Annotated in this window: 47 protein-coding genes and 3 pseudogenes; 30 read left to right on the forward strand and 20 right to left on the reverse strand. The window is 68.9% G+C overall.

The genetic code is table 11. The features are described from left to right. Positions 1 to 127 precede the first annotated feature (127 nt). Genes ABT254_RS42045 through ABT254_RS42070 form a run of 6 tightly spaced genes read right to left on the reverse strand, consistent with a single transcriptional unit; the run spans position 128 to position 5,645 of the window. The gene (locus ABT254_RS42045; protein ID WP_351482811.1) at positions 128 to 973 is read right to left on the reverse strand and encodes a fumarylacetoacetate hydrolase family protein; all 846 of its coding nucleotides are present in this window, start codon (positions 971 to 973) and stop codon (positions 128 to 130) included. An 11-nt stretch (positions 974 to 984) separates the two neighbouring features. Next, a complete protein-coding gene (locus tag ABT254_RS42050) occupies positions 985 to 1,911 on the reverse strand; it encodes a 3,4-dihydroxyphenylacetate 2,3-dioxygenase (protein WP_351482812.1) in 927 nt (308 codons plus the stop codon). Next, a complete protein-coding gene (locus ABT254_RS42055; RefSeq protein ID WP_351482813.1) occupies positions 1,904 to 3,367 on the reverse strand; it encodes an aldehyde dehydrogenase in 1,464 nt (487 codons plus the stop codon). The genes ABT254_RS42050 and ABT254_RS42055 overlap by 8 nt, the downstream gene beginning before the upstream one ends. Positions 3,368 to 3,401: 34 nt before the next feature. Further along, positions 3,402 to 4,208 carry an acetoacetate decarboxylase family protein gene (locus ABT254_RS42060; protein ID WP_351482815.1) on the reverse strand — a complete coding sequence of 269 codons (807 nt, stop codon included), beginning with the start codon at positions 4,206 to 4,208 and terminating at the stop codon, positions 3,402 to 3,404. 22 nt (positions 4,209 to 4,230) lie between these two features. After that, complete coding sequence (locus tag ABT254_RS42065; RefSeq protein WP_502972144.1) at positions 4,231 to 5,451, reverse strand: NAD(P)/FAD-dependent oxidoreductase; 1,221 nt, start codon at positions 5,449 to 5,451, stop codon at positions 4,231 to 4,233. A gap of 5 nt (positions 5,452 to 5,456) precedes the next feature. Next, on the reverse strand, positions 5,457 to 5,645 hold the full coding sequence (locus tag ABT254_RS42070; protein ID WP_067252810.1) for a ferredoxin: 189 nt from the start codon (positions 5,643 to 5,645) through the stop codon (positions 5,457 to 5,459). Positions 5,646 to 5,997: 352 nt separating this feature from the next. Between ABT254_RS42070 and ABT254_RS42075 the strand changes: the two genes are divergently transcribed. The 3 genes from ABT254_RS42075 (at position 5,998) to ABT254_RS42085 (ending at position 9,723) form a co-directional block, all read left to right on the forward strand. Then, on the forward strand, positions 5,998 to 7,353 hold the full coding sequence (locus tag ABT254_RS42075) for a glutamine synthetase family protein (protein ID WP_351482819.1): 1,356 nt from the start codon (positions 5,998 to 6,000) through the stop codon (positions 7,351 to 7,353). Between the two features lie 36 nt (positions 7,354 to 7,389). Next, entirely contained in the window at positions 7,390 to 8,706 is a 1,317-nt protein-coding gene (locus tag ABT254_RS42080; RefSeq protein ID WP_351482821.1) for a cytochrome P450, read from the forward strand. 78 nt (positions 8,707 to 8,784) lie between these two features. Beyond that, entirely contained in the window at positions 8,785 to 9,723 is a 939-nt protein-coding gene (locus tag ABT254_RS42085) for a TIGR03619 family F420-dependent LLM class oxidoreductase (protein WP_351482823.1), read from the forward strand. A gap of 595 nt (positions 9,724 to 10,318) precedes the next feature. Here ABT254_RS42085 and ABT254_RS42090 read toward each other — a convergent pair. Both ABT254_RS42090 and ABT254_RS42095 read right to left on the reverse strand, forming a co-directional pair. Next, on the reverse strand, positions 10,319 to 10,459 hold the full coding sequence (locus ABT254_RS42090; RefSeq protein ID WP_351482825.1) for a hypothetical protein: 141 nt from the start codon (positions 10,457 to 10,459) through the stop codon (positions 10,319 to 10,321). A 152-nt stretch (positions 10,460 to 10,611) separates the two neighbouring features. Then, positions 10,612 to 10,794, reverse strand: a complete 183-nt coding sequence (locus ABT254_RS42095; RefSeq protein WP_351482827.1) for a hypothetical protein — start codon at positions 10,792 to 10,794, stop codon at positions 10,612 to 10,614. A gap of 298 nt (positions 10,795 to 11,092) precedes the next feature. Here ABT254_RS42095 and ABT254_RS42100 point away from each other — a divergent pair, with 298 nt between their 5' ends. The 3 genes from ABT254_RS42100 (at position 11,093) to ABT254_RS42110 (ending at position 13,614) form a co-directional block, all read left to right on the forward strand. After that, entirely contained in the window at positions 11,093 to 11,233 is a 141-nt protein-coding gene (locus tag ABT254_RS42100; RefSeq protein WP_351482829.1) for a hypothetical protein, read from the forward strand. Positions 11,234 to 11,416: 183 nt separating this feature from the next. Then, positions 11,417 to 11,809, forward strand: coding sequence for an effector-associated constant component EACC1 (locus ABT254_RS42105; protein ID WP_351482831.1), 393 nt, complete (start codon positions 11,417 to 11,419; stop codon positions 11,807 to 11,809). Continuing rightward, positions 11,806 to 13,614 carry a caspase family protein gene (locus ABT254_RS42110; protein ID WP_351482833.1) on the forward strand — a complete coding sequence of 603 codons (1,809 nt, stop codon included), beginning with the start codon at positions 11,806 to 11,808 and terminating at the stop codon, positions 13,612 to 13,614. The genes ABT254_RS42105 and ABT254_RS42110 overlap by 4 nt, the downstream gene beginning before the upstream one ends. 11 nt (positions 13,615 to 13,625) lie before the next feature. On the opposite strand, the pseudogene ABT254_RS42115 reads toward ABT254_RS42110, so the two are convergent. Beyond that, positions 13,626 to 13,949: pseudogene (locus ABT254_RS42115) on the reverse strand (zinc finger domain-containing protein); the annotation flags it as partial. A gap of 803 nt (positions 13,950 to 14,752) precedes the next feature. Beyond that, positions 14,753 to 15,964, reverse strand: coding sequence for an MFS transporter (locus ABT254_RS42120; RefSeq protein ID WP_351482835.1), 1,212 nt, complete (start codon positions 15,962 to 15,964; stop codon positions 14,753 to 14,755). Between the two features lie 462 nt (positions 15,965 to 16,426). On the opposite strand from ABT254_RS42120, the gene ABT254_RS42125 reads away from it, so the two are divergent. The 7 genes from ABT254_RS42125 (at position 16,427) to ABT254_RS42155 (ending at position 24,464) form a co-directional block, all read left to right on the forward strand. Further along, entirely contained in the window at positions 16,427 to 17,359 is a 933-nt protein-coding gene (locus ABT254_RS42125) for a UTP--glucose-1-phosphate uridylyltransferase (protein WP_351482837.1), read from the forward strand. A 33-nt stretch (positions 17,360 to 17,392) separates the two neighbouring features. Further along, a complete protein-coding gene (locus ABT254_RS42130; protein WP_351482839.1) occupies positions 17,393 to 18,178 on the forward strand; it encodes an SDR family NAD(P)-dependent oxidoreductase in 786 nt (261 codons plus the stop codon). Between the two features lie 58 nt (positions 18,179 to 18,236). Beyond that, positions 18,237 to 19,922, forward strand: coding sequence for an FAD-binding oxidoreductase (locus ABT254_RS42135; RefSeq protein ID WP_351482841.1), 1,686 nt, complete (start codon positions 18,237 to 18,239; stop codon positions 19,920 to 19,922). Between the two features lie 73 nt (positions 19,923 to 19,995). After that, entirely contained in the window at positions 19,996 to 21,192 is a 1,197-nt protein-coding gene (gene wecB, locus ABT254_RS42140) for a non-hydrolyzing UDP-N-acetylglucosamine 2-epimerase (RefSeq protein WP_351482843.1), read from the forward strand. Positions 21,193 to 21,206: 14 nt separating this feature from the next. Continuing rightward, complete coding sequence (locus ABT254_RS42145) at positions 21,207 to 21,962, forward strand: hypothetical protein (RefSeq protein ID WP_351482845.1); 756 nt, start codon at positions 21,207 to 21,209, stop codon at positions 21,960 to 21,962. 20 nt (positions 21,963 to 21,982) lie between these two features. Further along, positions 21,983 to 23,209 carry an FG-GAP repeat domain-containing protein gene (locus ABT254_RS42150; RefSeq protein WP_351482847.1) on the forward strand — a complete coding sequence of 409 codons (1,227 nt, stop codon included), beginning with the start codon at positions 21,983 to 21,985 and terminating at the stop codon, positions 23,207 to 23,209. A gap of 73 nt (positions 23,210 to 23,282) precedes the next feature. Next, positions 23,283 to 24,464: an acyltransferase family protein gene (locus tag ABT254_RS42155; RefSeq protein WP_351482849.1), complete on the forward strand. Its 1,182-nt coding sequence runs from the start codon at positions 23,283 to 23,285 to the stop codon at positions 24,462 to 24,464. 82 nt (positions 24,465 to 24,546) lie between these two features. Here ABT254_RS42155 and ABT254_RS42160 read toward each other — a convergent pair whose 3' ends face one another. The 4 genes from ABT254_RS42160 to ABT254_RS42175 are packed head-to-tail and all read right to left on the reverse strand — an operon-like array spanning position 24,547 to position 28,367. Next, entirely contained in the window at positions 24,547 to 25,530 is a 984-nt protein-coding gene (locus tag ABT254_RS42160; protein ID WP_351482851.1) for an MsnO8 family LLM class oxidoreductase, read from the reverse strand. After that, a complete protein-coding gene (locus ABT254_RS42165; protein ID WP_351482853.1) occupies positions 25,527 to 26,048 on the reverse strand; it encodes a hypothetical protein in 522 nt (173 codons plus the stop codon). Before ABT254_RS42165 ends, ABT254_RS42160 begins: the two co-directional genes overlap by 4 nt. After that, on the reverse strand, positions 26,045 to 26,941 hold the full coding sequence (locus ABT254_RS42170) for an alpha/beta hydrolase (protein ID WP_351482855.1): 897 nt from the start codon (positions 26,939 to 26,941) through the stop codon (positions 26,045 to 26,047). The genes ABT254_RS42165 and ABT254_RS42170 overlap by 4 nt, the downstream gene beginning before the upstream one ends. Continuing rightward, positions 26,931 to 28,367, reverse strand: coding sequence for an MFS transporter (locus ABT254_RS42175; RefSeq protein WP_351482921.1), 1,437 nt, complete (start codon positions 28,365 to 28,367; stop codon positions 26,931 to 26,933). The genes ABT254_RS42170 and ABT254_RS42175 overlap by 11 nt, the downstream gene beginning before the upstream one ends. Before the next feature lie 202 nt (positions 28,368 to 28,569). Here ABT254_RS42175 and ABT254_RS42180 point away from each other — a divergent pair, with 202 nt between their 5' ends. Further along, positions 28,570 to 29,451 carry a helix-turn-helix transcriptional regulator gene (locus ABT254_RS42180; RefSeq protein WP_351482857.1) on the forward strand — a complete coding sequence of 294 codons (882 nt, stop codon included), beginning with the start codon at positions 28,570 to 28,572 and terminating at the stop codon, positions 29,449 to 29,451. 53 nt (positions 29,452 to 29,504) lie between these two features. On the opposite strand, the gene ABT254_RS42185 is transcribed toward ABT254_RS42180, so the two are convergent. Then, positions 29,505 to 30,761 (reverse strand): IS701 family transposase, encoded by a 1,257-nt coding sequence (locus ABT254_RS42185; RefSeq protein WP_351482859.1) that lies wholly within the window; start codon positions 30,759 to 30,761, stop codon positions 29,505 to 29,507. 823 nt (positions 30,762 to 31,584) lie between these two features. Continuing rightward, complete coding sequence (locus tag ABT254_RS42190) at positions 31,585 to 34,389, reverse strand: DNRLRE domain-containing protein (protein ID WP_351482861.1); 2,805 nt, start codon at positions 34,387 to 34,389, stop codon at positions 31,585 to 31,587. Positions 34,390 to 34,737: 348 nt separating this feature from the next. On the opposite strand from ABT254_RS42190, the gene ABT254_RS42195 reads away from it, so the two are divergent. The 6 genes from ABT254_RS42195 to arfA all read left to right on the forward strand — a co-directional run bounded on the left by ABT254_RS42195 (position 34,738) and on the right by arfA (position 43,686). Then, positions 34,738 to 35,730 (forward strand): LacI family DNA-binding transcriptional regulator, encoded by a 993-nt coding sequence (locus tag ABT254_RS42195; RefSeq protein WP_351482923.1) that lies wholly within the window; start codon positions 34,738 to 34,740, stop codon positions 35,728 to 35,730. Positions 35,731 to 35,841: 111 nt separating this feature from the next. Continuing rightward, positions 35,842 to 38,808 carry a glycoside hydrolase family 2 TIM barrel-domain containing protein gene (locus ABT254_RS42200; RefSeq protein WP_351482863.1) on the forward strand — a complete coding sequence of 989 codons (2,967 nt, stop codon included), beginning with the start codon at positions 35,842 to 35,844 and terminating at the stop codon, positions 38,806 to 38,808. A gap of 67 nt (positions 38,809 to 38,875) precedes the next feature. Further along, positions 38,876 to 40,183 carry an ABC transporter substrate-binding protein gene (locus ABT254_RS42205; RefSeq protein WP_351482865.1) on the forward strand — a complete coding sequence of 436 codons (1,308 nt, stop codon included), beginning with the start codon at positions 38,876 to 38,878 and terminating at the stop codon, positions 40,181 to 40,183. A gap of 100 nt (positions 40,184 to 40,283) precedes the next feature. Further along, positions 40,284 to 41,264, forward strand: coding sequence for a carbohydrate ABC transporter permease (locus ABT254_RS42210; protein WP_351482867.1), 981 nt, complete (start codon positions 40,284 to 40,286; stop codon positions 41,262 to 41,264). Continuing rightward, positions 41,261 to 42,139 (forward strand): carbohydrate ABC transporter permease, encoded by an 879-nt coding sequence (locus tag ABT254_RS42215; RefSeq protein ID WP_351482869.1) that lies wholly within the window; start codon positions 41,261 to 41,263, stop codon positions 42,137 to 42,139. Before ABT254_RS42210 ends, ABT254_RS42215 begins: the two co-directional genes overlap by 4 nt. A 47-nt stretch (positions 42,140 to 42,186) precedes the next feature. Next, positions 42,187 to 43,686, forward strand: a complete 1,500-nt coding sequence (arfA, locus tag ABT254_RS42220; RefSeq protein WP_351482871.1) for an arabinosylfuranosidase ArfA — start codon at positions 42,187 to 42,189, stop codon at positions 43,684 to 43,686. A gap of 373 nt (positions 43,687 to 44,059) precedes the next feature. Here the strand turns inward: arfA and ABT254_RS42225 are convergent, their stop codons facing one another. Further along, entirely contained in the window at positions 44,060 to 45,076 is a 1,017-nt protein-coding gene (locus ABT254_RS42225) for a sigma-70 family RNA polymerase sigma factor (RefSeq protein ID WP_351482873.1), read from the reverse strand. Positions 45,077 to 45,241: 165 nt separating this feature from the next. Here ABT254_RS42225 and ABT254_RS42230 point away from each other — a divergent pair, with 165 nt between their 5' ends. The 4 genes from ABT254_RS42230 (at position 45,242) to ABT254_RS42245 (ending at position 48,319) form a co-directional block, all read left to right on the forward strand. Further along, positions 45,242 to 45,979, forward strand: coding sequence for an SDR family NAD(P)-dependent oxidoreductase (locus tag ABT254_RS42230; RefSeq protein ID WP_351482875.1), 738 nt, complete (start codon positions 45,242 to 45,244; stop codon positions 45,977 to 45,979). A gap of 79 nt (positions 45,980 to 46,058) precedes the next feature. Continuing rightward, entirely contained in the window at positions 46,059 to 46,679 is a 621-nt protein-coding gene (locus ABT254_RS42235) for a copper chaperone (protein ID WP_351482876.1), read from the forward strand. A gap of 77 nt (positions 46,680 to 46,756) precedes the next feature. Further along, a complete protein-coding gene (locus ABT254_RS42240) occupies positions 46,757 to 47,524 on the forward strand; it encodes a DUF899 domain-containing protein (protein WP_351482877.1) in 768 nt (255 codons plus the stop codon). Between the two features lie 108 nt (positions 47,525 to 47,632). Beyond that, positions 47,633 to 48,319: an NAD-dependent epimerase/dehydratase family protein gene (locus tag ABT254_RS42245; RefSeq protein ID WP_351482878.1), complete on the forward strand. Its 687-nt coding sequence runs from the start codon at positions 47,633 to 47,635 to the stop codon at positions 48,317 to 48,319. Between the two features lie 380 nt (positions 48,320 to 48,699). Here the strand turns inward: ABT254_RS42245 and ABT254_RS42250 are convergent, their stop codons facing one another. Beyond that, on the reverse strand, positions 48,700 to 49,083 hold the full coding sequence (locus ABT254_RS42250) for an antibiotic biosynthesis monooxygenase family protein (protein ID WP_351482879.1): 384 nt from the start codon (positions 49,081 to 49,083) through the stop codon (positions 48,700 to 48,702). 361 nt (positions 49,084 to 49,444) lie between these two features. Between ABT254_RS42250 and ABT254_RS42255 the strand changes: the two genes are divergently transcribed. Together ABT254_RS42255 and ABT254_RS42260 are read left to right on the forward strand one after the other, a co-directional pair. After that, positions 49,445 to 50,395, forward strand: a complete 951-nt coding sequence (locus ABT254_RS42255; protein WP_351482880.1) for an SDR family NAD(P)-dependent oxidoreductase — start codon at positions 49,445 to 49,447, stop codon at positions 50,393 to 50,395. A 341-nt stretch (positions 50,396 to 50,736) separates the two neighbouring features. Then, the gene (locus ABT254_RS42260) at positions 50,737 to 51,429 is read left to right on the forward strand and encodes an alpha/beta fold hydrolase (RefSeq protein ID WP_351482882.1); all 693 of its coding nucleotides are present in this window, start codon (positions 50,737 to 50,739) and stop codon (positions 51,427 to 51,429) included. A 27-nt stretch (positions 51,430 to 51,456) separates the two neighbouring features. On the opposite strand, the pseudogene ABT254_RS46615 reads toward ABT254_RS42260, so the two are convergent. Continuing rightward, positions 51,457 to 51,594 (reverse strand): annotated as a pseudogene (locus ABT254_RS46615) (IS630 family transposase); the annotation flags it as partial. Positions 51,595 to 52,115: 521 nt separating this feature from the next. On the opposite strand from ABT254_RS46615, the gene ABT254_RS42265 reads away from it, so the two are divergent. The 3 genes and pseudogenes from ABT254_RS42265 (at position 52,116) to ABT254_RS42275 (ending at position 54,028) form a co-directional block, all read left to right on the forward strand. After that, on the forward strand, positions 52,116 to 52,892 hold the full coding sequence (locus tag ABT254_RS42265; protein ID WP_351482884.1) for a hypothetical protein: 777 nt from the start codon (positions 52,116 to 52,118) through the stop codon (positions 52,890 to 52,892). A gap of 156 nt (positions 52,893 to 53,048) precedes the next feature. Then, positions 53,049 to 53,363, forward strand: a pseudogene (locus ABT254_RS42270) (HU family DNA-binding protein); the annotation flags it as partial. Positions 53,364 to 53,389: 26 nt separating this feature from the next. Then, positions 53,390 to 54,028 carry a hypothetical protein gene (locus ABT254_RS42275; protein WP_351482886.1) on the forward strand — a complete coding sequence of 213 codons (639 nt, stop codon included), beginning with the start codon at positions 53,390 to 53,392 and terminating at the stop codon, positions 54,026 to 54,028. Positions 54,029 to 54,243: 215 nt separating this feature from the next. On the opposite strand, the gene ABT254_RS42280 is transcribed toward ABT254_RS42275, so the two are convergent. Then, entirely contained in the window at positions 54,244 to 55,818 is a 1,575-nt protein-coding gene (locus ABT254_RS42280; protein WP_351482888.1) for an alpha/beta hydrolase family protein, read from the reverse strand. A gap of 633 nt (positions 55,819 to 56,451) precedes the next feature. Here ABT254_RS42280 and ABT254_RS42285 point away from each other — a divergent pair. Continuing rightward, entirely contained in the window at positions 56,452 to 57,573 is a 1,122-nt protein-coding gene (locus ABT254_RS42285; RefSeq protein WP_351482890.1) for a PP2C family protein-serine/threonine phosphatase, read from the forward strand. The last annotated feature ends 98 nt before the right edge of the window (positions 57,574 to 57,671 follow it).

Consider the following 57,671-nt stretch of genomic DNA (forward strand, 5'->3'; position numbering starts at 1 on the left):
CCTGTGGAGCTGGTGTAAGACCTCAACGGAGAACTCCGGGCGGGCAGTCGGCGACGAAGCAGGAAGTCTCACGGCGCGAGCCGTAAGAACCTCCCTCCTTCAGGAGGGAGAGCGTCAAGGGCGTTTGTCAGCGCCTGGGCGGGCGGATGCCGCGGAACTCCCAGTCGCCGCCGAGCGCCGTGGACAGGACCTCCTCGGACTCGGTGGGCTGGGCGCCGACATCGGTACGGATGGGGGTCGGGCCGGTGACGATGTGGTTCGTCAGCCGGCCGAGCCCCTCCACCTCCACCTCGACCACATCCCCCGGCTGGACGGGCCGGGAGTTGGCGGGGGTGCCGGAGAGCAGCACGTCACCGGGGTAGAGGGTGATGGTGCGGGCGATGTCGGCGACGAGGTAGTGCATGTCCCACTTCATCTCGTCGGTCGAACCGTCCTGCACCACCTCGCCGTTGACGTAGGTGCGCAGGCTCTTGCCGTGGAAGTCCCAGTCTGTGACCAGGCCGGGGCCGAGGGGGCAGAGCGTGTCGGAGCCCTTCACGCGGAGCATGGAACCGGCGTCGGTGTCGCGGAAGTCGTGCAGGCCGTAGTCGTTGGCGATCGTGTAGCCGGCGATGTACTCCCCCGCCTCGGCCGGGGAGATGTTCCGCGCGGTCTTCCCGATGACGATGGCGACCTCGCCCTCGTAGTTGAGCCACTTGCAGCCCTCGGGGCGGACGATGGCGCCCTTGTGGGAGTTGAGTGAGGAGGTCGGTTTGTGGAAGTACGTGGGGGTGTCGGGCAGGTCGATCTGGAACTCGTCGACGCGGCTGCGGTGGTTGAGGTGGACGGCGATCACTTTGGACGGCACGACCGGCGGCAGGTGCTGTGCGTCCTCGATCTTGACGCGGCGGCCGTCCCCGGCGACGAGTTCGTCGCCGTCGACGGTGACCTGGACGGTGGCGCCGTCGAGGAGGATGCGGCGGTATTCGGGCATGACGGGCCTTTCTAGATACGGCTGTGAGGGTTGCGCGGGGAGGGCAGGCCGGCGCCGGTCCAGCCGTCGGCCGGGCGGTCGAACCAGAGGTGGACCTGACCGGTGCCGATGGAGTTCTCGTACTCGCCGTACTGGCGGGCCTTGGCGACGCACGCCTGTTCGCCGAGGGCGCCGGCCATCATCAGGTAGTGGAAGAACTTCGCCTCGGGCTTGTACTTCGAGAACTCCGGCATGGTGTCGAGGACCTTGTCGTGTCGGCCCTCCTTGAACCAGGCGATGCGCTCGTGGTCGGCCTCGCGCGCTTCCGGTGTGAAGATGTGCACGGGGTCGCTCGACTCGTGGTCGCGCAGTTCGCGCAGGGGCCAGAAGGTGTGTGACAGCGCACCGGAGGCGATGAGCAGGACCCGGCGGCCGGGGGTGGCGGCGATGCCGTCGGCCAGCGCCCGGCCGAGGCGCAGGTGGTCCTCCATGTCGCCGGTCTGGCAGACCCCGATGGTCACCCAGCGCTTGTCGGGCAGCCCCTCTCCGAGGAACTTCCAGAGGTTGATGGTGGCGTAGTAGATCGGCAGGTAGTCGTCCTCGATCGCGGTGATCCAGGTGCCGTGCTTGTCGGCGAACTTCTCGATGTTGTGGGCGAGTTGAGGGTCGCCGGGGAAGTCGTACGGCATCCGGCACATGCCGCGCGGCAGCTCCTCGGACGTGAAGAGGCCGGCCCGGCGCGCTTGCGCGGTGACGACGAACTCGACCGTCGTGGCCCAGTGGGAGTCCAGGACGACGACGGTGTCGTAGTCGTCGCGCTCGAAGACGTCCTTGCGCAGCTGCTGCAGGCCGGTGACGAGGGTGATCTCCTTGCCCTCGTTGAGCTCCAGCCGGGTCTCCCGCGGAAGCACGATGGTGGGGACGTGGGCGAGCAGGCCCGCCCCGACGATCTCACCCATGGTTGCTCCAACCGTTCGGCGCGGTCACGGTGTTCTTCACGTCGCAGTAGAAGTCGAAGCTCCAGGTGCCGCCCTCGCGGCCGACGCCGGAGTGGCGGGAGCCGCCGAAGGGCGCCTGGAGGTCGCGGACGAAGAAGCAGTTGGTCCAGACCGTGCCCGCGACCAGCTGGGCGGTGACGCGTTCGGCGCGCTCCGGGTCACCGGTGGCGAGCGTGGCGGCCAGCCCGAAGCGGGTGTCGTTGGCGAGGCGGACGGCTTCGTCCTCGTCTGTGAAGGTCTGCAGGGTCAGGACGGGGCCGAAGACCTCCTCCTGCACGATCTCCGAGTCCTGGGCGACGTCGGTGAGGAGGGTCGGCGCGTAGTACTGGCCGTCCCCCCGGTGGCCGCCGATGACCGCGCGGGCCCCGGTCGCGATCGCCCGCTGCACGAATCCGTCGATCTTCTCCAGCTGGCGCGGGTGGATGTTGGGGCCGATGTCGGTGGCCTCGTCCCGCGGGTCGCCCTGGGTGAGCTGTCCGGCCTTCTCGACGAAGCGGCGGGTGAACTCCTCGGCGACCGATTCCTCGACCAGGAAGCGCGTTGCGGCCAGGCACACTTGCCCGGCGTTGTCGTACTGCTCCACCGCCAGGTCGACCGCGAGGTCCAGGTCGGCGTCGGCGAACACCAACAGGGGTGACTTGCCGCCGAGTTCTAGGCTGAGCGGGGTCAGGTTGGCGGCAGCCGAGGCCGCGATCCGCTTCGCCGTCGGCACCGAACCGGTGAAGCTGATCCGCCGCACGTCAGGGTGTGAGGTCAGGGCGTCGCCGATCTCCGAGCCGTACCCCTGCACGACGTTCAGCACTCCGGCCGGCAGCCCGGCCTCGGCGGCGATGTCGGCCAGCAAGGAGGCGGTCAGCGGGGTCCACTCGGCGGGCTTGAGGATGACCGTGTTGCCGGCCGCGAGAGCAGGGGCGACCTTCCACGTGGCCAGCATCAGGGGGGCGTTCCAAGGGGTGATCAATAGGGAGGGGCCCGCCGGGTCCCAGCTGACGTGGTTGGTGTGCCCGCGCGTTTCGAAGTCCTCGTGCTCCAGCTTCAGCAACCAGTCCGCGAAGAAGCGGAAGTTGTGGGCGACGCGGGGCATGACACCCCGGCGGTGGGAGCGGAGCAGGGCGCCGTTGTCGTGGGTCTCGACGATGGCGAGCTCTTCCAGCCGCTTTTCGACGCCGTCGGCGACGGCGTGCAGGATGCGGGCGCGGTCGGCGCGGGGGGTGGCGGCCCAGGCGGGGAAGGCGGCCTTCGCCGCCGCCACCGCGGCCGCGGCCTCCATGGCGGTGCCCCGGGAGATCTCCCCCAGAACGCTGCCGTCGATCGGCGAGACATCGGTGAACGTTTCGGTGGAGGCGACGCGCTCGCCGCCGATCCAGTGCCGGGTGTCGACGGCGACCCCGGCCACCGTGAGGGTGTGCTCGGTCATGTCCGGTCTCCAAGTCCTGTGGTCTGTACGGGGGTTACTCGGCGCCGGACGTGCCGGTCTCCAGCAGTCGGCCGCCGTCCCAGACGACACCGATCTGCCGGTAGTAGGCGGCGATCGGTTCGCGGATCTCCAGACGTGCCAGTTCCTCGGTGGGCGCCTCGAACAGCTCCAGCTCGGCGTCGCCGCGCCACGGCTGCCCGCCCTCGAAGGAGGCGGCGCCGGACTCGATCAGCTCGTCGAGTGCCAGGCCCTTGCCCTTCTCGATGGAGGGCAGCCAGCGGTGGTGGGCCATGGGGTGGGCGTTGACGAAGCCGTTGGTCTCGGACGGCTCGCGCAGGGTGACCACGGCCTGGGCCAGGCGCCGGTCGGCGGCGGCGAGGGTGGCGCCGAAGCGGGCGCCGGCCTCGATGCGCGGGGCGGGCCCGTAGGGGTGCGGGCGGGTCTGGTGGATCGAGCCGAGCTTCTTCGGGTATCCCTGGTGCAGTCCGCGCGCGATGGCGAAGTCCTTGTCGACCCAGATGTAGACGCAGCGGGTGTAGGTCTGTCCCCGGTACTTGCAGCGCACGACCGCGAACGCCTCCTTGTACTGGGCCAGTACCGGGTCCAGCAGCTCCTGGCCCGATTCCGAGCAGGACTGCCAGTCGGCCCAGATCAGCGCCACGGCACCCGGGTCCTCGTCCGCCAACTCCAGCGGCTCGGGCAGCAGTTCACGCACCCGCGCGGGATCCGTGCGGTACTCGACGGTCAGCAGGTCGCCGGAGTAGCGCCACGGCGGGGACGGGATCAGCGAGGAGGCACCGCTCGCCGTCTTGGGATGGAAGTAACCACGGACAGGGGACATGACAGGGGTTCCTAACGCTTCGTTACGCGGTGAGGGCGGGCTGCTTGAGCAACTGGGTGCGATAGCGGGCGGCGCCCATCGCGGCGGCCTGACCGCCGAGTGCGACGACGCCGACGAGCCGGCCACCGGTGTGGTATCCGACCAGGACGTCACCGTCGGGGTCGCCGTCCAGGATCCGTACGTCGTCCTTGCCCAGGACGGGTGCGCCGAAGGACTGCAGCCGGAAGTCGTGCTGGTCGCTCCAGAACGTCGGGAGTGGGGCGAAGGGCGCCAACTCCGCGCTTGTGCCGGTGAGATGGGTGACGAGGGCCTTCGCGGCGTGCTTGGCCGTGTCGGTGGGGATCGACCAGTGCTCGACACGCCGGGGTACGCCGTCGTAGCGGGCGTTGGGGAAGCGGGCGACGTCGCCGACCGCGACGACCTCCGGCCGTCCCCCGACCCGCAGCTGCTCGCAGGTGAGGACGCCGTCACTGAGGTCGAGGCCGTTGCCCTCCAGCCACTCGGTGTTGGCCACGGAGCCGACCGACTCCACGACCACATCGGCGGGCAGCACGCTGCCGTCGCTCAGCACGACGCCGGTGACCCGGTCCTCGCCCTCGAAGCCGGACACTCCGGTGCCAAGTGCGAAGCGCACCCCGCGTTCCTCGTGTCGCTTCAGCAGCGCACGGCCGAGCAGTTCGCCGAGCGGGCCGACCATGGGCAGGGGGAACGGATCGACGACGGTCACCTCGCGGACGCCGAGGCCCACGGCGGTGGCGGCGACCTCGCAGCCGATGAAGCCGGCGCCGACCACGACCACGCGGGCACCGGGGCGGGTCAGCTCGTCGCGCAGGCCCTGGGCGTCGGCGAGGGTGCGAACGGTGTGGCGGCCGGTGAGCGGGCCGGGGCAGCGCAGGCGCCGGGGCCGCATGCCGGTGGCGACGACCAGTCCGTCGTACGAGATCGCCGAGCCGTCGTCGAGTGCGACGATACGCCGGTCGAGGTCGGCCGCGACGACCTTCGTGCCCAGCCGCCACTCCACGTCGGCGGCGGCTGCCTTCGGCGTGAAGGCGAGCGACTCGAAGGGTGCCTTGCCGGCCAGCACCTCCTTGGACAGCGGGGGCCGGTTGTAGGGCATGTGGGGCTCGTCGCCGATGACGGTGATCGTCCCGGTCCAGCCCGCGGCGCGGAGTTGTTCGGCGGCGCGCAGGCCGCCCATGGAGCCGCCGGCGACGACGACCCGTCCGGTCGTGGGTGCGGTCATGGCGGTCATCCCTCGATCCGGATGGCCTGCAGCGGACACACGTCGGCGGCCTCTTCGACCTCGTCGCGCAGCGCGTCGTCGGGGTCGGACACGTACACCAGGTGTCCGTCGTCGTCCATCGAGAAGACGTCGGGGGCGGCGAAGACGCACTGGCCGTGGTCCTGGCACTTGTTCATGTCGACGACGACCTTCATGGCGGTCCTCCTGAGGGGTGAGGCGTCCGAGCAAGGAAGAGGGGGAAAAGACGGGCCCGGCCCGGGTTGAGCCGGGCCCGTCGGCCAAAGGGGGCGAAATCCAGCGGATGTCGCACCCCTTACTCGTTTGGCTTCAAACAAGATAGGAAGCCGCCCGACCCTGGTCAATACCTGTCCAGATGGATAACTTTTTTCTACCAGCCCCTTGCGGGGTGGCAACCCCCTCCATATCGTTCGGGATCAAATTATTAGTTCGGGGCTCACTTCTCCGCCGCCCCGGCTCCCCTCCTCCGCACCCCTCCCCCAGTGCCCCCGGCACCGGGAGTCCCTTCCTTCCGCCAAGGAGACACTGGTGAGCGCATCCGACACCTCAGACATCCGCGGGCACATGGAGCGGCTCGCCGCCGCGGGCGTCGACGTGGTCCGCGTGGTCTACCCCGACCTGATCGGCACCGACCGCGCCCGCGAGGTGCTGCTGGACCATCTGCCGTCGGCCTGCGAGCACGGCCTGGCCTTCTGCCGCGCCGTCTACCACACCACCCCGCAGGGCGACGTGGTCCCGGTCGCGGGCGGTCTGGACGCCGGCCTGCCGGACGTGACCGTACGCCCCGACCTGTCCACCCTGGCCGTCCTGCCCTGGGAGCCGGGCGTCGCCGCCTGTCTCGGCGAGGTCACCGACCCGGCGACCGGCGCCCCGGCGCCCGAGTCCCCCCGCGACCTGCTGCGCACCGTCCTGGCTCGCTGCGCCGAGCAGGGACTGCGCCCCGTGGTCGGCCCCGAGCTGGAGTACTTCCTGCTGGAGGCCGCCCCCGGCTCGCCCACCGGCTGGCGCCGCTCACCGGAGACCACCGGCGCCGTCTACACCGCGGGCCTGCGCGCCGATCCCGACAACCACCTGCTGCGCACTCTGCGCGCGCTGCGCGACCTGGGGCTCGGTGTCGTCACCGGCAATCACGAGTTCGACGGCGGCCAGTACGAGATCAACCTGACCCATTCCGCCGCCCTCGACGCCGCCGACCGCGCCTTCCGCTTCAAGGCGGCCGTCAAAGAACTGGCCCGCAAGGAGGGCAACCTCGCCACCTTCATGGCCAAGCCCTTCGGCGACGCGGGCGGCTCCGGCTTCCACCTCCACCTGTCCTGCAACGACGCCGATGGCCAGAACGCCTTTGACGACCCAGCGGGCTCGTACGGCCTGTCCGCCACGGCCCGGCACGCCATCGCGGGCATTCTCGGCCACGCGCCGGCGCTCGCGGCCCTGGCCAACCCGACCGTGAACTCCTACAAGCGCTTCGGCCCGGACACCCTCGCCCCCTGGCTGATCGACTGGGGCCTCGACAACCGCAGCGCCATGGTCCGCATCCCGCCGGAGCGCGGCTCTGGGGCCCGGTTGGAGCTGCGCCTCGGCGACGCAAGCGCCAACCCGTACCTGCTGATCGCCGGCACGATCGCCGCCGCTTCGCTCGGCGTCCAGGCCGGCGAGGAACCGCCCGCCCCGCTGGAGGGCTACGGCTACGACACCTCCCGTGCCGCCCTGCTGCCCCAGAGCCTGTCGGCCGCGCTCGACGCGCTGGAGGCGGACACCGCCCTGACCGACCTGCTCGGCAAGGACTTCACCACGTCCTTCCTGACCTACAAGCGGGACGAGCTCGAACGCTTCGGGCGGCACATCACCGACTGGGAGTTCACCGAGTACGCCTACCACCTGTAAGCCCGCCCCGAAGTCCTCACGCGAAGGAACCGCCCCATGACCAGCCCCACCGTTCCCGCCGTCCCCACCACCCGGGCCGAGCTGCGCGCAGCCCTCGACGAGCCCCTGCCGCTCGACCGGGTGGACCTCGCCGACCTCGACAACTTCGCCGACGGCATCACCCCGTGGCGCATGTTCCACACCCTGCGCCACCAGGAGCCGGTCCACTGGCAGCCGGAAGAGGCCCCCAACTCCGGCTTCTGGTCGGTGACCCGCCACGCCGACATCGCCACCGTCGACCGCGACCCGGAGACCTTCACCTCCACGAGGTTCGTCAACCTCGAAGAACTCGACGACGACCAGATCAAGAAGCGCGCCTCCATCCTGGAGATGGACGGCGTCCGCCACCGCGCCCTGCGCAGCGTGATCCAGCGGCAGTTCGGCGCGAGCGTCATCAACAGCTACAGCGACTTCCTGCGCGGCCTCACCGCCAAGACGCTGGATGCGGCCCTCGCCAAGGGCACCTTCGACTTCGTCGCCGACGTCTCCGCCGACTTCCCCATCAACGTCCTGGCCCGGCTCCTCGACGTCCCGCCGGAGGACAACCAGCAGCTCATCGACTGGGGCAACCGCATCATCGGCAACACCGACCCCGACTACGCGGACGTCCTGCTGCACAGCGCGGAGAGCGAGAAGTACCGCGACCTGCCGTTCCGTTCCCCCGCGTCGATCGAAGTCTTCGAGTACGGCAGGGAGCTGGCGCGGCAGCGGCGCGGCGGCGACGGTACGGACCTGGTCTCGAAGCTGGTCAACACCACACCGCGCGACGGCATCCCGCTCTCGGCCCAGGACTTCGACAACTACTTCCTGCTCCTGGTGGTGGCCGGCAACGAGACGACCCGCCACACGATCTCCCACTCCATGCTGGCCCTGCTCCAGCACCCCGAGCAGCTGGCGAAGCTGAAGGACGACCCGTCGCTGATCCCCACGGCGGTCGAGGAGTTCCTGCGCTGGGCCTCCCCCGTCTACCACTTCCGCCGCACCGCCACCCGCGACGTCGAACTCGGCGGCAAGAAGGTCAAGGAAGGCGACAAGGTCGTCATGTGGTACGCCTCCGGCAACCGCGACGAAGATGTCTTCGGCAACCCCTACGACTTCGACGTCACCCGGCAGAACAACGACCACGTCACCTTCGGCAAGGGCAGCCCCCACCTGTGCCTGGGCAACCTCCTCGCCCGCACCGAGATCCGCATCATGTTCGAGGAGCTCATCCCCCGCATCGCCGACATCCGGCTCGCCGGGGACGTCCCGCGGGTCCGCTCCAACTTCGTCAACGGCATCAAGAAACTGCCGGTCGAGGTCACCCTCGCCTGACCGCCGGCCGCAGTCGTCCAGACGACTGCGGCCGCCGCACGTCTGCCCTCAGACCCGCCCGCATTGAGGATCGCCACGATGACCACTCCCCGCATGCAGCTCGTCCTGAGCGAGAACTGGACCATGACCGCAGGCCGCGCGGACCTGCCGACCGTGATCCGCTGGGCCCGCGAGGCCGAGGACGCCGGATTCGACTCCGTCATGATCAGCGAACACATCGTGCTCGGCCCCGACGCCGGAGCAGGCGGGGTGATGGGCAACCCCCGCGACTACGCCCTGCCGGGCAACCAGGACCCCCACACCCCCTGGCCCAACTCCCTCATGCTGCTCAGCGCGATCGCCGCCGTCACCGAGCGCCTGCGCCTCGCCGCGTCGGCGGTCATCGCTCCCCTGCGGCACCCCCTGCTCCTGGCCCGCGAGCTCGGCACCCTCGACCTTCTCTCCGAGGGCCGTCTGATGGTGCTGCCCAACGTCAGCTGGAGCCGGGACGAGTACGCGGCACTCGATGTCCCGTTCTCCCGACGCGGCAAGCTCCTTGACGAACACCTGGAGATCTGGGCGAAGTTGTGGGGCCCCTCTCCCGTGTCCCACGACAGCGAGTACTACACCTTCCAGGACGTCTACTTCGAGCCCAAGGCCTACCGCCCGGACGGCCCCCGACTGTGCTTCGGCGGCGCGGGCATGCACGCCGCGATGGTCCGCCGGATCGTCCGGTACGGCCATGCCTTCAACCCGCTGGGCAAGGTGACGCCCGAGCAGATGCAGACGCTGAAGGCCGCGATGGCCGCCGCGGGCCGCGACATCGCCGACCTGGAGATGATCGGCGGCACCCGCGCCGTGTTCCCCGACGACACCTCCTGCGCCGACCTCGCCCAGGCCCTCGAGCCCATCCCCGAGCAGATGACCCAGGGATTCACCACCTTCTGCATCAAGCCCTCGCAGTTCACCGACGACCCGAACGCAGTGGGCGCCTTCTGCCGCGAGGTGATGCGCCGCGTGGCGTCGCTGACCGCCTGACGGCGTCGGCCGATGCTCCGCATCGCGGCCCGAGCAGCCCGCTGACGACGAACGGCACGGGCCGCGGAAGAACCAAGACGGCGCCCGCTAGGCGGGCCTGCTCGAACGCTTCGCGGGCGGCTTCCAGCTCGGCGGGCAGGAAGATCAGCGACACGGTGGCGAAGTCCAGGTTCGCCTCCGGGAGGCCCTCGGGGTTCGTCGCTGGAGTGGTCGGCATGGTGTTCCCGGTCTGCGCGGGCGAGGACCGTGTTGGCGTCGATGATGACCGCCGAGCGTCGCCCCCAGCCTGTGTAGACGACGCAGCCGTTCGCGTTGATGATCACCAGGGCATGGTGTGGAACCAGAAGAGTGGGAACCACGCCATGGTGCGCTGATGGAATTCAATGCGGTATTTCATGGCATCAGCCCTTGATCCTTCGCTGGTGACCCCATGTTGCGCCCCATGGCTCCGATCGGCGAATTGGTTCAGGCGAGTGAGGCCAACGTTCGACTGATGCGTCCCGTTGCCCCCCGGCCGGACGGACACCGAGCTGGGGATCCTGGACTGCCCCGGACACAACGAACCCCCGCACGAGCGTGTGCGGGGGTTCGTCGTTCATGCGGACGCCGACTGCTCCGAGATGGCGTCCTCTGGCGGAGGCGGGCTCGGCGGCGGAAACACGAGGTCCTCGAACGCTTCCATCGCGAGGAGGAGCAGTAGCAACAGGGCCGGGAGAAACAGCGCGATCAAGGCCACGGCACCTCCCAGGGGGAGAGTGGGCGGGCTTTCTCAGATCGGTTCGTCTGACTCTGTGGGGTGGCTACGTCGCACTCAGTGTGCGTCCGATTGGAGTAGCCCGCATGTCGATCACAGAACCTAGCGCGGGCTATGGGGGGCGTGTTCCTGGTTCAGTCGATGCCGGTCGGGTCGTCGTCCGACCGTGTCTCGCGCTCGATGATTGCGAACGCTTCCGCGATGGCGGCGCCGAGGAGGTGTCGGGGCACAGTGGCCCGGTATTCGATGCGTACGCCCTTGCGGGGCGGGCCATCGTCGACTTCAGGGCGGGCGGGCAGGTTGGGGCTGTCGCTCACGCTGCCGCTCCCTTCCCTGTGTGGGCTGTGCCGCACCACAGGCACCGGCCGGTCGCTTCGGTCATGGGTTCCGGAGGCGTGTCGGGGTCGTCGAGGGTGCTCGTCGTGACGCGCTGGACGAGACGGAACTCGCTATTGGGGTACTCCCTGCGGCCCGACGGAGGGAGCCGACGGCGCGGTCCTTCTCGGCGACGCCCCACTGGAGTGTGCCCCCGTAGCCGTTCACCTGGCCTTCGACCTGCCACCGTCGTACGGGTGGTGCGGCCTCTGGTCCGCTGATGCAAGGCGTTCGACGAGTATGACCACCTGGGACCTGGAGCGGCATGACGCGCGCGAGAACACCATGATGGGCCCCTCCTCCATGCACCCGGACGAGATCGGCCGCTACCTGGTGCGCACCATGGAAGGGGAGCACCTGGTGCCTCTCCCGGTGCGGTAGCCAATACCCGGCGCGAGCACGGCGGTTGAACGATGAACGTTGCGGTTGAACCGTGAAATGCATTGCGTCATCGGCGATTTGCCGCCGTGCCATCAGCGGTAGAGACTATAAACGATGACGTAGAGCCCACCGATGGTCCGACTCTGCGCCGCCCCGAGCAGCACGAACAAAGGGGCTGACCCGGTGGAGAAGCAATTGCTGATCCTCCTCTCCGAGGAGGAAGCGGAACCTGAACGCGTGGCAGAGCTGACCAGTTACCTGCGCGAGGAACTACTCGATCTCGACGTGGACGACGTCACGGCGCTCCCCGGTGCGGAGGCCCCGCCTGGAACGCGGGCCGTGGACGTCACTCAGATCGGCTCCCTGCTGGTGGCTCTGGGCAGCTCGGCGGCCGCACTGAGCCAGGTGGTGAACGCGGTTCGGTCGTGGCTGGACCGATTTCATGACTCACGTCCGTCGTTGCGTCTGGAGATGGACGGCGACGCCATCGAGGTGTCCAAGGCGACCGACGAACAGATCGCGGAGGCGCTCAGAGTCTTTGTGCAGCAGCATGCGACAGCGGGGGCCCGGTCATGACGGAGTCCCGGCACGCACTGATCATCGCAAACGACCGTTATGCCGACCAAGGGCTGAAGAAGCTCAGGGCACCCGCGCAGGACGCCGCGGCCCTTGCCGGGGTGCTGGAGGATCCACAGATCGGCGAATTCAAGGTCCAGGTCGTTCACAACGCGCGGGCCGACGAGATGCGCAGGAGCATCCAGCGCTTCTTCAAGGACCGCCGCCGCGACGACACCCTCCTGCTGCACTTCTCCTGCCACGGCCTCAAGAGCGAGTGCGGCGAGTTCTACTTCGCCGCCGGCGACACCGAGCCGCAGCTGCTGGACGCCACGGCGATCTCGTCCCAGTTCGTCCGCGGGTGCATGTCCCGGACGAAGGCCGGCCGGACCGTCCTGTTCCTTGACTGCTGCTACGGCGGCGCATTCTCCCGAGGCGCGTCTGTGCGGGCCGGCGGAGACGTGAACGTCCTCGAGTCGTTCCAGACGGAGAAGGAGCCCGGCGGGCAGGGCTGGGCCGTCATCACGGCATCCGACTCCATGGAATACGCCTTCGAGGGCCCGGAACTCGCCGAGAACTCCGCTCCGCGGCCGTCGGTCTTCACGCACGCGGTGGTGGAGGGCCTCAAGAGCGGCGAGGCCGATCTCGACGAGGACGGCGAGGTCCGCTTCAACGAGCTGTACGACTACGTGTACGAGCGCGTGCGGGAGGAGAATCCGAACCAGACACCGAAACGCACGGTGGAGATGCGGGGGGATCCGTGGCTGGCGCACAGTCGGCGTGGCCGACTCAAGATCGTTGCCGCTCCCTCGCCGCCCGCCCTGCGGGAGGCCATGAACAGCAGCGAGGTCATCAAACGACAGAACACCGTGTTGCTGTGGCTGAACAAGCGACTGCAGAGCCCGGAGCTGCCCATTGCGGAAGGGGCACGTCAGCACCTGGAAGAAGTCGCGCACAACGACATCCCGGAGGTTGCCGATCTGGCGTCGGACGCTTTGAGCGAGATCCACCTGGCACCGTCACCGGACCACCTGGACTTCGGCCTGGTGCCGAAGGGAGCGCCCCCTCGGAAAAAGTCCGTGACCATGCAGGGCCCACCGCTGGCCCGTCACTGCGTGGCCCAGCCCACACAGTCATGGCTGCAGGTCGATCCGACGCAGAGCGGTCTCGAGGTCCGCGTCGACACGGCCGCTGAAGGGCACCTGTCCGGCGACATCGTGCTCAAGGGTGTGGCCGACGAAGCGTTGATCCACGTCGAGGCGGTGGTGGGCCCGCGGATCGAGCCCGCGCCCTCAGCCGGACCCACGGATCAGGAGCCCGGGCCCCGGCCGTCCGGTCCCGGGACGGACACGACGATCATCCAGCCCCCGACTCCGCCGCCGTCCATCCCCAAGCCGCCATCGACACCGCCCCCAGGACCCGTAACCGGACGGAAGGAACCGCGCATATCCCGCCGCGCCCTCGCCCTCGCCGGCACCGCCCTCGTCCTCGCCGGCACCGCGGCCATCACGGCCATCGTGGCCATCGTGGCGGCGGTGTCAGCCGTGATCGAGCGAAGCGAAGGGGTGTACGGAAGCATCGAGGACAGCATCCACGACCACGGAGCGCTCGCGCCGCTCACCGTGTGTCTGATCACCGGTGCGCTGGCCCTGATCGTCGGCGCATTCGCCCGGCACGACCTGAGGAGGCGGCAGGAGCGCTACACGACGCAGGCGGCGGGTGCCACGCACACACTGACCTCGATCGCGAAAGGTCTGGCGATCCCGGCGCTGGTCCTGGCCGTCCTCGCGGACATCGCCTACCTGGTGGGCAGCCAGTACTGGTGACGCTTCGGCGACTACTTCAGCAACCTGGACATCCTCCGGTCCGCCAGCGGCTTCCCGCCTGTCTGGCACGTCGTGCAGTACTGCAGCGAAGAGTCGCTGAAGGACACCTCGCGGATGGAGTCGCCGCAGACCGGGCAGTGCTCGCCGGTGAGGTCATGGACGCGCAGACCCGTCTTCTTCTCGGACTTCAGGCCGGCGGCGGCCAGACCGTGGGAGCGGGCGACCGCGTCGGTGAGGGTGGTGCGCAGGGCGTCGTAGAGGCCTGCCGTGTCCTCCGGAGTGAGGGAGGAGGCCAGTTTGAAGGGGGACATCTTCGCGGCGTGGAGGATTCCACTTGCGGACGCGGCACCACGGACGGGGACACGGTTGAAGGCGAACGCTTCGATGCGTCGCCATGTGCGGGCGTGCCGCCACCGCTTCCAGCGGTGGCGGACGCTCATCGGGATCAGGCGCACGTCAGGCCCTCGCCGCGTGCTCGACGGCCTTGTCCGGATCACCGAACGCGCGGGCCAGGGCCTCCGGGTCGGCTCCCTGGGTGAGGGCCCGCTCGATGGGCCAGCCAAGCCGGGCTCTCTGACGCTTCGGGCGAGCAAGCGGCCTCCCAGAACGCAGAAGAGCCCCTGGTGAACCGGGGGCTTTGGCGTTGGCCTGTTCAGATCGTTTCTGCTCGCGTAGCGAGTGGTGGGGCGGGTGGGACTCGAACCCACGGCCGACGGATTATGAGTCCTTTGAGGATCTTGGCGACCCTTGTCGATCAATGCCAATGCTGGCCGTTTTACCAGGTCAGACGAGGTGTGGCGGCTCGGTCCTGCTCGGCCCTTGTCGGTCTTTGCCGATCCTTGTGTCCAACCTGCGTCCAGAACGCGTCCTGGAAGGACATACATGGCCGTCGCGGCGGCCGTCCTGCCGGCTCGGCGACGGACTCCGAACCTGCGGGCAACGGATTCCCTTTCCGGTTTTGCTGGACACCGGACGCGTTTTGGTTTTTCTGGTCCGAGCGAATCCAAGGAACCTCGCAATCGGGGTTGGCCGTCGGCGACAGGAAGCATCGCGCCGAGGCCCACGAATTGGATGGCCGCCTCCTCCGAACCGAACAGTGTCGACGAGGTCGGCAGCGGCCGTTCGGCATCCTGGATGCTCAGCGACGGCCGGCGGCCTGCTGCTCGGTCCGAGTGAAGCCGCTCGCGACGACGGCGCCGGAGGCGCTCTCGTGGCGTTCGAGGATTGCCGAGACGAGGGCGAGAAGCAGGGCGGCCAGGGCCATGAGGGCGCCGACCCAGTTGGGGGCGGTGTAACCGAGGCCAGCCGCGATGACGAGGCCGCCGAGCCAGGCGGAGAGGGCGTTGCCGAGGTTGAATGCGCCGATGTTCACGGCCGAGGCCAGCGTCGGGGCGCCGCTCGCGTGATCGAGGACGCGTTTCTGGAGTGGCGGCACGGTGGCGAAGCCCAGGGCTCCGATCAGGGCGATCGAGACGGCGGCAAGAACCTTGTGTTGTGCGGTGATCGTGAAGAGCGCGAGCACGGTGGCCAGGCCGCCGAGGGAGACGTACAGCATGGGCATCAGGGCGCGGTCGGCGAAGCGGCCGCCAACGAGGTTGCCGCCGACCATGCCGAGCCCGAAGAGGACCAGCAGCCAAGTCACCGAGCCGTCAGTGAAACCCGCAACGTGGGTCATCATCGGCGCGATGTAGGTGATGGCCGCGAAGACGCCGCCGAAGCCAAGGACGGTCATCGCCATGGCGAGCAGAACCTGGGCGTTCTTGAACGCGGCCAACTCATGGCGCAGGTACACGCCTTCCGGCCTGGGCATCTCGGGCACCAGCACGGCCACACCGAGGAGCCCAATCACTCCGAGCCCGGCGACGACGGCGAAGGTGGCCCGCCAGCCGGCATGCTGCCCGACGAAGGTTCCCAGAGGCACGCCGACGACGTTCGCGACCGTGAGGCCGCTGAACATCATCGCTATGGCACCCGCCTTCCTGTCCGAGGCGACCAGGTCGGCGGCGACGACCGAGCCGATACCGAAGAAGGCGCCATGGGTGAGCGAGGCGACCACCCGGCCGATCAGCATCACGGCAAAAGTGGGCGCAACGGCGGAGAGCAGGTTTCCGGCGATGAACAGGCCCATGAGCAGCATCAGCATGCGCTTGCGGGAGACCTTGGTGCCGAGCACTGCCATCAGGGGAGCACCGAACATGACGCCGAGCGCGTAACCGGTCACCAGAAGGCCCGCAGTGGGGATGGAGACCCCGAAGCTGCCGGCGACCTCGGGCAGCAGGCCCGTGATCACGAACTCGGTGGTTCCGATACCGAAGGCCCCGATTGCGAGTGCCAGGAGCGCCAGAGGCATGAGGGCTACACCTTCCCAGTTGATTGCGGATGCACATAAACATCGCCCGCCGACGCGGTCCTCCTGAGCCGGAGCGCCACCACGCGGCTCGTGACCCGCCGCTGGTCCGGGTCGTAGCCCCGCTTAGCATTCCCGCGGCGCCCCAACCCCAGCCAGGCAGGCGCCGACTGGAGCGGCCGGTCATGCGTCGCGTCCTTCGACGCCCGCCGGTGCAGTCCGTTCCTTCCGGTCCCGCCGCACGGCGCCCGCATCACCCTCCCCGCCGTCCACGGGTCGGGGCAACCCCGTTTCCGCATCTTCAGTAAGTCCGCGGCGCAACACCCTGTTCATAATTCGAACTCACCTGCTCAGGACGGCAGCGTACGACCTGTCGGACCGGGAAAAAGATGCGAACCGCTGAAATAGCCCCACGGTTGTCGAACAGCTACCGGAAGGAATCGAATTGGAGTTAGGTTCTCCACCATGACCAGTAACCACCGCATTATCAAAGCGGTCATACCGGCCGCCGGGCTGGGCACGCGGTTCCTTCCGGCAACCAAGGCCGTACCCAAGGAAATGTTACCGGTGGTGGACAGGCCCGCCATTCAATACGTGGTCGAAGAAGCCGTGTCGGCCGGCCTCTCTGAAATACTGATGGTGACCGGGCGAAACAAACGTCCGCTGGAGGACCACTTCGACCGCAGCTTCGAGATTGAGAACGCATTGCAGGAAAAGGGAGATGCCGCGAAGCTCTCTCGGCTGGAATCCCCCTCCTCGGTCGCGAACATCCACTATCTGCGTCAGGGCGATCCCCGCGGGCTGGGCCACGCTGTGCTGCGCGCCGCGTCGTACGTGGGTGACGATCCGTTCGCCGTGCTGCTCGGCGACGATCTGATCGACGCCAGGGACGACCTGCTGACGCGCATGACCGATGTGCACGAGCGCCATGGCGGGAGCGTCCTGGCTCTCATGGAGGTGGGCCCGGACCAGATCTCCAGGTACGGGTGCGCGGCCGTGACCGCGACCGAAGAGGACGATGTGCTCCGCGTGACCGGCCTGGTCGAGAAGCCCTCGCCGGCCCGGGCACCGAGCAACTACGCGGTGCTGGGGCGGTATGTGCTGACTCCGGACGTCTTCGCCGTACTGCGCCGCACCGGGCCGGGGCGTGGCGGGGAGATCCAACTCACCGACGCCCTGGGCGAGATGTGCGAGAGCGGGACGGCGGGACCGGTGCACGGCGTGGTGTTCTCCGGTCGCCGTTACGACACCGGGGACCCCGGTGACTACCTGCGCGCCGTGGTCCGGCTGGCCTGGGAGCGCGAGGACCTGGGGCCGGGATTCCGGGCGTGGCTCGGCGAGTTCGTCGGATCCCACGCCGGCCTCGCCCCCGTGCCGGAGGAGCTGGGTGCCGCGTAGCCGCCCGTTGCCCGAACCAGAGAGGAAATTCCGTTGGACCTCCAGCTGTCCGGCACTGTTCACGTCGTCACCGGGGCATCGGCCGGGATCGGCGCGGCCACCGCGCAACTTCTCGCCGCGGAAGGCGCCTTGGTCGTCGGTGTCGCGCGCCATACGAAAGCCATCGACGCAATCGCCGAGAATGTTTCGTCGGTTTCCGCCGATGTCACCGATCCGGACGCCGCCCGGCGCACAGTGGACACCGTTCTCGAACGTCATGGACGCATCGACGGACTGGTGAACAATGTCGGCGGGCTCACCTCCCGCCAAGGTTTTCTCGACACGACCGACGCGGACTGGAAAGCCGCTTTCGAGCTCAATTTCCATTCGGCGGTCCGGTTCACGAGGGCGGTTCTGCCCACGCTCGTCGAGCAGGGTTCGGGAAGCCTGGTGCACATCGCCAGCGAAGCCGCCCGATTCCCGGACGCGCCGCTGCTGGACTACGCGGCGGCCAAGACCGCGCTGCTGTCCGTCTCCAAGTCCCTGTCGGCGGAGTTCGCGCCCCAGGGGGTGCGCTCCAACGTCGTCTCCCCCGGCCCCACCAGGACGGCACTGTTCGACGCACCGGGCGGCTTCGCCGAGCAACTGGCCGAACGGTACGGGATGTCCTCCGACAACGCTGTCGACCACTTCATCCGCGAGGAGCGCAGGCTGCCCAGCGGGCGCATCGGCCGACCCGAGGACGTGGCCCGGATCATCACCTATCTCCTCTCCCCCCTGGCCGGCCAGGTGACCGGCGCCGAGTGGGCGGTCGACGGCGGCGCGCTGCGCCAGATCTGACCCCTGCCACCCCCGATCCGCTGAATCCGTCCCACCCCGAGTTTCTATTGAGGTGTTCATGACCAGCACGCCGCCCCCACGTCTGAACCGACGCTCGGTCCTCACCCGCGGCGCCGTCCTCGCTGGCACCGCCACTGCGGCCGCCACCGGACTCACTGCCGTCACCACCACCCCCGCTCAGGCCGCGGAGCCAACCGACGTCGGCGCGCTCATCCGCCCCGACGACCCCCGCTACCCCCTGCTGACCACCGGGAACAACCAGCGGTACGTCGCCGCGCCCGAGTACGTGAAGATGATCCGCTCGACCGCCGACGCCGAGCGCGCACTGCACGCCGCCCACCGGGCTGGCAAGCGGGTCTCCGTACGCAGCGGCGGCCACTGCTTCGCCGCCCTGGTCTGCAACCCCGAGGTCGAGGTCATCCTGGACTTCTCCGAGATGACCGACGTCGGCTACGACCCGGCCAGACGCGCCTTCTACGTCGAGCCCGGCGCCCGCCTGCTCAACGTGTACGAGGCTCTCTACAAAGGCTGGGGTGTGACCGTTCCCGGCGGCATCTGTTACAGCGTCGGCGCGGGCGGCCACATATCCGGCGGCGGCTACGGCCTGCTCTCCCGAGCCCACGGCCTGGTCGTCGACCATCTGTACGCCGTGGAGGTCGTCACCGTCGATGCGCAGGGCAAGGTGCGCACCACTGTCGCCACCCGCGAGGAGGACGACCCGAACCGCGACCTGTGGTGGGCGCACACCGGAGGCGGCGGCGGCAACTTCGGCCTGATCACCCGCTACTGGTTCCGCTCACCCGACGCCCACGGCAGCGAACCCGGGGACCAGCTGATCTCGCCGCCGTCCAGGGTGCTGGTGCATGCCGTGGACCTGCCCTGGGCCGATCTGGACGAGGCCAAGTTCACCCGGCTGCTGAAGAACTGGGGCTCCTGGCACGAGGCCAACAGCGCGCCCGACTCGCCGTACCGGCACCTGTCGAGCCTGTTCAACGTGAGCTCGAAGTCGCACGGCAGTCTCGGCATGTTCACCCAGGTCGACGCCACCGTGCCGGGCGCCCGGAAGCTGCTGGACGACTTCTTCGCCGCCATCACTGCCGGCACCGGCCTCACGGCCAGGCCCATGGCGAAGGCGAACGGCGAGATCCCGCACCTCGCGGGTCTGGCCGAACCACGCGAGATGCCGTGGCTGAACGCCACCCGGCTGGTCGGCACCAACAACCCGACCATCACCAACCCGACGTCCCGGGCCGTGCACAAGTCCGGGTACATGCGGAAGAACTTCACCGACCAGCAGATCGCGGCGTTGTACAAGTACATGACCCGCCCGGACTTCGAGAACCCCGACACCATGCTGGTGCTGTTCTCCTTCGGCTGCCAGGTCAACGCGGTCGGACAGAACGACACGGCCAACGCCCAGCGCGACTGCGTCTTCAAGATGACCTTCCAGACGTTCTGGCCCGACGCGTCGGACGACGACTTCTACCTGCAGTGGATCCGCGGCCTGTACGCCGAGTTCTTCGCCGAGACCAAGGGCGTTCCCCTGATCGGCGACCGAACGGACGGCTGCTACATCAACTACTGCGACACGGACATGGCGGACCCCCGCCACAACACCTCGGGCGTCCCCTGGCACACCCTCTACTACAAGGACAACTACCCGCGCCTGCAGCAGGTCAAGAGGCGCTGGGATCCCACCAACTTCTTCCACCACGCCCTCTCCGTCGAGCCCGCCAAGGGCTGAGGTCTGGCACCCCGAGGACCTTTTTCAGGGCGTACACCGCCGTCGACGCGACACCTCAATCGGGAGACACCTGATGCGATCTGTTGCCGTGGTCCTGGGCACCCGCCCCGAGGCCATCAAGTTCGCCCCGGTCATACACGCGCTGCGGGACGATCCCCGCTTCGACCCGATCGTCATCTCCACCGGCCAGCACCGCGAGATGCTGGACGAGACCATGCGGGCATTCGATCTGAGCCCCGACATCGACCTCGGTGTCATGGTCCCGCAGCAGACGCTTTCGCAGACCACTTACCGTGCGCTGCGCGAGCTGGAGGCCCGGCTCAGCACCCTGGAGGCGGAGGCCGTGCTGGTGCACGGCGACACCGCCACCACCATGGCCGGCGCCCTGGCCGGCTTCCATCTCCAGATCCCCGTCGTCCATGTGGAGGCGGGTCTGCGCAGCGGTTTCCTCGGGTCGCCCTTCCCGGAGGAGGGCAACCGCCGCATGGTCGCCCAGATCGCCGCCCTGCATCTGGCCCCCACCCCGGGCAACAAGGCGAACCTGCTCGGCGAGGGCATCGCCGAGGACACCATCGCCGTCACCGGGAACACCGTCATCGACGCACTGCAGTGGGCGAGCCACCGCGCGGAGAGCTTCGGTCACCCCGCGCTGGCGGACCTGGACACCGACCCCCGGCGCGTGGTGCTCGCCTCCGCCCACCGCCGGGACGCCTGGCCCCATCTCCCGGAGATCGCCCGCGCGTTCGCCGACATCGCCGACGAGCCCGGGACCCGGGTCGTCGTGCCACTGCACCGCAACCCGGCCGTACGGCAGGCGATGCTGCCGCGTATCGGCGACCACCCGAACATCACGATCGTCGACCCGCTGCCGTACCTGAACTTCTGCCGGCTCATGAGGCGCGCAGACCTCATCCTCTCGGACAGCAGCGGCGCCCAGGAGGAAGGCCCCGCTCTGGGCAAGCCGACCCTCGTGATCAGCAATGTCACCGAGCGGTCGGAGGCGGTGGCCGCGGGCACGGCCCGGCTGGTCGGCACCGCGTACGACGGCGTGTACGAGCACACCGTTCGGCTGCTGCGCGACCAGCGGGAGTACGCCCGGATGGCGTCCGCCGCAAACCCGTACGGCGACGGACGGGCGACGCAGCGCACGGTCGACGCGATCGCGCACTTCTTCGGCGACGGACCGGCACCGAAGCCGTTCGTACCGGAAACCCAAGTCGACGGTCTCGCCGTCGAGTTGGCCAGGTCCGCGGAGTACGCGCAGACATGACGAACGGAGCAGACATGACAGACACCACGGAACGCGTGCTGGACCTGGGCGGTCCCTTCGTCACCACGACGGTCGTCGCCGGCGCGGCGGAACACCACGTCGGCGGTCGCGCGATCGTCGTGAACTGCGCACCGAGCGACGCCTGGGTCGCGGAGTCCCCCAGGCGCCCGATCTCGCCGCTGACCTCGACCATCGTGACGGACACGACGATCGAGGGCGCCGAACTCCTGGTCGTCCTGCGCACGGACGACGAGAAGGGGGAGCGGATCGCCGGCATCACGGACGAGCGGGGCTGGGCGCTGCTCGGCGAGTTGCTGGGCGACCGGATCGGCGACGGTCCCGGCACCACCGGCGGCCTGCCGTTCGACAAGGGCATCCCGCTGTCGCGGGGCCCGCAGGACACCATCGGCCGGGTCGAGTTCGACCCCGCCCTGGTGCTGCGGGAGCCCCCCACGGCCGGTGCGCCGGACACCTTCGACGTGCGGGTCAACCTGTGGTTCGCCCCGGCGGGCACCGACTGCTTCATCCACAACCGGCACGACTTCATCGAGGTCCACACGCAGGTGGCCGGCCTCGGCCGCATGCAGAAGTTCAGGGAGCAGGACCACACCACGCTCTACCAGGACCTCCCGATGAGCCCCGGCTACACCACCCCGGACCCGTTCTGCTCCCTCGGGCCCGACGACACCTTCGTCTACCCCTGGCACCAGTACCGCGCCGACACCGACTGCGTCTGGCTGGCCATCGAGTACCACCGCGTCCCGCGGTGACCGTCGAGCGGAGACACGACATGAACGAGATACGGATCCCGAGGTTCACCCCGGAACTCGTGGCGGACCAACTACGCGACGGCTACTGGCTGGAAGCCCCCGACATCGACGGCGACGGCCGCCCGGACCTGTTCGGCTACGGGTTGCGGCTGGGTGAGATCTATTGGTACCAGAACGACGGCCGTTGGACCCGGCGCCTGGCGGCGGACGGCTTCCGGATGCCCGTCGGTGCCGACTTCGCCGACGTCAGCGGCAACGGCTCCCCCGACATCATCGTCTGCTACGAGCTGTACGGCCCGATCGGCACCATCGTCGACCCCGACCCCGAGGGTGGCAAGATCGCCTGGCTGGAGAATCCCGGCTCGCCCGACAAGGACCCCTCCCGCTGGAAGAAGCACTACGTCGGCCGGGCCACCGGTATGCACCGGCTGCGGGCCGGCTACTTCACCCAGTCCGAACGCCTGGAGATCATCGGACTGCCGATCGTGGCCGAGGCGGATGTGCACGCGGTGCTGCCCGTGGTGCTGTTCACCCAGCCCGACGACGTGCTCGGCGCCGAGGAGTGGCCGATGACGGTCATCGACGACAGCAACTTCCGGATGATCCACGGCGCGGAGAAGAAGCGGGGCCTGATCCCCGGCTCCGACCGGGACTCGCTGCTGCTCGCCTCCGACGAAGGCGTCACCTGGCTGTACTTCGACGCCGAACGCGGCGAATGGGTGCCCGAACTCATCGGCAGCGGCGAGCTGAGCCAGTTCGAGAAGACCGGCTTCCGCGGCAGCGGCGACCTCAACGCCGGACGGCTGGGCGACGACCCGATGGCGTACGTCGCAGCGATCGAACCGTTCCACGGCAACACGGTCGCCGTCTACACCAAGGGCGACGGCGACGGCTGGCAGCGAACGTTGCTGGACGTGTACGGCGACCCGAACGAGAACGGGGAAGGCCCCGGCCACCAGATCGTCTGTGCCGACTTCGACGGGGACGGCGACGACGAGTTCCTGGTGGCGCTGCGCGGGCCGTGGCCCTGGCAGGGAGTCATGTACTACAAGGCGGTCGACGCGGCCCGGGGCGTCTGGGCGAAGTGGCGGGTGTCCGACGAGTCCGTCGCGCGGATCGCCACGGCCGACTTCAACGGTGACGGCCGACTCGACTTCGCCACCATCGCGTACTCGGTGCAGAACTACTACGTGGCCAAGGACGCCAAGATCGTGATCCACCGCAACGGGACCGACCTCGCCGAGTAGACCCCCTCCCCCCTGGTTCCGGGGCGGCCGTGTTCGGCCGTCCCGGGACCTTTCCCCAAGAGGAGCATCCGTCATGGCTCGCGCCCGCGTCGCCACCCTCCCCTCCCTCACCGGCCTGCGCTTCTTCGCGGCCCTGCTGGTCTTCTTCTTCCATTCCTCCCTCACCAACTCGCCCATCCCGCCCAACGATCCGATCAACCCGTTCGCCGACTCCGGTATTGCGCACGCCTACACCAAGGCGTTCCTGCACACCGGCTACATCGGGGTGTCGTTCTTCTTCGTGCTCTCCGGCTTCGTCTTGACCTGGTCGGCGCGACCGGGGCAGTCGACGGTGGCCTTCTGGCGCCGCCGTATGACCAAGATCTTCCCGAACCACCTGGTGGTGTTCCTCGCCTCGCTGATCCTCTTCGCGGGCGCCACCATCACGTCGGTGAGCCAGTGGCTGCCCAACCTGCTGCTGGTGCACACCTTCTTCCCGCAGGCGGACATCAACCTCAGCATGAACCCGCCGAGTTGGTCCCTGGGCAGCGAGCTGCTGTTCTACGTCCTCTTCCCCCTCCTCATCGTGCCGATCCGCAGGATCCGCGAGGGGGCGCTGTGGGGCTGGGCCGCGGTGATGGTCGCCGGCACTGTGGTCGTCCAGCTGATCTCGACCTACCTGGTACCCGACACCCCGAAGTCGGCGATCACCCCGATCTCCGACAAGCAGTTCTGGTTCGGCTACCTGTTCCCGCCCGGCCGCCTCTTCGAGTTCGTGCTGGGTGTCCTGCTGGCCCGCCTCGTCCTGGCCGGCCGCTGGCCTCGCTGGATGGGCACGGGCAAGTCGCTGGTGCTGTGCGCGCTGGGGTACGCGGCCGGTTTCATGGTGCCCTTCCAGTACACGTTCGTCACCGTGACGATCGTCCCCATCGGCGCGCTGATCGCCTCGGTGGCGGCATCCGACGTCGCCGGCCACCACACCTGGCTGCGCAGCCGCCCGATGGTCTGGCTGGGCGAGGTCTCCTTCGGCTTCTACCTCGTCCAGGGCGTGGCGATCTTCTATCTTCGCTCCCTCCTGAACGGCGCCACCTACTCGGTACCCGCGTCGATCCTGCTCATCATCGGCTTTTTCACCGCATCGCTTCTGGGCGGCTGGTTCTTGTACCGCTTCGTGGAAATGCCCGCGATGCGCCGCTTCAGCCGAAGCCGCCGCACGACGGAGCCGACGACGGCGACCGCGGCCGAACCCCAGCCGACTTCGCTACGAGCACTCTGAGCCCCTACGAGAGGGTTGGGGGCCGGGGCTCCAGACCCCGGCCCCCATGAGCGCCCGTTCAGGGGCGCGGACGACGGCCTGCCTACACCCGCACCGCCCGCGCATCCCCCGCGAACGCCTCAGCAAGCAGCTCATGCGACCGCAACCGGTCCTCCGGCGCACATGTCAGCGTGTTCACCATGATCTCGTCGACACCGTGCTCGGCCGCCAACTCGGTCAACCGCTCCCGTACCTGCTCCGGCGTCCCCCACACCAGGGAACGCCGTCGGACAGCGGCCCGCTCGGCCTCCAGCGAATCCCACCGGTGCTTGCGCGCGTCCTCGGCGCTGGGCAGCGGCAGGTCCTCGCCCAGGTCCTTGCGGGCCCGCCACAGCAGCACGCTCTGGGCCAGCGCCTCGGCCCGTTCCTCACTCTCGGCCGTGACCACGCGTACGGCCAGCACACCCGCGCGGCCCGCCCGGCCGTGCTCGGCGAGCGTCGCCCGGTAGGAGGCGAGGGCCTCACGGGCCGGTCCGGGCACGAGGAAATGCGCGAAGGCGTACCCCGTCCCCAACTCGCCCGCCAGAAGCGCCGAACTCGCCCCGGCACCGAGCAGCCACATCTGCGGCCGTACGGGTGGGACCAGCCCCGTCTCGCCCCCCGCGAGCGGGTCGGCGCCGTCCAGACCCAGCAGCACCCGCACTGCGCGCACCCGCTGCGGATAGTCGTGGGCGGGACCGCCGCTGCGGCCCAGGCCCAGGTCCACCCGGCCGGGGAACACCGACGCCAGCACCGAGAAGACCTCGGCCACCTTCGCCGGCGAGTACCGCGGCAGCAGCACCCCGCCGGTGCCGACCCGCATCCGCCGGGTATGGCCCAGCAGGACGGCGGCGAGGATCTCCGGGGCGCAGCCCGCGAACCCCGGGGAGCCGTGGTGTTCGGCGGTCCAGTAGCGGACGTGTCCCAACTCCTCGGCAGCCTGGGCCAGTTCGACCGATGCTTGCAGCGAGTCGGCCGGTGAGAAGCCCGCGCCGACGGGCGACTGGTCCAGCACAGACAGACGCGGGGCCGGCGCCGCCCCGCTCATCGCGCGCCTCGCGTGATCGCCGGCACGATCCGATAGTCCCGCTGGAAGACCAGGTTGTGCAGGTCACCGGTGGCGATCGCGCGCAGCGTGGGCACTTCGGCCGCCGCCTGCTCGGGCGTGAACACGTTCAGCGGCCAGTCGTGCACGGTCGCGCCCCGCAGATGCGGGTGGTGGAAGCCGCCGCCGTAGTAGGCGAGAAGGGTGATCGGCGCGATCCCGGTCTCCCGCTGCTCGGGCCATGACAGCGTCCAGCTCGCCCCGAGCCCCCGGTCGTGAGTGCGCCGGGTCCCGCTGGCCGTCACCTCGCCGGTACCCAGGAGCAGGGCGGTGTCGAACTCCTCCAGCACCTGGAGGGCGTACGGGTGGAGCAGTTCGACGGCCTGCTCGAAGTGCTGTTCCTTGCCCCGGCGCGACACGGTGTCGCCGCCCTCGCCATGGGTGCCGTCGCGCAGGTCCCCGAAGTGGCGCAGCATGGCCGCGATGTGCGGCAGCCCCGTCTCGGGCCGTGTGGTGGTCATGGTGTCTCCTTCCGTCGTTGCAGTTGCTCGCGCAGCGCCGTGCCGAGCCAGCGCCGCAGCCCCGGGTTCCCCGCACCGGGACCGCCGGCGGCGAGGAAGGCCGCGTGCGGGGTGCCGGGGAAGGTCTTCAGCCGTACGGCGTTGCCCGCCTCACGCAGCCGCCGGGCGTACGCTTTGACGTCATCGCGGACGGGATCGAGCTCGCCGACCGCGATGACGGCCGGGGCCAGCCCGCCCAGCCGCTGTGCCGCCAGGGGGGTGCTGTACAGCGGGATTCCGCCGCGTACGGCGGTTTCCACCCCGCCGCGGTACGTCTCCCAGGCCAGCCGGAGATCCTCCGCCGCGGGGAAGGCGCCCCGCTCGCTGGTGTACGAGGCGGCGGCACAGTCGGGGTCCAGTGGCGGGTAGGCCAGCACCTGGGCGGCGAGCGGCTGGTCGCGGTCGCGGCGGGCGAGGGCCGCGCAGGCGGCGATCGTGCCACCCGCGCTGTCGCCCCCGACCGCCAGCGGCTCGCCGTCCGCAGCCTGTTCCCCGGCCCAGAACAGCGTGGTCAGCACGTCCTCCAGCTGGGCGGGGTGCCGGTAGCCGGGGGCCAGCCGGTAGCCGGTGCTGACCACCGTGCACCCCGAGGTCCTCGCGAGGTCCATGACGGACCCGTGCCAGTGCTCGACCGACCCTGCCCGCCAGCTGCCGCCGTGCGCCCAGACCAGCCAGCCGTACGACCGCGGTCCGGGCCGGTAGATCCGTACCGGTATGCGATGGGTCCCCGCGTCCAGCAGGGCGGGCCGCCACTGCACCTCACCGGACCGCCGACCGTCCGGACGTACTGCCCTGTCCTCGTCCGGAGCGGCCAGGCCGGCGCGGGGTTCGTACCGTCGCGAGTTACTGCGCACTCGACCGCGCACCACGCAGGAACGCGACGCTGGTGAGGGCGCCGAGGACAACGAGGGCGGCGTTGACCGCGATGGCCGTCTTCAGTCCGCCGAGCACGGCCGAGGCTCCCGTGCCGGTCATCGCGGCGGTGGCGATGGCGCTCATGATCGGCGTGCCCATGGTGATGCCGATCTGCTGTGTCATGGTCGCGAGCCCGGTGGCCAGGCCCTGCTCGTGGTCGGCGAGACCGGAAGTAGCGGTGACCATGAAGCCGACGATGACGAGCATGTTGCCCACCCCGCCGGCGAAGGTGGCGACGAGCAGCAGCCACAGCGAGGAGTGAGTGGCGCCCAGGCCGAGCAGGGCGGCCGTGAACACGGTCTGCAGGATGCCGCCGGTGATCAGCGTCTGCTTGCTGCCGATCTTCCCGATGACCTTCGGGGCCACCGAGCCGCCGACGACCGTTCCGATGCCCAGCACACCGAAGGACAGCCCGGCGGCCAGCGGGGAGAAGCCGAGCACCTCCTGGAGGTAGAGGGTCAGCAGGAAGACCAGGGAGGTCTCGGTGAGGAAGGCGATCAGACCGGCGACGTTGCCCCAGGCCACCGAACGCTTGCCGAGCACGCCCAGCGGCACCAGCGGGGCGCTCACCTTGCGCTCGACGGCCCAGAACACGATCAGCAACAGCACGCCGGCCGCCAGCGACAGCAGGGCGCTCGCGGAGCCCCAGCCGTGCTCACCGGCCTGGGTGAGGCCGAAGACGATGGCCAGCAGACCGAGGGTGACGCTGATGGCGCCGGGCACGTCCAGCTTGGGGCGCTCGTCGGGCCGGGACTCCTTGATGACCGTCGGGGCGACGATCAGGACCGCGAGGGCAACGGGCACGTTGATGAAGAACGCCCAGCGCCAGGACAGCAGGTCGGTCAGCAGACCGCCGAGGATCGCGCCAGTGGTGAACCCGGCGGACATCAGAGCCCCGTTGAGACCGAGCGCCTTCTCCCGCAGCGGGCCCTCCGGGAACGAGGTCGTCATGAGCGAGAGGCCGGCCGGGGTCACCGCAGCGGTCGCGAGCCCCTGGAACACACGGGCCGCGATCAGCACCTCCGGGTTCTGCGCCAGACCGCCCACCAGCGAGGCCGCACCCAGCACCACCAGACCGCCGAGGAAGAGCCTGCGGCGGCCGAACAGGTCCGCGACCCGGCCGAACAGCAGGGTGAAGCCCGCCGCGCACAGGGCGAACGCGGTACCGATCCACTGCAGATGCGCCAGCGAGAAGCCCAGGCCCTCACCGATCACCGGCAGAGCCACGTTCAGGATGGAGAAGTCCACGGCCAGCATGAACTGGGCCGCAAGCAGCAGCACCAGCACCAGCCGCAGGCGAGGGGTGAGGACGGCCGGGGCCGTTCCTACGGCCGTACCGGCCGTGTCCGAATCAGTGACGGACATGACGTCGAGTCCCTTTCGTTCGAGCTTCACCGGTGCTTCTGTCGTGCACACCGTCGGGAACGAGACTCGTCTCGGCCCGGGGACCCAGCCAGCACCCTGTCTCGCACAGTCAGCGCAAGGGTGGTCATCACATGACCACCCTTATGGCTCATGGCTGGCCCGGCGGGCGGGCATCATGAAGGGGAGCGAACGGGAGGCATCGATGGACGCTCCGTCCGAACTGGGAGACTTCCTCAGGTCCCGCCGAGCCGCACTGCGCCCGGAGGACGTCGGCATCACACCGCATCCGACCCGCCGCCGGGTCAGCGGGCTGCGCCGCGAGGAGCTGGCCATGCTCGCCGGGGTCAGCATCACCCACTACACCCGTCTCGAGCAGGGCCGTGCCCTCGGCGCCTCGGACTCCGTGCTGGACGCGATCGCGCGCACCCTGCGGCTGACCGCGGACGAGACCGCGCATCTGAAGGACCTGGCCCGCCCCGCCGCCACCGCTGCCCGCCCCACCACACCCCGCGCGGAGCAGGCCAGCCCCTCGGCACGGCAGCTGCTGGCGGCCATGTCGGAGGTGCCGGCGCTGGTCCTGGACCGCCGCAACGATGTGCTGGCCTGGAACCGCCTGGGGCACGCGCTGCTCGCCGCGCATCTCCCCGCGGACAGCCCCGAGACGCCGGGCACCCGGCCCAATGTCACGCGGATGCTGTTCCTGGACGACCGCTACCGCGCCCTGTACACGGACTGGCACGACGAGGCACAGCTCGCGGTCGCCTCGCTGCGGCTGATCGCCGGTCGGCACCCCGACGACCGCCGGCTGACCGAACTGGTCGGCCAACTCACTGTGCAGTGCGACGAGTTCGCCTCCCGTTGGGCCCGTCATCCGGTGCGCACCTGCACCTCGGGGGTGAAGCAGCTGCGTCACCCGGTGGTCGGCACGATGGACCTGAGCTTCGAGAACCTCGTCATCCCCGGCTCGTCCGGCCAGCGCCTGATCGCCTACACGGCCGAACCGGGCTCGCCTTCTGAGGCGGCTCTGCGCCTGCTGGGCAGCGTGGCCGCACCGGAGACCGAGAGCACATCCGCGGCGGTGTGAGGCCAGATCTTGCTGACCGGCCGGGAGGGCATCGCCTCCCGGCCGGTGCCCTTTCAGGCGCCGCGCTGCCCGGCCAGATACGGCAGGGACGGATACCCGGAGTCCGCCAGGCGCAGATAAGCGTACGCCGCCGACGCCATGGTCATGTGATGGTGCCAGGCGGGAAAGGAACGCCCGGCGAAGTCCAGCAGCTCGTAGCGACCGTCCATGCAGTCCGCCGTGACCGTGGAACTGACATACAGGCGGGTCAGCTCGAGAAGCTCATCCAAGCGGTGGTTGGTGAGGTTGGTGAACCAGATCCGAGAGCCCGGCCGTCCGTCCGCGGCGAGCTCGGTGAACAGCCTGTACGGCCGCTGATCACCCCCACCCTGCTGCGGCCTTCGAACAGGCTGCCGCATCAGGGTGGACAGGATCTGGGCCTGCCGGAACCTCCCGTCGGAACCCGTGACGGCTGCGGTGTGCCGGCTCCAGGTACGCCGCACGTCCGGACCGATGCGACGGTCGCCGGCCACGAGCCTGGTCCCTGGGCGGGGGCCATGGTGTGGAGTGCTCTGCAAACGGTGGTGCAGGCGTTGATCCGTCGCCTTGCCCTCGCGAGCGGACACCAGCCGGGGATTGACAGCAACGATGAAGTCGCGCCCCGTGCCGCCCAGAAGGGCCGTCAGCTCCACTAGGTCGGTTGCGTCGCTCATGTCGGCCACCACCGGCACGTCCGGTGAACAGGTGCTGCCGACATGGTCGGCCAGCAGGTCCACCATGTGCCTCCACTGCGGACGGAAACTCTCCGTCTCGGGTATGCGGGCACGCCGGCGCAGTCCGGGGTCGTCAGTCCATTGCCGTGGAAGCACGAGTCGCCAGTCGACAGGAAAATTGGCCCCCGGGCAGGACAGGAAGAGGCCAACTGCAAGCTGGCAATTGACGGTTCGCCCGCAAGAGACGTCGAATCGCTGGGCCACACCCACGGACTGATCGCCGCGCTTGGGCAGGATGACGGGCGTGAGGGTCAAGGCCCGCACTGATGACCGCTCCTCTATCCACCGTGTCAGAGCGTCACGAGCCTGCCCCCACTCCCAGGGACTGCTGTTGATGAACTGCTGCAGCGAGTACCAGACTGTGGGCGAGCCGGACACGGACTCCGCCACCCGCCGCATCGACTTCCTGCCGTCGGTGAGCAGCAGCCCTTTGAGGTAAGTCTGGGCCCATCGGCGCTGCTCGGCTCGTGGCAGGTACCCGAAGACCCGCTTCGCGAAGGTGTCAACGGACTGAGCACCCGGTCCTGCCAGGCCCTGCTGTGCGGGCGATAAATGCATGGCCGGCGTTCCCCCTTCACGCTTCCAGTCAGATTCAGTTGATCAGCGAACCACCTTCCTGCACGCCATCGCTGTGATGTGCGCCTCAGAGAGAGATAATTGTAGGTTAAAGGTTCATGACGCTCCGTGACACCCTTGGCGTCCAGTCATGGGGACGAGCCTGCGCCGCCCCAGAGGCGCAACCACCACGATCATCCGCCCAACGCCCTGCGCGGCTACCCCCTCGGATGGCCCCGGGCCGCCACCTCACCGACTCCGCTCCGCGCTTCCGGGCTGCCCCGAAGATCACTCATGGAGCAACCCGCGTCCAACCAGCGTCCAGAATTCAGCGCCAACCTCTCGAACACACCACCCGCGGGGCCTTGCCGCGGCGCCAGACGAACACATCAGCACAGGTCAGAGCCATTCGAACAAACGCCACCAGCCACAGAGTTGAACTCACGAGCAGCGGATTCAGCCCCCACAGCTCAAAGTCCTGAATCCGCACCCCTGATGAGACGTTTCCGCAGGTCACAGGGGTGCATGGTGGGGCGGGTGGGACTCGAACCCACGGCCGACGGATTATGAGTCCGTCGGGGCAGCATGGCTATCAAGCGGGTCCGGGGCGCGGAGGACGTGCACCGGGTGCGGTCCGGGCAGGATCGCCAGTCCGCCTCGGCGAACGCGGCCTGTGAGTACCACTGGACCCAGGCGTGCCACCGGCGCGGGTGCGGTGGTGGACAACAGCGCTTTGTCAGACATGCGGTGGCTGCATCAGCCGTCGACGGCCGAACTGGACGGCTGAGGCCGGTCCGTCCCCGTGGAACGGACCGGGCTCAACTGGCTACGGGGTCACGGTCACCCCTGGCGCCATCTCGGCGGTCCCGTTGGTGAGCTTTCCGGAGCCGGTGGCGCCTTCGGAGCTGACGAAGCGCAGTTCGTGGTTGGTGCCTCCCGCGTTGCAGACGGCGAGCAGGAGCGTGGACTGGTTGGCCGCGTAGGCGTTCTGGACGAAGGAGGTGATGTCGACGGTGATGTCGCGGCCGTCGATGGCGTTGCCCTGGTGGGTCCCGCCGCCCTCGGGGACGATGGTCGAACCGAGGGTGAAGGTGGCCGACTTCGCGACGGAGGAGCTCGTGGCGGTGAAGCTCGGCCGGTTCTGCCAGGTCATGGTGTTGATGGGGCAGGACGTGCCGCCGCCGGTGCAGGTGGTGTCGCTGACGGGCTGTACGAGGAGCTGGTCGGTGTCGGTCGACGGAACCGTCGAATAGCGGTGGCCGACGTAGGTGAGATGGAGTGTCGCCTGGGTCGGTGCCTTGGTGAGGCTGCTGATGGGGAACTGGATGTAGGAGAGCTTTCCGTCCCCGGATCCTGTGGTGTACTGCTCGCCCATCAGTCCGGTCCCGGTGTTGCGGGTGATGAGGGTCAGGTCCGAGGAGTTGTTCTTGGTCTGGTCGCCTGTCCACGCGCCCACCCAGGTGTCACCGTTGGTGAGGGCGCCGGCCTTGACGTTCTGGGTCTGGCCGTTGGCGTCGGTGTAGGTGGTGGTCAGCGTGCCGATACCGCTCGTCGTCAGCGGGAGCTGGCTGCTGTATTCGACGAGCTGGCCGGCGACGCGGATGTTGTTCAGCGTCACGTTCGTGGCGCCGTTCAGCGAGCTGCTCGTGTTCTGCTGAGAGAACCACACGTTGTCGAGTTTGAAGGTGCCGATCGGCGCCCTGGTGTACGTGTACGCGGCGCCCGAGCCGTCGGGGTTGGGGGCGTACCCGTAGGTCGCCTGCTGGTCGGCGGTGATGGTCTGGGTGGATCCGTTGCCGCCGTTGAGCCCGATCGGTCCCTTGGTGAACCGGGAGGTGTCGATCGAGCTGTTCTTCACCACGATGCTCTGGATGCGCGGGTACGGGTTGGGGCTGTTGTGCGTGAAGATGCCGCCGGCCGCCGGCGACACGGAGTTGAAGTTGTCGAACGTGTAGTTGGTGAGCCGGTATCCGTACGAACTCCATCCGAGCCGGATCGCGTTGCCGGCAGCGACGGACCAGTTCAGCGTGTTGCTGACCGAGATGTTCTTCGAGTCCTCGTTGTCCCAGTGGTAGTTGTTGAACCCGAGATCGTCGGCGACGGTGTCGTGGGCGGCAACCGCGTTGACGTAGCCCTGGACGTCGGCGCTGGAGGTGCCGAGCTGGAAGTTGTTCCACACGCCGGAGGCCAGCGGGGTGAATCCGTCGCTGGGGTTGTAGTGGCCGGAGGCGAACGCGTCGTCGTTGCCGAGGGTGAAGACGCCGTTGGCGGTGATGTCCTGGCCGCTCGCGAAGTCCGTCCCGTCGATCCATGGCTGGCGGTACGGGGTGAGGGCCTTGATGTTGTTGAACGTCACGCGGTTGGCGCTGTGGGTCTCGTAGTTCCACTGCTTCGCGTTGCGCTCGTAGGTGTCGTTGAACGTGATGTCCGAGGAGTGCATGACCATGACGCCGCCCTGGTGCTGGCTGCGGTAGGCGTCGTGCAGATCACCGCTGCTGGAGGCGTTGTAGTTCGCCACGCCGTTGCCGTCGAAGACACCGCGGCCGTCGATTTCGATGTCGTTCGAGTTGATGATCCCGATCGCCGGCTCGAACGCCTCCATGTACGCCTGGACGCGGTTCTTCAGCAGGGCCCCTTCGTCGGTGTAGATCTTCAGCTTGCCGCCCTTGAGCTTGCTGCCGTCCAGACCGTTGACCAGGAGACCGGACCACACGTACGTGCCGTTCGGGAAGTAGAGCGTGTTGAGCGCCGTGGGGTTGGCCTTGATGGTGTTGAGGGCGGCCTGCAGGGCGTACGTGACGTCGCCCGCGGCCATCGCCCGCACCTTCGGGTAGCGCACATTGACGCTGCTCGCGCTCACCAGGCTCCCGGCCGAGCTCTGCTGACCGGCGGGTATGGCGGTGCCGTCGACGGTCTTGCCGGCCATGGAGCTCGTCGCCGCGGCGGGCGCCTTCTGGGCCGCGCTGTTGGGGTGCGCTGCGAGGTACTTCGCGGCGAACTCCTGGAAGTTGAGGACACCGGTCTGCAGGTTGACGCCGGAACCGTCCGCGGCGCTCGTGGTGTTCGGACGCTGGGCCGGGTCCTCCAGAGGGTCGTTGACGACCGCCAGGTAGGGCTGTCCCGTGGCGTTGGTCGAGTCGCCGTTGACCATCACGATCGCCTGGTTCAACCCGGCGGCGGCTGACATCTGGAACGTCAGGGTGTGCTTGTCCGCGCTCACCGAGACGCTGCTGGAGGGGTAGTAGCGCGCCGGGTAGATGTTCACCGTGTCGATCGTGGTGCTGGGCAGCGTGACCGTGATGGTCGGTGTCCGGGAGTCCGACGCGAAGCGCGCGATGTCGAAGTTGTGGCCGTTCTCGGTGTACTGGACAGCCTGGACGGGCGTGCCGGCGACCTGCACCTGGTACTTGGTGGACGCCACGTCCGGGGAGGTCGTCGTACCGCCTCCCACTCCCGTCGGTGCGTACGTGTGCACGGTGGTGGCGGCGTGTGCGGGGACGACGGCGGTGAGCATGAGGCTCGCCGCCGTGATGGTGGCGCCGGCAGCGGCCGCGATGAAGCGCTTCACGCGCGAACTGCGTCGCGCCGGGACGGGGTTCGGGTCGGCGTCGCCGCCGGCCGGTCTGATCATGCCTGTCTCTCCTCCGGACGAGACCTTTCCAGGTCTGTTGAGGCGCTCACCGCCTGCTGGAGACGGGGGCGGAGCATTCGCGAGGGGTCAGGGTGACAACAGCACCACGTTGACCGATCCATGGGATCCAGCGTGGCGGGGACGTTACTGCCGCATTTCCGGAACCGTCAATGCTCCGCGCACGTCGAGTAGCGAAAAGAATCATGACCTGCGCCTGGCGCCCTCGCCCTGCTCCGTAACGGCTGGATCACTGCCATGACGCAAAGTCTTGCCCTGCCGCGACAGCCGTCCTACAGTGACGCCACTTTCGTGGATCGATAAATGTTTCGGGGAGACTACGTGGTGACAATGGCGGACGTGGCCGCGAGGGCGGGCGTCACCAAACAGACCGTCTCCAACGTGGTCTCGGGCAAGAAGGTGCGGCCGGAGACCCTGGCGAAGGTGAACAAGGCGATCGCCGAACTCGGCTACAAGCCGAACCTGGTGGCGCGCTCACTGCGCACCGGCAGCACGTCGACAGTGGGGCTGTTCGTGCCGTCGGTGGCCAACGCGTTCTATTCGGAGGTGGTCGAGGAGGTGGAGAACCTCCTGGTCGGCCACGGATACAACCTGCTGCTCGCCACGACGCGCGACGATCCCGACTACACCCGGGCCCACCTGGAGAACCTCACCGCGCGCTCGGTGGACGCACTGCTGGTCGCCGGCGACAACGGCGTCGAACAGCAGCTGCCGATGCTCGCCGCGGCCAACTTCCCGGTCGCGCTGTTCGCCTGGGAGGGCGACCCGCCGACCACACTCCCGGTGGTGTCCATCGACTACCAGCACGCCGGGTTCCTGGCCGGGTCCCACCTGCATGATCTCGGCCACCGGAACGTCGCTGTGGTCGCCGACCTCCCCGCGCACACACCGCGCGTCGAGGGGTTGCGCCGGGCGTTCGGCGCCGACGGGCTGGACGACCACAAGGTGTTCGCCTGCACCAGCGACGACGCCGCCGGCGGTTTCGCCGCGGCCTGCGCGGCGCTGGAGGCGGATCCGGAGCTGACGGCGATCTTCGCCACCCACGACATCCTGGCCGTCGGTGCCATAGAAGCGGTGGTCCGGTCGGGGCGGCGTATCCCCGACGACGTCAGCGTCGTGGGCTTCGACGACATCGCCCAAGTCGGGCGGATCCGACCGGCACTGACCACGGTCACCTTTCCCAAACGCGAGATGGCCCAGCAGGCCGTCGAACTGCTGCTGCGAGCCGTCGACTCGGGCCGGCCGCCGACCAATGTCGTATCGCTGCTGCGCCCGACCCTGACCGTCCGGGACAGCAGTGGCCCCGCCCGGCGCGACCGCTGAGCGCCTGGCGCCGCCTGACCTGCCACGGCACACCCCCATGAGCCGCCGGCGCAGTCCTTCCATGCCGTTTCCCGCCATGACGGGGCATTTTGAGAGGAAACACCTTTACTGATGAACGCCCTCGACCCCAATGCCTACGTCGAAGACCGGTCGCCGGGCACCGGACGGCTGCGGCCACGCGCCGCGTTCTCCTCCGACCTGCCCACGATCGCGCTCGACGGCGACTGGAGATTCCGGCTGGCGTCGGGGCTGGACGACCTCACCGGGGACTTCGCCGCGCCGGACTTCGACGACACCGCCTGGGACCTACTCGCCGTGCCGTCCTGCTGGCAGATGACCGGCCTACCCGGCGAGCCGCGCTACGGTGCCCCGGCCTACACCAACATCCTGTACCCGTTCCCGGTCGACCCGCCGCGGGTGCCCCGGGAGAACCCGACCGGTGAATACCGCCACGAGTTCGACGTCCCGGACGGGTTCCCGGCATCGGCCGCGGTGCTCCGGTTCGAGGGCGTCGACTCCGCGTTCGCGGTGTGGCTCAACGGAATCCGGCTCGGCGACGGCAAGGGCAGCCGCCTGACCACCGAGTTCGACGTCTCCGCCGCGCTGCGGCCCGGTCGTAACGTACTCGCCGTCCGCGTGCACCAGTGGTCGTCCGGCAGCTACCTGGAAGACCAGGACATGTGGTGGCTGTCCGGGATCTTCCGGTCGGTGACCGTGGCCGCCCGCGGTGTCGAGGACTTCTTCGTCCACACCGCCTACGACCACACCACCGGGCAGGGCACCCTGGCCGTCGACGTAACTGCCCCCACCCGGGTGTCCCTGTCGGTGCCCGAACTCGGCATCTCCGCCGCCGATCCGGCCGGCCCGCACGTGATCGACGGCATCGAGCCCTGGTCGGACGAGCAGCCGCGCCTGTACACGGGCGAACTGGTCTCCGAAGCCGGGGAGCGGATACCACTGCGCATCGGCTTCCGCACCGTGGCCGTCGTGGACGGCGTCCTGACCGTCAACGGCAGGCCGATCTCGCTGCGGGGCGTCAACCGCCACGAATGGCATCCGCTCACGGGGCGGACTCTGACCAAGGACACCATGGTGACCGACGTGCTGCTCATGAAGCAGCACAACATCAACGCGGTGCGCACCAGCCACTACCCGCCCGACCACCGTTTCCTGGATCTGTGCGACGAGCACGGTCTGTGGGTGTTCTGCGAGGGCGACCTCGAGACGCACGGCTTCGAACCCGGCGGCTGGCGGCGCAACCCCAGCGACGACCCCGCGTGGCGCGAGGCCTACCTGGACCGGGCCGAGCGACTGGTGGAGCGCGACAAGAACCACCCCTCGGTCATCGTCTGGTCGCTGGGCAACGAGTCCGGCACCGGAGCCAACCTGGCCGCCACTGCCAAGTGGATCCGGCAGCGCGACGACAGCCGCCTGATCCATTACGAGGGCGACTTCGCGAGCTGCGCGTACGTCGACCTGTACTCCCGCATGTACATCGGCGTGGACGAACTGGCCGCCGTGGGACGCGGCCAGGAGGCACCGACGGCCGATCCGGCCGACGACGCACACCGCCGCGCCCTGCCGGCCGTGCTGTGCGAGTACGGACACGCCATGGGCACCGGACCCGGCGGGCTGTCCGAGTACCAGCAGGTCATCGAGGCCCATCCGCGCCTTGCCGGTGGATTCATCTGGGAGTGGATCGACCACGGGATCACCCGGCTCACCGGCCAGGAGGACCCCCACACGTTCTACGCTTACGGCGGCGACTTCGGCGAGGAGGTCCACGACGGCAATTTCGTCGCCGACGGACTGCTCTTCCCCGACCGCACGCCGTCACCGGGCCTGGTCGAGTACAAGAAGGTCATCGAACCGGTCCGGATCCACATCGACCCGGCCACTGGGCAGATCAGCGTGCACAACCTGCACCAAGTGCGCGACAGCGGCTACCTGGACTTCCGGTGGACCGTCGAGGACGGCGGCGAGCCGGTGGGCTTTGGCGGCCTGACCGTGCCCGCGACCGCTGCGGGCGCGACGACGACCGTCGACTGGCCCGCCGACGTCACCGCCGCGCTCGATGCGGCGCGCAAGAACGACTCCGGCCACGAGGTGTGGCTGACCGTGACCGCGGTGCTCGCCGCCGACGAGACCTGGGCCGCGGCCGGTCACGAGATCGCCTGGGCCCAGGGGCTGGTCATGGCTCCGGCCGCCTCGCCCGTCCCCTTCACGCCGGCGCCGGCGATCGCCCATGACGGGTACATCGCACTGGGCCCCGCGCGGTTCGACGCCCGCACGGGGGTGCTGACACAGCTCGGCGACCTGGAGCTCGACGGTCCGAGGCTGGACATCTGGCGGGCCCCGATCGACAACGACCTGCTCAGCGCCTTCGGCGAGGCGCAGATCGGCGCTTGGCTCGCCGCCGGACTGCACCGGATGCGCCACGACGTCCTGGGCGTCGAGCCCGACGCACAAGGGCTCACGGTCACCGCCCGGCTCGCCGCCGCCGGATCCTCCTCCGCGCTCGGCGTCGTCTACCGCTGGACTGCCTGCGACGGACCGGACGCGGGCCAGGCCCGGCTCCGGCTGGAATGCGCCGTCACCCCTGACGGCGCGTGGTCGGTGCCGCTGCCCCGGCTGGGGATCGCGATGTCGCTGCCCGGCACCGACGCCGAGGTCGAGTGGTTCGGCCTCGGTCCCGGTGAGGCGTACCGCGACTCCCGTACCGCCGCTCGCACCGGCCGCCACCGGTCGACTGTCTCGGCGATGCAGACCCCCTATGTCCGCCCGCAGGAGAACGGCAACCGCCACCAAGTCCGCCGCACCCGGCTCACCACCGCGGACGGCACCCTGCTCATCACGGGCGACCCGGTCATCGACCTGACCGTACGTCCTTGGAGCACCGCGGCCCTGGCCGCCGCGGCCCACCAGCACGACCTGGCCGGCGACGGCCGACTCCATCTCCACCTCGACCACGCGCACCACGGCCTCGGCAGCGCGGCCTGCGGCCCGGGCCCGTCGGCAGCGGACGTCCTGGCCGCGGTCCCGACGGTGTTCAGCGTGGAGTTCAGCACCGGTCGGTAGGCGGGCCTGGCCGCCCGCCCACCGACAGTCCAGCAAGTCAGTCCCCATCACGAAGGGTTTCTCTCACATGGACAGCACCACCATACGCAGCCGCAGACTCCTGGCGCTCGCCACCGCGACCGCCATCACGTTCGGCGTCGGCGCATGCAGCAGCGACAAGAAGGACTCCGCCGGGGAATCGGGCCACAGCAGACCGGTGAACATGGAGTTCTGGGGCTGGGCCGGCTACGAGAAGATCGTCGACCAGTGGAACGCCTCCCACCCGAACACCAAGATCACCTTCAAGAAGATCCCGTCGGGCCCCAAGGGCGGCTACACCCAGATCAGCAACGCGCTCACCGCCGGCAAGGGCCCGTGTCTGGCCCAGATCGAGTACCAGAACATCCCGTCGATGCTCGTGAAGAACTCCGTCATGGACATCACGCAGTACGCGAGCGACGGCATGGACAAGTACATCCCGTCGGCCGTCTCAGCCTCCAGCGTCGGCGGCAAGATCTACGGGGTTCCGGTGGACGTCGGCCCGATGGTCCTCTTCTACCGCAAAGACCTGTTCGCCAAGTACGGCATCAGCAAGCCGCCGGCCACCTGGGCCGAGTACAAGGCCGACGCCGAGAAGGTCACCGCCGCCGACCCCGGCGTGAAGTTCGGCACCATGCTCGGCGACGCCGGCAGTTTGGCGTCCTTCACCTTGCAGACCGGTCAGTCCTGGTACTCGACCAAGGGGGACAGCTGGACCGTCAGCATCGACAACCCCGGCACCCGCAAGGTCGCCTCCTACTGGCAGGACCTCAAGGACAAGGGCCTGGTGGCGAAGACCGGCAGCGCCTGGGACCCGCAGTTCAACAAGGCCTCCGAAGCCGGCAAGGTGCTGACGTTCGTCGGCGCGGCCTGGGCCGCCGGCGGTCTGAAGTCGGACCTGCAGAACCTGTCCGGCAAGTGGAGGGTCGCCCCGATGCCGACCTGGGGGGCCGGGGACGGCAAGAGCGCCAGCAGCGGCGGCTCGGCCACCTCGGTGATGACCGGGTGCAAGACGCCCAAGGAAGCAGTGCAGTTCGCCGATTTCCTGTCCAGTGACCCGCAGGCCGTGAAGTCGGGCATCGAAGGCGGGCTGTACCCGGCGTCGAAGGCCGGACAGGAAGACCCGTCGCTCACGGGGGGTGACCCGTACTTCGGCGGCCAGAAGGTCGGTGACGTGTACAAGGCCTCCGCCGCGCAGGTGCCCAGCACCTGGACCAACGGCCCGACCTTCCAGCAGGTCGAGACGGACTTCACCGGTGCCATCGGTAAGGGCACCCTGCCGGACGCGGTCACCACGGTCCAGGCCTCGACGGTCGCAGCGATCAAGAAGCTCGGACTGTCGGTGACCAACGGCTGAGGCAGCGGAACTCCGTCCGCCCCGAAGGATTCCCGCGGCCGTCCGTGTCCGGCGCCGCGGGAACCCGCTCTCTGACGACGAACCGCCCAGCGAGGTTTCCATGAGCAGTCCCAGCAGCACCCGGACCGCGTCACCGCCGCGACCGGCGCCCGCGGCCACTCGCCGCGTCTCCCCCGCCGGTCGGCCGCGGCGCACCGGCCGCCGCAGCGCGCTCACCGCGTCGGGTTTCCTGGCGCCGTTCGCGGTGCTCTTCCTTTCCATGATGGTCGCGCCGATCTGTTACGCGATCTACCAGAGCTTCTTCACCGTCCATCGCGCGGGGCTGTTCGGCGGTGCGCAGTCCACGGAGTTCGCGGGACTGTCCAACTACGCCGACGCCTTCAAAGACCATGACTTCATCGCGTCGATCGTCCGGGTCGTGCTGCTGGGCTGCGTCCAGGTCCCGGTCATGCTCAGCCTGGCCCTCCTGCTCGCGCTCCTGCTGGACTCCCGCTCGGCCCGGCTGCGGAAGACCTACCGGCTCACCTTCTTCCTGCCCTACGCATTGCCGGGTGCGATCGCCGCGGTGATGTGGTCCTTCCTGCTGGTGAAAGACCTCTCGCCGTTCACCGGACCGCTGTCCCACCTCGGGATCCACACCGACTTCCTGTCGCCGTCGTGGGTTCCGGTCTCGATCGGGAACATGATCACGTGGGGCTGGACCGGCTACAACATGCTGATCATCTACTCCGCGCTGCAGACGATCCCGGCCGAGGTGATGGAGGCCGCCGCGCTCGACGGCTGCACTGGTTGGCGCCTGGCGTGGGCGGTGAAGATCCCGCTGGTGCGTCCCGCGCTGGTGCTGACCACGGTCTTCTCCATCATCGGAACAGCGCAGATGTACACCGAGCCGGCGGTGCTGGTCGGCGCGCGCATCCCGGGCGTCGACCCGAAGTTCACCCCGATCATGAACACGACCCTGGGCATGGACGTGGGCGGCCAGAACCTGGCCGCCGCCGAGTCCGTCGTGCTCGCGCTGATCACCCTCGTGCTCTCGTTCGGATTCCTCAAGTACAACCAGCGCAAGGGAGCGATGGCATGAGCGTGCTCCGGGCCGACCGACCGACCCGACCGCCCCGCCGCGGCACCGACGTCGCGAGCAAGGCCGTCGTCAACGGCGTGCTGGGCCTGATGGCCCTGTACACGCTGATCCCGCTGTGGTGGCTGTTCGTCTCTTCGACCAAGGCCTCGGGCTACCTCTACACCGGTACGCCGCTGTGGTTCTCCCACTTCGGCCTGGTCACCAACATCAAGAACGTGTTCAGCTTCCAGAACGGCATCTTCTCCACCTGGCTCGCCAACAGCGCGCTGTACAGCCTCGTCGGCGCCGCCGTCGGCACCCTGCTGTCCGCGATGGCCGGCTACGCGCTGTCCAAGTTCACCTTCCGCGGCCGCGAGAGTGTGTTCAACGTCATCCTCGCCTCGGTACTCATCCCGGCGCCGATGTTCGCCCTGCCGTTGTTCCTGCTCATGGCGAAGCTGGACATCACCGACTCCTATTGGTCGGTGCTGCTGCCCAGCTGTGTCAGCCCGTTCGGCGTCTACCTGTGCCGGATCTTCGCCGGGTCGTCCGTCCCGGACGAACTCCTCGAGGCCGCACGGATCGACGGAGCAGGCGAACAGCGCACCTTCTTCCGGATCGCCCTGCCGCTGATGTCCCCGGCGCTGGTGACCGTCTTCCTGTTCCAGTTCGTCGCCATCTGGAACAACTACCTGCTGCCCTCGCTCATGCTCAACACCCCCTCACTGCAACCCGTCACGGTGGGCCTGGTGCAGTGGCGCTCGGAGTTCGCCAACGGAGTGCCGCCACTGCTGCCGATCACCGGTGCGTTCCTGTCGCTGATCCCGCTGCTCGTCGCCTTCGTCAGCCTCCAGCGGTTCTGGCGCAGGGGCCTGACCGCAGGTGCCGTCAAGTAGCGCGTTCGCCGCCCCACGCTCACCCTGACCCGCAAAGGACCACCGCATTGCCCCGCGCACACGTCATTCTCGACAAGCTGGCCGTCATCGCTCCTGTCCGGCGCCGCACCTTCGGCTCGTTCGTCGAACACCTCGGCCGCTGCGTATACACCGGGCTCTACGAGCCGGAACACCCGACCGCGAACGACGACGGGTTCCGTATGGACGTCGTCGAACTGGTCAGGGAGCTGGGCACCAGGACCGTCCGCTACCCGGGCGGCAACTTCGTGTCCGGCTTCCGCTGGGAGGACTCGGTCGGCCCGCGCGAGAAGCGCCCGGTCCGCCGCGACCTCGCCTGGCACTCGCTGGAGTCGAACCAGGTCGGCCTGGACGAGTTCGCCCGCTGGCTCAAGCTCACCGACTCCGAGATGATGCTCGCGGTGAACCTCGGCACGCGGGGCATCCTGCCCGCCCTGGACCTGCTCGAGTACGCCAACCACCCCTCCGGTACGGCGCTGTCGGACCTGCGGGTCGCCAACGGCACACCGGAGCCGCACAACGTGCGCATGTGGTGCCTCGGCAACGAGATGGACGGGCCCTGGCAGACCGGCTTCATGACGGCCGACGACTACGGCAAGCTCGCCGCCCGTACCGCCGGCGCGATGAAGATGGCCGACAAGGACCTCGAACTGGTGGTCTGCGGCTCCTCCAACTCCGGGATGCCGACCTTCGGCGACTGGGAGCGCACGGTGCTCGAACACGCCTACGACCACGTCGACTACGTCTCCTGCCACGCCTACTACCAGGAGCACGACGGCGACCTCGGCTCCTTCCTCGCCTCGGCGACCGACATGGACTACTTCATCGACACCGTCGTCGCGACCGCCGACCATGTGGGCTACAAGAGACGCTCCAACAAGAAGATCAACATCTCGTTCGACGAGTGGAACGTCTGGTACCAGAAGGAGCACGAGGAGTCCGACGAGGTCAACGACGAGTGGCGGCACGCCCCCCGGCAGCTGGAGGACGTCTACTCGGTGGCGGACGCCGTCATCGTCGGCAATCTGCTGATGACGCTGCTCAAGCACAGCGACCGCGTCGCCTCGGCGTCGCTCGCGCAACTGGTCAACGTGATCGCGCCGATCATGACCGAGCCCGGCGGCCCGGCCTGGCGGCAGACGACCTTCTACCCGTTCTCGATCACCAGCCGGCTCGCCGCCGGTGAGGTGATCCGGCCCGTTGTCGAGGCGCCGACCTACACGACCGCACGCCATGGCGAGGCGTCTGTAGTCGACGCCATCGCGACCGTCGACGAGGACCGGGCCGCACTCTTCCTCGTCAACCGCGAGCTCACGCAAGCCACTCAGGTCACCGTCGATGTGCGCGGCCTCGGCTCCTCGCGGATTCTGGAGGCGGTCACACTCGCCGACAAGGATGCGTACGCGAAGAACACACTCACGGAGCAGAACCGCGTGACCCCGCACGCGAACCCGAGCGCGATCCTGTCCGACGGCCTGCTCAGCATCGAGCTGCCGCCGGTGTCGTGGACCGCGATCGCGCTGGGCTGAGTACCGCGACGCCATGACGGCGGTTGGGCGTGGAAGATGACTGCTCGCCGTCCGTGTCCGGACTGAGCTTCCAACCGCCGTAATCCCAGCCATTGAAGATCTCCAGCCGCCCGGCGGGCGCGCCCGCGGCCACGGGCTGCCCGCCGGATCCGAGGTCTACGCCGAGATGCTGGAGTACCTCGCCGACGGGCAACGACGGCTCGGCGACGAGGGCGAGGCGTACAAGAAGGCGATCACCGAACGCTACCGTCCCACAGCGGTCCGTTCCTGATCGACAGAAAGCACCGCGGGCGATCGATGCCGTGCGGGCCGAAGCAGGCGAGCCGGCAACGGTCCACCGACTCCGTCGGCGGACCGTCACGAAACTTCGAGGCTAGTCGCGGAGCGTTCGGGGCAGTCCGAACATGGGGAAGAGGCCGTTGTCACCGAAGCGGGTGATGGCGGAGATCCGGTCGCCCTCCAGCGAGAGCACCACCAGCCCGTAGGCACGCGCGATCGGGCTGGTGGGATCGCGCAGGTAGGAGCCGAACGCCGGCTGGCCGTTCGCCCGCGCGGGCACCAGCCGGAGCGCTTTGCCGCCCCACCAGGGCAGGGTCTCGTAGAACCGGGCGATGGCCACGCGTCCCTGGTACTCGAGGGGCTCGGGCGGCATCGTCAGCCAGGCGTCATCGGTCAGCAGGGCGACCAGCCCGTCGACGTCGGAGCTCTCCATCGCGTCCACGAACCGGCCGACGAGCTCGCGTTCACGCGGTGAGCGCGGCAGGGGCGCCCGGTCGCGGTCGCGCGCGGGCAACTGGCTGTCCAGGGCCGTGCGCGCCCGCTGCAGGGCGCTGTTCACCGAGACGCCGCTGCTGTCGAGCAGGTCGGCCACCTCCGCCGTGCGGAAACCGAGCACGTCGCGCAGCACCAGCACCGCGCGCTGCCGCGGCGGCAGACGCTGGAGTCCTGCCACGAAGGCCAGGGCCAGCGACTCCCTGGACTCGTAGCGGGCGTCCGGTCCCGGTGCCGTGTCCGGCAGGTCCTCCAGCAGGGTGTCCGGGTAGGGCTCGAACCAGAGCGGTTCGGAGCGGCGCGTCGGCTCGGGTACGTCGACCGGGGGGCCGGCCGGCGGCTGCTGGGGGCGGGGGCGGCGGGCCGTGTCGCGCAGCGCGTTCAGACAGCGGTTGGTCGCGATGCGGTACAGCCAGGCGCGCACCGAGGCCCGCGCCTGGAATCCCCCGAGCCCGCGCCAGGCGGCAAGCAGGGTCTCCTGGACCATGTCCTCCGCGTCCTGCACGGAGCCGAGCATCCGGTAGCAGTGCACCTGGAGCTCCCGCCGGTAGGGCTCGGTGAGCTCTCGGAACGCCTCCCCGTCACCCGCCCGCGCCCGTACCAGGGTCGATTCGATCACCACGACATCCTCGCTTCGCCTCGTCGGCTCGTCCTCCCGATAAGGACACCGTCCGGGCCGAAAAGTCATCGGTGACTTCCTCGATGCGGCCGTGTCTCAACAAGCGACCGCATTTCACACCGGCTTCCACACCGCATTTCACGAGGAACAAAGGAGATCGCCACCATGACGAACATCACGGGCCGTGCAGTACTGATCACTGGAGGCAACCGCGGCATCGGCCGGGAGCTGGTCGAGGAGGCCCTGAGGAGGGACGCGGCGCGGGTGTACGTCGGTACGCGCGTGCCGCTGGACCACCCGGACGAGCGGGTCACTCCCCTGACGCTGGACGTGACCGACGCGGACCAGTTGCGCCGGGCCGCCGAGGAGGTCGCATCCCACGGCGTCCTCGACGTGCTCGTCAACAACGCCGGCATCGCGCACTACGACGACCTGAGCGACCGCTCCGTCCTCGAGCGGCACCTCGCCGTCAATCTCTTCGGCACCTATGAGGTGACGGGGGCGTTCCTCCCGCTGCTGCTTCGCTCGCGGGGCGCGATCGTCAACAACCTGTCGGTGAACGGTCTCGCCCCGTTGCCGCTGATTCCGGCCTACTCGGTGTCGAAGGCGGCCGCGTTCTCCCTGACGCAGTCGCTGCGCGCCCTGCTGGCCGGACGCGGTGTGAGCGTACATGCCGTGCTGACCGGCCCCGTGGACACCGACATGTCCCGGGGCATCGACGTACCGAAGGCGTCCGCGGAGTCCGTCGCGCGGGCCGTCTTCGACGGGGTGGAGAAGGACGAGGAGGACATCTTCCCCGATCCTCTCGCGGAGTCTCTGGCCGAGGGCTGGCGCGGCGGTGTGGTGAAGGCCCTGGAGCTGCAACTGGCGGAACTCTCGGCGGCGCAACGTGCCAAGTCCTGAGCTGCGGAACCCGGTTGGCGCAGATGCCGACGCCACGGCGAGGACCAGGACGCCCGCGGCGGCGGCCACGCTGACGGCGATGCTCGGGCTCACCGCCGTGTCCTGGGCCGTCGCGGTCCGGCAGATGAGCGGGGCGATGGACATGGGGGTTGCGACCCGGCTCGGTTCCTTCGGCTCCTTCGCCGCCCTGTGGGTTGCGATGATGGCGGCGATGATGCTGCCGGGCGCCACACCGGCGGTTCTGCGCTACGCCCACGCCCGCGGTGGTCGCGGATTGACCGCCGTGCCGTTGTTCGTCGGGGCGTATCTCGCCGTCTGGGCCCTCGTCGGCTTCGCCGGGTACGCCGTGTACCGGCCGCACGGATCGTTCACCGCCGGCGTGGTGGTGATCGCGGCAGGCGCCTACGAACTCACCCCGCTCAAGCGGCACCTCCGGCGGCGCTGCCACGAGGGCGTCCGCTCCGGGCTCGCGTTCGGGCTCTCCTGCGTCGGCTCGTGCATCGGGCTGACGCTGATGCTGCTCGCGCTGGGCGTCATGAGCCTCACCTGGATGTCCCTGATCGCCGTCCTCGTCCTCGCGCAGAAGCTGCTGCCCGCGAGAGCCGCCCTCGATGTGCCGTCGGGGCTGGCGATCGTCGGACTCGGACTCCTGATCCTCGCCGCACCCTCGTCCGTTCCCGGTCTCATGCCCTCGATATGAGACGTCATCGACGGCGCGGACCGCACACATCCGATGAACAAGAAGAAGCGAGAAGAAGCACAAGAAAGCGAGAGACCATGACCGACCACAAGACGGGAACCCGTGAGGAGTGGCTCGCGGCCAGGCTGGACCTGCTCGAAGCCGAGAAGGAGCTGACCCGGCGTGGCGACGAACTGGCGCGGCGGCGGCAGGAACTGCCGTGGGTCCGTGTCGACAAGGAGTACCGCTTCGAGACCGAAGAGGGCCCGGCGTCCCTTGACGACCTCTTCGCCGGGCGCTCCCAACTCCTCGTCTACCACTTCATGTTCGGGCCCGAGTACAAGGCGGGATGCCGGTCCTGCTCGGCGATCGCGGACGGTTTCGACGGCTCCGTCGTCCACCTCGCGCATCACGACGTCACGCTCTGCGCGGTGTCGCGGGCGCCGCTTGCGAAACTGCAGGCGTACAAGCAGCGGATGGGCTGGAATTTCCCCTGGGCGTCGTCGTACGGCAGCGACTTCAACTACGACTTCGGGGTGGCCCACACCGAGGAGGAGTGGCGCGCGGGAGCCGTCACGTACAACTACCGTGAGAACAGGGACTTCCGGCTGCCCTCCGGCGAACTGGGCGCCCAGCTCGCCGAGTTCGCGTCGAGCGTGGGAACGGACTGGGACACCTACCGGCGAGAGGGACCGGGCCTGAGCGCGTTCGCGCGCGAGGACGGGGTGGTCTACCACACCTACTCGGCGTACGAGCGCGGCGTCGACGGCCTGTGGGGCATGTACCAGTGGCTCGACCGCGCCCCGCTCGGCCGCAACGAGACCGGCATGTGGTGGCGCCGTCACGACGAGTACGGCGGCAAGTGACACCTGTCGACGCCAATCACTGCCGATTTTCCGAGCCCGAGCCGATTTCCCGAGCCCGATGGCGCGCGAGCGCCGGGCCGCGGCTTGGCACCTTCACGGAGGAACACCATGACCATCCGCAACGCCCTCGTCATCGGCGCCGGCAGCGGCGTGGGACGCGCCACCGCCGATGCCCTCACCGCCGCCGGAGTCGACGTCCTGGCCACCGGCCACGAGCGGGACGCCACGGATCCCGCGCAGGTCGCCGCGCTCCTCGACGAGGCCGACCCGGATCTCGTCGTGGTCACCGCGGGGACGCGTCCGCGGATGGCGCCCATCGGGGAGCAGAGCTGGGAGTCGTTCTCGGCGCCGTGGAACGTCGACGTCAAGATCGCCTTCGAGGTGGGCCGGGCCGCACTGGCACGCCCGCTGCGTGCGGACTCGACGGTGGTGATCGTGTCGAGTGGGGCGGGGCTTGGCGGCTCGCCGCTGTCGGGCGGCTATGCGGGCGCCAAGCGGACGCAGATGTTCCTGGCCGCCTACCTTCAGTCCGCCTCCGACGCCCGCGGACTCGGCATCCGGTTCATCGCCCTGGTCCCGCGCCAGTTGCTGGTGGGCACCACGATCGGTGAGGCCGCGGCCGCCGCGTACGGTGCCGAGAGCGGCCAGTCGGCGGAGGCCTATCTGAAGGAGCACTACCCGGTGCCGCTCGACGCAGCCGGGGTCGCCCGTGCCGTCCTCGGGATCGCCTTCGGCGAGGACCACCGCCAACAGACGCTGGTGGCCGTAACTGGCAAGGGGCTTGAGGCCCTCTGACCCCCTCCTCGCAAGGGCCGGCTGGTCCCTGGCCACCAGTCGGTCGGATCCTGGCAGCAGGACGGGCCGCTTTGACTGCGGGACAGGCCGGTCCTGGCCGCGAGACAGGCCGCGCTGCCCGTGGGACAGGCTGATTCGACCGCGGGACGGGCGCCCCCGCCCCTCAGTCCGTTTCCGCGGGGACCGACTCCAGGAGCCGCCGCACTGCGGGCCCCGGAGAGCTCGGCAGGACGGCGAGGGCGGTGATCACCACCGGTCCGGCGGGTGGCCGTACGGCTACCCGCTGGACCCGGACGGCCTCCGCGGTCGCGCGATAGAGCACCGTCCAGGAAGGCGTGGGGGGCGTGCACGTCGAGCAGCCCGGGCAGCCCGAGCCGCTTTCAGAACCTGCGGGCCTCGTCCGCTTCGCTGCCTTCGGTCATGCGCCGCCCCGCTCGAAGCCGTGGCTGTGCTCGACCTTGGCTATGTGCGTACCGCTCGTACCAGTGCTCCCGCCCGTACGCCTTGGCGGCCCGGTGCTCGGCGTGGTTGCGCCATTCCTCGATCCCGGCCAGATCCCGGAAGTAGGCGACGGTGACAGAGAGCCCGCCGGGCGTGCGGGCGGAGTCCTCGCCGAGGAACCCGGGAACCTCCTTCACCAACTCGCCCATGCGCTGGGCGGTCTCGCCGTATCCGCCGTCCGCCTCGGTGCGCAGGGAGGTGAAGACGACGGCGTAGTAGGGCGGCTCATGAGCCGCGACAGGTACAACGCGTTGATCGCTCATGTCGTTCACGATCGTCCCGGTCCCGACCCCTCGTCCACCCTCCTTGCCGAAAGGGATCCACAAGGGATCCAACTCTTGACCCTTCAGCACCGCTCTGCGTCGCTGCCTGGTCACGATCAAGCAGTGTGACTGCGCGCCCGAGTTGACCAACTGAGTGCTTCAGCCGGCCGCACTCGCTCTCAGTTCCGCGCCGGTCGTGGGCGTAGCGGTCTTTGTGCTCTCTGCAGTTATCCGGAGGGGTGTCGGAAATCTGTCGGTGGTGAGCGTGATCTGTCGGCGGTGTGTCGGTGGAGGTTGCGACCTTGGGCGGGTTGGTGCTCTCCACGAGCACGCTGCCCCGGAGCGCAAGGAGCCTGTCATCGTGTCATCCGCATCCCAGAGCCGACCGTGGGACGTTCAGCGGCTGCCGTCCGCCGAGGGCAGGACCTTCCTGGTCACCGGGGGTAACGCCGGGATCGGCTACTTCGCCGCAGAGCAGCTCGCCGCCACCGGCGCCGTCGTCATACTCGGCAGCCGGAACAGCGCGAAGGCCGACACCGCCATGGCTTCGATCCGCTCGCGTGTCCCCGGCGCGCATGTGCGGCACCTTCAACTGGACCTCGCCGACCTGTCGTCCCTGAAGACCGCCGTAGACAGGCTCGACGTCGATCATCTCGACGCAGTGGTCCACAACGCAGGGGTCGCGCTCGACGACCCGCCGCGCCGAGAGACCAAGGACGGCCACGAGCTGATGTTCGGCACCAACCACCTCGGCCACTTCGCGCTGACCCAGTGGCTGGCCCCCCTGCTGTCCGCGGCACCGGCGGGCCGCATCGTGACGGTGGGAAGCTTCGCGGCGCGGTCCGAGCGACTGGACCTCGACGATCTGCAGTCGGCCCAGGACTACCGGCCCAAGCGCGCCTACGGCCGATCGAAGCTGGCGCAGATGTGCTTTGGCTTCGAACTCGATCGCCGCCTGCGTGCCATGGGCAGCACGGTGCTCAGTGTGGTGGCCCACCCCGGCGGCGCACTGGACGCCCTCACCCCGTCCCGCCCGCCGGTAAGCGTGACAACCCCCAGCGAGCGGCTGCGCGCCTTGCCCTCCGCGCTCTTGGTGCAGGGCAAGGACGCCGGAGCATGGCCCGTTGTCCGTGCCGTACTCGACCTGGAGGTGCAGGGAGGGCAGCTGTGGGGGCCGAGAGCCTTCGGCCTGCGTGGCATACCGAGGCGTGAGCCCGTCCCCTCTCATATGGCCGCCCCAGCCGTCGCCGCTCGTCTGTGGGCCGTCAGCGGCGAGCTGGTCGGCGCCGATCCGCACCTCGGCTTTCGGTAGGCGCGCAGCCGCGCCCAGGGCGGCCATGCGGTGGCCGACTGTGTCGCGGAAGCGGCGCACGGTCGTGCGGTCAAGGTTCAGACGGCGGGCGATGGCGCTGATGGTGCAGCGTTTCTGCAGCAGGCGATGGATGTCCGTAGCGGTTCCGGGTGCGTTCGATGAAGTTGCGCCATCTTGCTTGAAGTAGCCGGTCAAGGAGTTGGTGTGGCGTCGGCAGGACGCTCGGACTGGTCGTGGGCGGATGTCCAACGTGTAGATCTTTTGGCAGTGGTGGCGTCGAGGTTCGTCAGGACGAGCAGGACTCGCGCGAACTGCTCATGCCGTGAAGGAATCAGCGTCATGTGGGCATCGTTCATGCCTGCATGGCGACCTTCGTTCTAGTTCCCGGCGGCTGGCGCGGCGGCTGGTATTTCTCCGGCTTGGCCGACCGGCTGCGCGCCGCCGGACACCGGGCGCTGACCGTTACACCCACTGGTGTCGGCGACCGCGCCCACCTGAACTCTGCCAACGTCAATCTCGACACCCACATCGACGACGTGCTCGCCGTACTCGCCACCGAGGAGGTCAGCGACGCCGTTCTCGTCGGGCACAGTTACGGCGGCATGGTGATCAGCGGTGCCGCCGACCGCGCCCCTTCCGGCGTGGTGCGCCGCCTGGTCTACTGCGACGCCTACGTACCCGAGGACGGCCAGTCCTGTTGGGACCTGACCACAGATGCCTACCGCAGCCTGTTCCTCGAGAACGCGGCGGCGGACGGATACGCGGTCCAGTCGCCGTCCGGCAGCGATCCGCGCGTGACCGCACATCCACTGGCCTCTTTCCTCCAGCGGATCCGGCTGGACACGGGCGGCCTGCGTGAGGTCAAGACCCGGGATTACGTGTATCTGTCCGGGTGGGACGGCACGCCCTTCACCACCGTCCGCGACCAGCTGGCCAACGATCCAACCTGGCGCGTCCACACCCTGCACAGCGGCCACGACGTCTGCAGGGATGCCCCGCAGGAGTTCTTGGAGATCCTTCTGCTGGGCGAATAGCCAGGACGCGGTGCGCGGACGTCCAGCCGAGGTGTTGGCCAGGGGGCCGCGCCGTAGTAGTGACCAGACACCCTCGACCGGGGTCACGTCAGGTGCGCAGGAGGGGAGTTGGACGATGATGAGCCAGTCATGGCCATTCGCATAATCGCGCATCCCGGCTGCCCGCACGTTCATCGGCCCCGCTCCGTGGGCCGGGGCGGGGCCGTCGTCGCCCAGTGGTCAACCCGTCATCGGTCGCTCACAAGAGTCAACGCAAGAGAGACAGGAACAGGACCACCAAGGCCACCTCCACCGCGAGAGTGCCACCCACCTTGCGACCCTTCCAAGGGTCCATGCGCGTAAGGGGGCGCCCAGAGGGTGAGCCGCGTTGGCCCAGATGCCAGACGCCCTGCCAGTGCGTATTTCTTTGGCCTCTGCATGACTGTCCAGCTCATTCTGCCTGTATCCGAGACGGATTCCGTCTTTGGACCTGGATCCGCAAGGAGCATGCTCTTCGCGGTCTACCGTGCGCTCCCTGTGCTCCTGATGGATCGTCACGATTTCCCTCGTCCCACGGTATGAGTGGTCCCAGACTGTCACCATCCACAGTTATGACGTTTCTCAGGGAACCCGCCCACTTCACTCCCGATACGTGTGTCTTGGGCAAAGACGGCATCGACTGGAGTCCTATTGCGTCCGCAGGAGCAATGAGCGCCTTCTGCGGCATCATGGCGGGCTTCGTCCTCGCCGGCCTGGTCACCGTCATCGGCCAGAAGAATCCTCAGGGCGGGGACGGCCATGCGTCACGCGGCCTGAAGCTCTTCCTGCCCTGCTTCATTGGTCTCGCAACAGCGTCGTACCTGTATGCCCTCACCTCGGGGGAGCTGGTATGCACCCGGGCGATCACGGAGCAGTTGTTCTTCGGGGCGATCCTTGCCGCGGACGCTCTGATCGTGGTTGTCGCGCTAGCCTGGCTCCTGCCGGCTTACGACCGCAACAAGCATGGGGAAGTGCGCTTCTTCCGTGGATTGATTCAGTTCACGGCGCAGTTCGCGATGTTGATGATCATCATATCCGCCGATGGATTCAACAACTCGGTCCTTGAGCGGCATGTCAACGTCTGGGCCACCGTGCTCGTCTACGGTGGCGGAGTCGCCTTCATGTGCGCCATCCTCTTCGTCTGGCGGAAGCCTCTTCCCCAAGCACCGCCCCCACCCACCCCGCTTCCCAACGGACTCTCCCAAGCCGATTGGCCTGAATACTGGCGCGACGAAATCCTCCTGAATCGTCGTGTGCAGGTCGCGGCCAGGACTGCAGTAACTGTGGGCGGCCTCCTTGCCGTCCCCGGCGGGTGGGTCGTAGGCATCGCCTGGAACCACTGGACGTCGATGGCTTCGTGGCTCGCCTACACGCTGTCCGGCATCACCCTCGTACTGCCCGGACTCGCCATCGTCACCGCCGTACGGTCCGCTCCCCGGGCCTGATCGACTGTGTCGATGCGGAGTGGGGTGTGCGTGCGGCGGCGCCGGCGAAGCGGTCGAAATGCTGGTAGCGGCAGCCACTTGACCAGCCCCACGAGCCACGGCGAGGGAGCCCGCTCGACGCGCATCTGGCGCTGAGCGCGCTGCGCCGCGTAGGCCATGGAGGGGAACAAGGGCAAACCGCGCGAGACGCTCGCCAGGGCCCAAGCGGTGGGGTTTCCGCCGAGCCCGATGGCCCGCCCCGTTGTCGTGCACGTGGGGCACGTCGCGGGGGACCGGGTCTCGGTCACCGGCTTCGGCTCGTTCGAGAAGGTCGACCGTCCAGCCCGCTACGCCCGTCACCCGCAGACCGGCGAGCGGGTTCGGGTCAAGAAGACCTCCGTTCCGCGCCTCCGCGCAGACCAGGGCTTCAAGGACCTGGTGAGCGGCTCGAAGAAGCTCCCGCGCGGCGGCGAGGTCGCCGTCAAGAAGGCGAAAGGAACGCCGCCTATCCTCGTGTTGTGCAGCTACCGCGGGACCCGTCGAACGTCGCCCATGTTCTGGCGGCAGCTTTTCCGGCTCGTCTTGCCGACGACGTGCAGGACGTCCTGGCTGTCATGCCGGCTGCCGGATTGGCGCCGTCTCAGTCCTTCGAGGTCGAGGTGCAGGGTGAAACGGTGGCCATCCCCTCGCGCATCTACAACGAGGAGCCGGATGCCGGCTTGGAACGCCGCCTGCCCAAAACCCAGCAGGTGATACTGCACTGCCTGTACTCCCGGCACAGTGACGGCCTGGTCCGCCAGCGCCGCCTCGAGCAGCTCGTGGCATCCAGCGAGCCGTGGGTGGTCCCGTTCGTGGTGCAGCTGGCGGGCGAGTACGTGCTGGAGATCCTCGAGGCCATCAGCCGGGGGCTCCCCGGACTGCCCAGGCCTAACTCGCCCCAACGCCGACTCTACGGGCAGTTCATCGCCCAGAATCCGGCCTTCTTCGCCCGCACGGAACGCCGCGTGGTCAGCTACTGGTCGTGCTACTACCGCTGGAAGTATGGAACGTTCGGCACGTATCCCGGATGCATCCTTCTGGAAGCATTCCGAACGGCCGTGGAGGAACAGGTCGGCACACCGTGGCCGCGGCACACACCGCCCCCGGCCCCGCGATGACGATGCCCCGCGCGTAACCCGGCGAAGGTCCGCGCGACTCCATGGGTCCCGTGCCTTTGCACCTGTCCCGGACGGCATGAAGTCCTCCAATGACGCGAAGTCGCCGCGCGGGTCGGGTGGCGGAGCGCCACGTTCGTCGGCGAGTTTTGCGAGAGCGGAGGGCTGCGGCTCGCCCGGAAGGGGCGGTGCCACAGCCCTGGCAGCCCGGGGCCGCTCTACGGGCTGGCGCTGGCCACCCCGCTTTCGTCGACGGTGAACTGTCCGTTCGTGGCGCCGTTGAAGGTGCCGTTCCTGATCCACTCGATCAGGGCCGCCTTGACCGTGGCGTGGGGGCCGGCCCACGGTTCGCCGGGGCGCCCGCCGTAGGGCGTTCCGGACTGTGGTGTGCAGCGTGGGCCGGAGCAGCCCTCCATCTGCATCTGGTGGCTTGCGCACTTGACCTGAACGAGCACCTTGTTCGTCATCGACGCCGGGAGAGCGTTGAAGATGGCGGGCGCATTGGCCGGCGGCGCGGTGGCGTCCTCGAGACCGTGGAGGACCAGCGTGGGCGGCGTCAGCTGCCCCGCGACGGCGGTGTTCCAGCCGTAATTGGAGAACGTCGGCGAGCGGTTGAGACCGGTCGGGTTGCCGGGATCGTCCCCTCCCCAGTTCCGCCCCTCGGTGTCCTGCTCCATGATCTGTTTCCAGAACTGATCCTGGCTGCCGGGGATGACACGTCCGGTGCACGCGGCCTCGCGATCCGGCGGCAGCACCGGTGCCCCCGGGCGGCGCTCCAGCGTCAGCGGGAACGTGACGAAGCCCGTCGGGGGTGTCGTCTCCTCGGTCGGTCCGCCGAAGAGCGACGACATGAACACGGCGCGGTTGACCTTCGCGATGACGGCGGCGCTTCCGGGCAACAGCGGGTTGGGGTTGGCTGCGTACAGCGTCCGCCCGACGCGCGGCCCGCCGAGCGAATAGCCGAGCAGGGTGACCTTGCCGTCCGCCGGCTGCGCGCGTGTGATGGCGTCATCGATCACCTGACGGATATCGCGTACCCAGACGTCCATGCGCGCAAAGCGGTAATTGCTTGAGTGCGCGCGCCTCTGACCGCCCAGCGGATTGGTCAGGAGCAGGGTCCCCTGCTGGTCGAGGGTGAAGATCGGGTTGTGGGTGCGGTCGCACCCCTCGGGGTACGGACAGGTGCCGTCCGCGAGATAGGGCCTCAGGCTCGCGTTGCCGGGGTCGTTCAGGCCGTCGTCGAAGCGCGTCGAGTGGCCGTAGCCGAGCAGGCTCGGGGCGAACGTGTCGATTCCCGCCCGCGCGAGCCCTTCCTGCACGCTCAGCGAGCCACCTTCCGGGGCGGGGAAGCGCAGGTCGAAGGCCGGCGAGGCGGTGACAGTACGGCCGTGGATCAGCACCGCGGCCCGGTTGGGCACGCCTGGGCATTTGCCGTTCGCGTACACCGGCTGGACGCGATGCACCTGGATCTTCGCCGGGCGCCCGTCGAACCGAGGGTCCGGCATGAGCCCGGGCGGCACTCTGAACCTCAGCCAGTGATCGCCCGTGGAGACGCCGGTCGGCACTTCGTCGCACTGCTGGGCCGACGGCTTGGTGGCAACGGCCAGAGATGTTGTGCTGGAGCAGAAAGCGCTCAGGATCAGGCAGACGCTCAGCAGGAGCCATCTCGTCCGGGCGCCGGACGTTCGGTGTCCCCCGGTCCACACCCGCCGCCCGCGCCCCGCCGAGGCCGCCAGTACGTCCGTTATCCGGAGGATTCCGCGGTGTCGTCGAGTCATGCGCGCTGCTGCCATGCCCTAACCTCCTGCCGCTGGACGCGGGGTGAAGCCGACGCTCATCAGTCTGCCCAGCAGGCACGTTGAGAGCGCCCCGCGCACGGGCGCACAGGTGGCACAGCAGCGCGCGCGGCGGCCGCGTTTTCACTCTCGCCCCGGGCGGTGGCCCACCGCCCAATTCCCTGGCGCGGGCGTACGACTTGAAGGCCGGAAGCTCCTTGCGCCACCGCGCTCCCTCCCACCCCGCACGGTGACACGGCCCCTCAACCACCAAGGCGTACAGGACAGTTGACTGCGCAGGCTCACCACCCCACCCCTCATCCTGCTCGTGACCGGCAGCCGAGTACGGCCCTGCCCTCCCGCATCGCGGGTTGGAGAACAGAACAAGGACACCTACAACCGCATGCTCACACCTACCTCGGGACCACACCCCGGCCACGAGTCGGTCAGTCCTGCCCGATACAGCCCCCCGGCTCGTGCTCCTGGTCCACCACCCCCTCGGCGTGCACCCCGTAGCGGCTCAGCCGCATCTGCATCCGTGCCTCCCGGCCACCGGCCCAGCCCGACGGTTCACGAGGGTGCACGGCGCCCTTGCGACTACCTCAAGCGGCGCATATCCCCATAAGCAGAAACAAGTGGGACGCTTAGATCATGGCCCATCGACCACGGCCGGACTACCGAGGCTCCTGGCAGCCGGGTCACAGACCCACGCTTCTCGTGATCCCACTGGGGCTGATCGTCACGGTCTGTGTAGTGGATGTGCTGTCTCCGCCGCACATCCACCTCGGTCCGCTGCTGGTGGCGGCACCCGCGATCACAGTGGCGTTCGCCGGGGCTCGAATGACGGCACTGATGGGGGCTCTCGCGGTGGCAGCCCAGGTGCTGATCGGCGCACTCAGAGGGGTCCTGCCCACCGCCAACATCCAGGCCCAGATCGCCGCCCTGATCGTCGTCTCCAGCATCTGTGTCACCATCTGCATGGTGCGAGACCGGCGTGAGCAGCAACTGGACCGGGTGCGGTCGGTGGCCGAGGCGGCGCAGAGCGTGCTGCTGCAACCGTTGCCCGCACACGCCGGCCCACTGCGGATCGCCGGCCTGTACCTTCCCGCCGAGGAAGAAGCCGAGCTGGGCGGAGACCTCTACGCCGCCGCACGGACCGACCACCAGAGCACCCGGCTCCTCATAGGCGATGTGCGCGGCAGCGGCCTGGCCGCGATCAACAACGCCGCCCTGCTGCTTGGCGCCTTCCGCGCTGCCGCCCATCGCCAGGCCACTCTCCCCCGCCTCGCCGTCCACCTGGACGCCGCGTTCCGCTGGGACACCAGCCAGTGGCGACCAACGGCGGAGCAGGACACCCACGAGGACTTCGCCACCGCCACACTGCTCGACATCCCCGACCACGATCCGGTCGTCCACCTCATCACCTGCGGGCACCCACCGCCGCTCCTCCTGCGCGGCAGTCGGCTCACCCCCCTCACGGCCGAGGCGAGCCACCTCCCGATCGGATTCGGCGGGGTCTTCGGCATCACCGCCTACGACGTCCAGACCTTCCCGTTCGAGGTCGGCGACCTGCTACTCCTGTACACAGACGGCGTCATCGAAGCACGCAACGCCGACGGACTGTTCTACCCGTTCACCGAACGGGCGCCCGAGTGGACCAAGGACGACCCCGACGAACTCCTCCGCCACCTCCGGGACGACCTGCTGGCCCACGTCCACGGACACCTCGACGACGACGCGGCCGCAGTAGCCATTCGCCGTCTGGCCGTCTGATCCCCGGCCACCTGGGCCGCCGGGTGGTCGCCAGACTCTGCCTCGTGAACTTCGACCCTCGGCACCTCCGGCGCGGCTTCATCACCCACGCCATCCGC

The organism is Streptomyces sp. NPDC001137, assembly GCF_040298885.1.
In the GTDB taxonomy this organism is placed as follows: domain Bacteria; phylum Actinomycetota; class Actinomycetes; order Streptomycetales; family Streptomycetaceae; genus Streptomyces.

Bases quoted from the DNA above. Each gene is read 5' to 3' on its own strand.
- ABT254_RS42045 (WP_351482811.1), bottom strand. From the start codon at position 973: ATGCCCGAATACCGCCGCATCCTCCTCGACGGCGCCACCGTCCAGGTC.
- ABT254_RS42050 (WP_351482812.1), bottom strand. From the start codon at position 1,911: ATGGGTGAGATCGTCGGGGCGGGCCTGCTCGCCCACGTCCCCACCATC.
- ABT254_RS42055 (WP_351482813.1), bottom strand. From the start codon at position 3,367: ATGACCGAGCACACCCTCACGGTGGCCGGGGTCGCCGTCGACACCCGG.
- ABT254_RS42060 (WP_351482815.1), bottom strand. From the start codon at position 4,208: ATGTCCCCTGTCCGTGGTTACTTCCATCCCAAGACGGCGAGCGGTGCC.
- ABT254_RS42065 (WP_502972144.1), bottom strand. From the start codon at position 5,451: ATGACCGCACCCACGACCGGACGGGTCGTCGTCGCCGGCGGCTCCATG.
- ABT254_RS42070 (WP_067252810.1), bottom strand. From the start codon at position 5,645: ATGAAGGTCGTCGTCGACATGAACAAGTGCCAGGACCACGGCCAGTGC.
- ABT254_RS42080 (WP_351482821.1), top strand. From the start codon at position 7,390: ATGACCAGCCCCACCGTTCCCGCCGTCCCCACCACCCGGGCCGAGCTG.
- ABT254_RS42085 (WP_351482823.1), top strand. From the start codon at position 8,785: ATGACCACTCCCCGCATGCAGCTCGTCCTGAGCGAGAACTGGACCATG.
- ABT254_RS42100 (WP_351482829.1), top strand. From the start codon at position 11,093: ATGACCACCTGGGACCTGGAGCGGCATGACGCGCGCGAGAACACCATG.
- ABT254_RS42110 (WP_351482833.1), top strand. From the start codon at position 11,806: ATGACGGAGTCCCGGCACGCACTGATCATCGCAAACGACCGTTATGCC.
- ABT254_RS42120 (WP_351482835.1), bottom strand. From the start codon at position 15,964: ATGCCTCTGGCGCTCCTGGCACTCGCAATCGGGGCCTTCGGTATCGGA.
- ABT254_RS42125 (WP_351482837.1), top strand. From the start codon at position 16,427: ATGACCAGTAACCACCGCATTATCAAAGCGGTCATACCGGCCGCCGGG.
- ABT254_RS42135 (WP_351482841.1), top strand. From the start codon at position 18,237: ATGACCAGCACGCCGCCCCCACGTCTGAACCGACGCTCGGTCCTCACC.
- wecB (WP_351482843.1), top strand. From the start codon at position 19,996: ATGCGATCTGTTGCCGTGGTCCTGGGCACCCGCCCCGAGGCCATCAAG.
- ABT254_RS42145 (WP_351482845.1), top strand. From the start codon at position 21,207: ATGACAGACACCACGGAACGCGTGCTGGACCTGGGCGGTCCCTTCGTC.
- ABT254_RS42150 (WP_351482847.1), top strand. From the start codon at position 21,983: ATGAACGAGATACGGATCCCGAGGTTCACCCCGGAACTCGTGGCGGAC.
- ABT254_RS42155 (WP_351482849.1), top strand. From the start codon at position 23,283: ATGGCTCGCGCCCGCGTCGCCACCCTCCCCTCCCTCACCGGCCTGCGC.
- ABT254_RS42160 (WP_351482851.1), bottom strand. From the start codon at position 25,530: ATGAGCGGGGCGGCGCCGGCCCCGCGTCTGTCTGTGCTGGACCAGTCG.
- ABT254_RS42165 (WP_351482853.1), bottom strand. From the start codon at position 26,048: ATGACCACCACACGGCCCGAGACGGGGCTGCCGCACATCGCGGCCATG.
- ABT254_RS42175 (WP_351482921.1), bottom strand. From the start codon at position 28,367: ATGTCCGTCACTGATTCGGACACGGCCGGTACGGCCGTAGGAACGGCC.
- ABT254_RS42180 (WP_351482857.1), top strand. From the start codon at position 28,570: ATGGACGCTCCGTCCGAACTGGGAGACTTCCTCAGGTCCCGCCGAGCC.
- ABT254_RS42185 (WP_351482859.1), bottom strand. From the start codon at position 30,761: ATGCATTTATCGCCCGCACAGCAGGGCCTGGCAGGACCGGGTGCTCAG.
- ABT254_RS42190 (WP_351482861.1), bottom strand. From the start codon at position 34,389: ATGATCAGACCGGCCGGCGGCGACGCCGACCCGAACCCCGTCCCGGCG.
- ABT254_RS42195 (WP_351482923.1), top strand. From the start codon at position 34,738: ATGGCGGACGTGGCCGCGAGGGCGGGCGTCACCAAACAGACCGTCTCC.
- ABT254_RS42200 (WP_351482863.1), top strand. From the start codon at position 35,842: ATGAACGCCCTCGACCCCAATGCCTACGTCGAAGACCGGTCGCCGGGC.
- ABT254_RS42205 (WP_351482865.1), top strand. From the start codon at position 38,876: ATGGACAGCACCACCATACGCAGCCGCAGACTCCTGGCGCTCGCCACC.
- ABT254_RS42210 (WP_351482867.1), top strand. From the start codon at position 40,284: ATGAGCAGTCCCAGCAGCACCCGGACCGCGTCACCGCCGCGACCGGCG.
- ABT254_RS42215 (WP_351482869.1), top strand. From the start codon at position 41,261: ATGAGCGTGCTCCGGGCCGACCGACCGACCCGACCGCCCCGCCGCGGC.
- ABT254_RS42230 (WP_351482875.1), top strand. From the start codon at position 45,242: ATGACGAACATCACGGGCCGTGCAGTACTGATCACTGGAGGCAACCGC.
- ABT254_RS42235 (WP_351482876.1), top strand. From the start codon at position 46,059: ATGCTCGGGCTCACCGCCGTGTCCTGGGCCGTCGCGGTCCGGCAGATG.
- ABT254_RS42240 (WP_351482877.1), top strand. From the start codon at position 46,757: ATGACCGACCACAAGACGGGAACCCGTGAGGAGTGGCTCGCGGCCAGG.
- ABT254_RS42245 (WP_351482878.1), top strand. From the start codon at position 47,633: ATGACCATCCGCAACGCCCTCGTCATCGGCGCCGGCAGCGGCGTGGGA.
- ABT254_RS42250 (WP_351482879.1), bottom strand. From the start codon at position 49,083: ATGAGCGATCAACGCGTTGTACCTGTCGCGGCTCATGAGCCGCCCTAC.
- ABT254_RS42265 (WP_351482884.1), top strand. From the start codon at position 52,116: ATGAGCGCCTTCTGCGGCATCATGGCGGGCTTCGTCCTCGCCGGCCTG.
- ABT254_RS42280 (WP_351482888.1), bottom strand. From the start codon at position 55,818: ATGGCAGCAGCGCGCATGACTCGACGACACCGCGGAATCCTCCGGATA.
- ABT254_RS42285 (WP_351482890.1), top strand. From the start codon at position 56,452: ATGGCCCATCGACCACGGCCGGACTACCGAGGCTCCTGGCAGCCGGGT.